The sequence below is a fragment of the Moraxella sp. HMSC061H09 genome (assembly GCF_001809255.1).
In the GTDB taxonomy this organism is placed as follows: domain Bacteria; phylum Pseudomonadota; class Gammaproteobacteria; order Pseudomonadales; family Moraxellaceae; genus Moraxella; species Moraxella catarrhalis.
Genome location: NZ_KV796856.1, coordinates 254,627 through 312,297, shown reverse-complemented (window position 1 = coordinate 312,297; position 57,671 = coordinate 254,627). Strand labels below are relative to the sequence as shown.

Below are 57,671 nucleotides of genomic sequence, written 5' to 3'. Positions count from 1 at the left end.
GCGTTGGCGATGGCTTGTTTAAGCGTACCTGAATAAATCAAGTGATTATCCTTAATTAAGATCGCATCATCTAGCCCCATTCGATGATTGCAGCCACCACCTGCTCGCACAGCGTATTTTTGTAGATTTCTTAAAAGTGGTGTGGTTTTGCGTGTGCAGGTAATTTTGGCTTGTGTGTGTGATATTTGGGCGACTGCTTTGGCGGTCATGCTGGCGATACCGCTTAGATGTGTCAAAAAATTTAGTGCTGTTCTTTCAGCTTGTAATAAGGCTTGGGTATTGCCCGATACATAAGCCAACACTTGACCTGATTTGATAGTATCCCCATCTGAGGCATTTGGGCTAAAGTTGATTGTTTTATCAATACATTCAAAAGCCAACCTTGCCAAATCCATGCCTGCCAAAATGCCTGTATCACGGCTTACGATGGCAAGATTTGCGGTGCTATTTTTGGCGATGACAGCAGCCGAAGTAACATCACCACGCCGCCCCAAATCCTCTAAAAGTGCTGCTTGGACTGTGGGTATTAGTAGGGCATCAGGCAATGCAAATAATGGCGTTTTCATGAATTTATCCTTATCTTATTAATCATTATCTTAAATTATTTATCTTGAATCATTTGCTCACGGGCAGGCGAGTGTTAGATAACAAACGCTCAAGCAGCACCGTGTCTTTAAATCGGTAAAGCTGTGCAGGCCGACCACGCTCATGAGCAAACCTGCCTTCAATGGCTTCTATCAGGTTTTGCTGCTGAACTTGCCTGCGAAAATTTTGTTTATGCAGTTCTTGACCTGATAAGGCTTCGACGCTTTTTTGAAGCTGAAATAATGTAAACTCATCTGCCATCAATTCAAAAATAACAGGGCGGTATTTTATCTTGGCACGCAATCTGGCGAGTGCCGTGGCTAGTACTCGGCGATGGCTATGCTGCATAAAACGACCAGTATGACGAAAATCAAAATTTGGGTTTTGCCAAGGCGATTCGGCAACCAACCCTGTTTCATACAATAATTCATAGCGTAGTAGTACCTGCTCTTCTGACCACGAATAAGGAGGTAAACCCCAGCATAATTGAACCCGTCTTAGCCGTTCTTGGCGTTCTTGGGTATCGTTGCCAGCATCCACCCAAGCATACAGACCTGACAAAATCTCAATGGGCTTACTGCTATTACGCCGATCTTCCCATGGAAAATAATCATACCAATCTTGCCAAGTGGCATCAGGATTGAGACTGTGGGCAGTCGCTTCTTTAACCAACCCAAGGTAGCTAACATACAAAACGGGCATACCTTGTGCGTTTTTACGCTCACCATCTACAAAAGTATACAGCTGTTCCACATAACCCATTGGCTGAGCGGTTTGGGTGCGTACCCAGTCTTTAACACCAGCTTGTAGTGAATGATGAATGGGTGTCAGCTGACCGCTGGGTAACTTATCACCGCCGCTGACCGTTAAGATACGAGCTTTATGATCAGTAACAGCAGCCAAAACCGTTACAAGATCGACCAAGCCGTCAGTTTGTTGGGGAGTATTGGTTGATGAATGTATACTCATAATTCACAGTCATTGAAAAATCATCATTTTAAAAAAAATCTTACTAATTTTCAATGTACTTTTGACAACCAAACTGATTAAAAAGCGATATTCTATCAAAAACTGCTTTACATTATACTCAAAATGAGCATAATATGTCAAATTAATACTCAAAATGAGCATAAATCATCTGAGTAATCATTTAAGCTGATAAAAAAAGGAGCATGTGATGCACAAAAATACCCAACAAGCGTTTGATTATGAAGCACCCTTATCAAATATGCCAACGACATCGTGTCGCATCAAGCAAGCATGGGCAAAGATTCCGCCTGAGCTACCAAAAGACGCACTGACCCAATACCAACGCAATATTAAGGATCTGCTTATCCAAAAAGATGCGGTGATTATTGCACATTATTATGTTGATCCTGACATTCAAGATTTGGCATTGGCGACAGGTGGCTGTGTTGGGGATTCGCTTGAGATGGCTAAGTTTGGGGCGGCGCATGATGCCAAGACCTTATTGGTCGCAGGGGTTCGTTTTATGGGTGAGAGTGCCAAAATATTAAGTCCGCACAAAACTGTCTTAATGCCTGATTTACAGGCTGAATGTTCGTTGGATTTGGGTTGTCCAATTGAGGAATTTAGTGCATTTTGTGATGCACACCCTGATAGAACAGTGGTTGTCTATGCCAATACCAGTGCCGCTGTCAAAGCGCGTGCTGATTGGGTGGTAACTTCGTCGGTCGCACTTGAAATTGTCAGTCATTTACATGCCAAAGGGGAAAAGATCATTTGGGGTCCTGATCGTCATTTGGGCGAGTACATTCGCCAAAAAACAGGGGCGGATATGATTTTATGGCAAGGATCTTGCATTGTGCATAATGAATTTAAATCAATAGAGCTTGAGCAGCTTAAGAGTGAACATCCTGAAGCGATCACTTTAGTACATCCAGAGTCCCCTGCCAGTGTGGTCGCTCAAGGAGATGTGGTCGGTTCTACCAGTAAGCTATTACAAGCTGCCATTCATCGCCCCGAAAAAACTTTCATCGTTGCAACCGATTTGGGGATTTTGCATGAAATGAAAAAGCATGCACCACAAAAAACTTTCATTGCAGCACCGACAGCGGGCAATAGTGCAACTTGTAAAAGCTGTGCATTTTGCCCTTGGATGGCTATGAATGGTGTCCAAGGGGTTTATCAAGCACTTAAATATGGCACAGGTGAAATTCAGCTGACTGAGTCTTTGATGAATGATGCACGCCATGCGTTGGATAAAATGATTGAATTTTCAAAAACATTGCCCAAGAAACCAGCGGTTCATGGTTTGGGAGTTGCATAAATGAAACCAGCTTCTTATGATGTGATCATTGTTGGTAGCGGATTGGCTGCCATTACCACAGCGTTATCTTTGCCAAAAGATTGCCAAGTTTTATTAATGTGCAAAGGTGAAATTGCGGATACATCAAGCCGCTTTGCCCAAGGTGGTATCGCTGCGGTGATGGCACCAACCGACAGCGTTCAGGAGCATGTGACAGATACGCTCATTGCAGGTGCAGGGCTGTGCGATCCCAACACAACCGAGCAAATCATTCATCAAGGTGCAGATGCGATTGCTTGGCTTAGTTCTTTGGCAGTGCCTTTTAGTACAACCAAAGAGGGTTTACACCTAACCAAAGAAGGTGGACACAATAGACGCCGCATTTGCCATGTCGCTGATCATACAGGCCAATCAGTCATGGCGTGCCTTTGGGCAAACATGCAGACTCGCCCAAATATCCATGTGCTTGAGCGGTGTTTTGTGACAGACATTTTGACTGAGCTTGATGTAAAGACAAAAAAAGTGCATTGTAAAGGTGTGGTATGTCTCATCAATCAACAATCCAAAAAATATGATGCCGATAAAGTAGTACTTGCCACTGGCGGCTTAGGGCAGATTTATCAATATACCACAGCGCCAGAGGTGTGTACTGGTGATGGTATTGCTATGGCATATCGAGCAGGTTGCCGCATTGTGAATGCTGAATTTGTTCAATTTCACCCAACAGGTTTTGATGATGGTATGGCTCAAACAGCACTGATCTCAGAAGCGGTTAGAGGCGAGGGTGGGCGGCTCATTAATGCTCAAGGCGAACGCTTTATGTCAAATTATGATGAGCGTCTAGAGCTTGCACCCAGAGATGTTGTCGCAAGAAGCATTATCAAGGAGGCCCAGCGTACCGCTCAGGGCGTATTTTTGGATATCAGCCATCAATCAGATGAATTTATCAAGCAGCATTTTCCAAAAATTTATCAATCTTGCTTAGCCAAAGGCGTGGATATAACCAAGCAGCCAATTCCTGTAACGCCAGTACAGCATTATTTTTGTGGGGGTGTTTTGACAGATGTCAGCGGGCGAAGTGATGTGGTGGGTTTGTATTGTTTGGGTGAGATGGCATATACAGGGCTGCATGGTGCTAATCGGTTGGCGAGTAATTCATTGCTGGAGTGTTTGGTGATGGGTCAAAATGCTGCCAAATCTTTGCAAGAACCTTTGGCGAAATGGTCAAATCGTGAAGTACTGCCTAATTGGTCGGTTCAAACGCATCAAAAGGATATTAATCTGGCATCAAGTATACCATTGGATGTCGCTCAGATTAAGCAGCTAATGCAGCAACATCTTGGGGTAATACGCAGGCAAGAGGATGTGGCAAAAACTGTCGAGCTTTTGGCAGGGGGTTTGGCTGATTTGTCCACCCAGAATCTCACTACCCAAAGCCAAATTCAAAAGCTTAATCTCACCATGTGCGCTTATTTGGTCGCAAAAGCAAGCTTAGATCGCCCGCATAGCATTGGCTGTCATTATTGGGTAGAAAATGAGCCAAATCTGATAGCACCAAATCGACTGCCAAAAGTTGTATGAGTTCTTTTGGTATTTGATGATAACAACCCAACAAATAGGTTTTCAACTCTAGCAATCTAGCAAAGTGATTAAAATTGCTAAGATAAAATAGCGTACCATAAAATTGCATAAACTTGTTTGACAAGGGTTGGCGGATAGATTATTAATGTTATAATATAACTTTTTGTATCATCAGATGGTCGCCGATTTTGGTGAAATAAATTTTACTAAAAGATTGCAATTTATAACTAAATCGTTCATAATATGACAACTGATAATCGTTATCGTTACTATTTTTATTTTTAATTTTTGTCAATAGATATACCATATTTGGTTGTTTATGGGTGTTTTAAGTGGATAATTCCAAAAAAATCAAAGTGTTGGCTATCTCTATCGCAGCTGTCTTGCATGGATTGGTAGGTTTTGGATTGGCGAATATGACTATAAAACCAATCACACCGCCACCTGTCACACCGCCTTTAGAGATTGAATTTATCAAAGAACCAGTGCCTGAACCCATCGCACTTAATGACCTTGAATCGCCCGAACCACCAGGCGAACCTGTTGTTACACCAGAGCCTGTTGTAGAGCCAGAGGTCGCTACGCCTGAGGTTATTGAGCCGCCCGAACCAATTCCTGAGCCTGAGCCTGAGCCTGAGCCTGAGCCCGAGATTGATGTAGAAGCCATCTTAGAACAACAAAGACTTCAAGAGGCTTGGGTTGCTCAGCAACAACAATTGGCCAAAATTCAAGAACAAGAGCGACTTGAACAAGAACGCCTTGAAAATGAACGCAGGGAACAAGAACGACTTGAACAAGAACGCTTAGAAAACGCAAGGCGTGAGCAGGAGCGACTTGACAACGAACGCAGAGCCAGAGAACAAGCACAGAAAGAAGCCCAAGTGGCTGCTGCAAGGCGAGCGGCTGCCCAAGCGGCGGCTAATGCTGCCAAAAAAGCAGGCAATCATGGGGGCGGTCAGCCTGGCCAGAATCAGACCGTGGAAGGTGGTATTAATATCAGTAATGCCAGCTGGAAAACCAAGCCCAGAGTGAATAATTTTTGTTCAGCAAGAAGTGATATTGACACCACGCTTCAAGTGAGTTTCCGTGTTGATGCTGAGGGTAAAATCTCCAATGTCAATTTAAATGGCTCAACAGGCGATGCCAAATTAGACCGACAGATTATCCGTCAAATAGGTCGTGGTCGCCTGCATCCATTTAGAGAAGGTAACATCACGCGTGTTGGCACTGCAATTTATCCGATTACGCTAAAATTACAAAAAGATGAGTCTTGTACCAACTAATTTTGTGGTTTTAACTGATTTTTAGCAATAATTCTTATGATAACTTAGTTGAGTTGCCCAAATATTTGGTCATCTGATTGAGTTTTGAAAATTTGAGGTGAATTTATGGATTTTGGATTTTATTGGTCGCATACTGATGCGGTGAGTAAGACACTGTTTTTTGTCTTGTTGGCTTTATCAATGATATCTTGGGTTGTGGGCATCATGCGTGTGATTAACTCTCGGCGTCGCACAGCAAATATTGTTGATGAGCTAACTGCCCAAATTAATATCCAAAACTTGGGTGATTTGCCATTTGACCAACGCAAGATGGCAACAGAGCAAAAACTGCTCCAACAAATCGCTCGTCATCGTTATGAACTTGAAAAAGGTCTGCCCGTTCTTGGCACAACAGCTTCCATCGCACCTTTTATTGGGTTGTTTGGTACGGTTTGGGGGATTTTTCATGCCCTTCACAGCATCGGTGCAACAGGTCAAGCGGGCTTGGCACAAGTGGCAGGGCCTGTGGGTGAGGCATTGATTATGACAGGTTTGGGTCTAGCAGTTGCAATACCTGCGGTTATTTTTTATAACATTGCCACACGCATCAACAAGCAAGCGATTCATCTGGCAACTGATACAGCCCATCAAATTCTATCTAAGATTGTACAATAAAGGAGGGTCTGATGGCTTTTGAGTTGGGTGATCATGACAATAACGGCATGAATGAGATGAACCTTATTCCGCTGATTGACATCATGTTGGTTTTGATGATTATTTTTTTGGTAACAGCGACCGTGCTAAACCCAAGTGTGCCGCTTGATTTACCAAAAACTTCGGCATCGGTGAATGATGCACCGCCTGAGGTCTTACAAATTAGCATTGATGAGGCAGGGGGCATTTATTGGGACCGTGAAGCACTGACCTTAGATGAGCTGAGCCAACGCTTCACCGAGCAGGTTAATGCAGGCAAAAACCCCCAAATTAATTTGCGTGCTGATAAAGAGGGTAAATACGATACCGTCGCACAGGTTTTGGCTGAGGCATCAAAAGCAGGATTGGGCAAAATCGCTTTTGTCAGCGAATAGATGGTTTAATCAAATCAAAGATAAATAAAAAGCACTGTTTTAACAGTGCTTTTTATTAGCTTATTATTTATTAAGTGAGCTTATTAAGTGATTATTTATTAAGTAACTATTTATTAAGTGATTTTTTAGAATTCTCAGTAATGTCCTTTCTGATATTTTTTCTTAGGCAAAAAAACATCACACCCAAAAATATAAACATGACAATCATATCACCAAAAGCGGTAAATTCGCCCCAGTATTTCCCCTCTGCAAAAATGAATGCAAAAAATGTATGTAAACCTGCCATCACAGTAAACATACCCACCCAAGCCAAATTAAGATACTGCCAACCTTGATGCGTTAGGTGAAATACAGGTTCAAACAAGCGTTTGATGATGGGGCTTTTATCTTTGCTAAATAATGGGGAGATGAGTAGCCCTAGTGCAAATGCACCGTTAATTAACACTGCTTTTAGCATGATATAAAATGCGTCGCTAAGTGCTAAGGTGATTCCACCAAAACCACCGTCATCAGTAACACAAACCACTGCTGCTTTTCTAGGTGAAATTTTTGGCTGATGAATAAATACCCATATATAATTACAGTTGCGGCAATCAGCCCAAATGTTGCTACCAAAATGTGGTTATTATCCGTACCTGCCGACCCAATGAGTTGTAAAATCGGATGCGTGCTGTCTGTTGGTTCGGTCGTTTTATAAAGAACAAAAAATATGATGAGTGGAATATAGTCAAATAAGGCTTTCATGATGCATATCTTTTAATTAAAAAAAGCACACCTGGCACTATCTGCCAAGGTGTGCTGTTGTTTAGCTGCGTACAGTATCGCTACTGGTCTTGTGAGTGACCGCTTGTGGAGGAAGTGGGCGAATTGGCTCAACCAAAGCTACCGCCAGCACCTCATCAATGGTTTCAACAGATTGAATGACAAGACCTTCTTTGACATTGTCAGGAATCTCGATCAAATCACGCTCATTGGATTTGGGTATCAAGACATGCTTGATGCCGCCACGATGTGCCGCCAAGAGCTTTTCTTTTAATCCACCGATGCGTAATACTTTACCACGCAAAGTAACCTCACCTGTCATGGCAATATCAGCACGAATGGCGATGCCTGTCATGGCAGAGACGATGGCAGTAGTTAGGGCAATACCTGCTGATGGGCCATCTTTTGGGGTTGCACCTTCAGGCATGTGGATATGCAAATCGGTATTTTTAAATTTTTCATAAGTAATCCCAAATCGCTCACCATTGGCACGCACAACACTCATGGCGGCACGAATGGACTCTTTCATGACATCACCGAGCGACCCTGTAAAGACAAGCTCGCCTTTACCCTGCATGGTTGCAGATTCGATGGTCAAAAGCTCACCACCAACCGAAGTCCACGCCAAACCTGTAATGCGTCCAATCTCAGGGTCTTTTTCAGCCAAACCATAATCATATGGCTTGACGCCCAAATAATCTGAAATATTATCATCGGTGATGGTTAAGCTATCGATATTAACACCTTTTTTGGGTTTGACGCCATATTTTTCGATTTGGGAGCGTACCGCTTTTCGGCTAATCTTATTAATCTCACGCTCAAGATTACGAACGCCTGCTTCTTTGGTATAATGGCGGATAATACTGGTTAATGCATCATCAGTAATATCAAGCTCATTGGGTTTTAGGCCGTTTTGTTCTAAAGCTTTTGGGGTTAGATAATTATTGGCAATGGCCATTTTTTCATCTTCAGTGTAGCCAGGTAAGCGAATGACCTCCATACGGTCAAGCAATGCAGGCGGAATGTTCATGCTGTTGGCAGTACAAATAAACATCACTTGCGATAAGTCCAAATCTAAATCCAAATAATGATCATTAAAGGATTTATTTTGGGAAGGATCTAAGACCTCAAGTAAGGCAGAAGCAGGGTCTCCTCGAAAATCTTGTGCCATCTTATCAATTTCATCGAGTAAAAATAGCGGATTTTTAACCTCAACTTTGGCAAGTGATTGTACAATTTTGCCGGGCATCGCACCGATATAAGTACGGCGATGCCCACGAATTTCAGCTTCATCACGCACGCCGCCTAATGCCATACGCACAAACTTACGACCTGTGGCACGAGCAATGCTCTCGCCCAAGGAAGTTTTACCTACCCCAGGAGGGCCAACTAAACATAAAATAGGCCCTTTAAGCTGCTTCACTCGAGATTGTACTGCCAAATATTCCAAAATGCGGTCTTTGACATCATCTAGCCCATAATGATCTTTATCCAGTGTTTGTTTGGCTTTATCAAGATTAATGCTAACTTTACTGGCTTTGTTCCATGGCGTGTCTAAAATCCACTCAACATAACCTCGTACCACCGATGCCTCTGATGATGATGCTGGCATTTGTTTGAGCTTTTTAAATTCACTTTCGGCCTTTTTTCGGACATCATCGGGCAAATCAGCTTCTTTTAAGCGATTTTCAAGCTCAACATCGTCATCATCGGCACCATCATTTAAATCGGATAGTTCTGATTTGATGGCTTTCATTTTTTCATTTAAGAAATACTCGCGTTGGTTGTTTTCCATTTGCTTTCGAACAGTGTCTTGTAGCTGACTTTCGATGCTATGCTCGGTTTTAGTGTTAGTGAAATATTCGCTTAGCACCTTAAAGTATTCAGCAGCATCACCCGATTCAAGCAAAGCTTGCTTTTTATCAAGAGGTAGCTGTGTGCGTGTCACGACAAAGTAAATCAGCTCAAGCAAATTATCAAAACCGCTGGCAACACGGATCAGCTCACGCGAATTTCTCAGCGTACTTTCAGCATAGTCACTAAATAGCTCAAGTAGCACCGACTTTTGAGCATCAGCTTCTTCTTGGCTAAGATTGAGGTCAACATTGGCAGCCGTGAACTCAGCGATAAAGCTATCATCAGTATCATCATTGGCATTTTGGATGCGACCGATTTCAACACGCTCAAGACCCTCAATCAACACCTTTAAGCATTTATCATCGGAGTCATGTGGCATGGTACTGACAATTCGGCAAAGTGTTCCGTAGCGATGTAAATCTTCAATATCAATCTGTTCAGACAGTGAATCTTTTTGGGCAACCGCAATCAGTTTACCCTCATGTGATTTTTGGGCAAGTTCAATGGCTTTGATGGACTGCTCACGACCGATAAATAAGGCGACTTGTGTCTGTGGAAAAATGATGACATCACGAACAGCAATTAAGGGCAGTTGTTGTAAATTATGATGATTATTGGCATTGTCATAAGTTGTATTTGGGGTTGTCATTTTAGTATTCCTTATATTTTTAAAATGATGCTGGATTTATGGTGGCTTGTAGCGTAAATTGCAAGACCTGACATTAAAAACTTGGCAAATCATTCGCTTTTTTAATCATCATGACCAAATGATTGGCTTTGTAAAAATTGTCTATCACAATTAAATGTATAACTTATTGATTTATCATAATATTTTTAAAAAATTTTATGAATTTTTTTGGGTATAATACAGAATTTAATTTTGATAGGTATGATTTAGGGGTGATGATGAATGCTGTTTTGCTTGCCGTCATTGTGATGGTTGGCTTATCGCTTGTACGGGTACATGTGGTACTAAGCTTGGTGGTTGGGGCACTTGTTGGCGGTTTGATGGCGGGTATGTCGGTCGCTGATACGCTGACTTCTTTTCAAGATGGTATTAAAAATGGTGCACAAATTGCTTTATCTTATGCCATGCTTGGTGCTTTTGCGATGGCAATTGCCCATTCAGGATTGCCACAGATATTGGCAGATAAGCTGATTGCTCGGTTGCAGTACGCTGATGGCACAGGTGGGCTTAAGTTTTTGTTATTTTTTATCTTAATTATTATGGCAATCATGTCTCAAAACATTGTGCCGATTCATATTGCCTTTATTCCCCTAATCGTGCCGCCACTGTTATCGGTGATGAATCGCTTGCATCTGGATCGCCGTGCGATCACATGTATTTTAACTTTTGGTTTGGTCAATACATACATGTTTATTCCTTATGGATTTGGCGATATTTTTTTGAATCAAATTATCCTTAAAAATATCAATGAAGCAGGCATGATAACCAACAACATCTCAATGATGCAAACTATGATGATCCCTGCTTTGGGTATGCTGATTGGACTTTTGATTGCCATTTTTGTCACGTATCGTAAACCGCGTCATTATCAAGAAAAAGCCGTGGCGGTCGGTCAGGCGTCTATTCAAGTCGGTACGCTTAATATCGTCGTGGCAATGGCGGCAATTGTTGCGGCATTTGTCGCACAGCTAATGACAGATTCTTTATTGATTGGCTCACTCGTGGGTTTTGCGATATTTATGGCAACAGGTATTGTTAAATGGCGTGATGCCAATGAGGTTTTTAATGATGGCATTAAAATGATGGCGATGATTGGCTTTATCATGATTTGTGCTCAAGGTTTTGCAGAGGTGATGAAAGCCACAGGGCAGATTAATGCGTTGGTTAATGGGGCGGTGGGTCTTTTTGGTGATAACAAAATGCTTGCGGCAGTATCGATGCTTTTGGTTGGTTTGGTGGTGACACTTGGCATTGGTTCATCATTTTCGACTGTCCCTATTATTGCGACCATTTATGTACCATTGTGTATGGCGATGGGCTTTAGTGTACCTGCAACAGTGGCTTTGATTGCAACAGCAGGCGTACTGGGTGATGCTGGCTCACCTGCATCAGATTCTACATTAGGTCCCACCATGGGGCTGAATGCAGACGGCCAGCATGACCATATTCATGATTCTGTGATTCCAACTTTTATCCACTATAATATTCCTTTGATTGTTTTTGGTTGGATTGCCGCGATGGTGCTTTAGTCTTTTTGAGTACTTGATATTTAATGCCTTGAAATCGCTTCAAGGCATTTTTTTTTGGCTATTGATTTTCTTGGCCTAAATAAGTACCACGCTTTGGTTGCCATTTGACTTCTTCGCCACGCAAGATTTTTTCAATCATCATCTTGGTATGTGCACGATGATGATTGAGCATGCTAATCATATGCGTATTTTTATAGCGGCTGATGTTTGGGTCGTATGTTTCGGCAGCAGCTGCCACACCATCTCGATCTCGGTGATGATACAGATGTGCGATGCGTTCAGCAATCTCGCTATCCATCCCCAAAAGCTCAAGCCCTGTACGGGCACTGCGTACCGCTGAATCAAAAGTCTCACGAATTACCGCACTGGCACCTGCTTTGTGCAATTGGTAGGCATGAATGCGATCATAAGCACGAGCCACGATTGGCAAATCGTTGTAGGTGTGGCGTAGATGGCGTACGATGGACAGTGCCTCTTTGGGATGATCGATAGCGATTAAAACCAGTTTGGCTTTGGCGATGCCTGCCATATCAAGCAAATCAAATCGTGTGGCATTGCCATAATAAGTCTGAATCCCCAAGTTTGACAAACCATCTACATGGTCAGCATCACTATCAATCAATGTGGTCTGATAACCACATGCGGTCAGCACGCCATTGACAACTTGCCCGTATCTGCCATGTCCTAAGATAATGATAGGATTTTCTTCATCAATGGCATCACTGTCTCTTACAGACGCTGGCGATGTGTTTTTGGCGGTGTATTTTTGATGAATCACTAAAAATAGCGGCGTAAGTACCATGGACATCACAACGATTGCTGTTAAATTAGCATGTGTATCGGCGGATATGACCGAATGCGTCGCCGCTGCTGAAAATAGCACAAAGGCAAACTCACCACCTTGTGCCATCATGACTGCACGCTCAATAGCGATGGCATGCCCAGCTTTGGTGATGCGGGCCACAAAATAAATCCAAAGACCTTTGGTGAGCATGAGTGCGATGACGCCAAGACTGATAAGTTGCCAGTTTTTGGTCACGATGGATAAATCAAGTGCCATACCGACGCCTAAGAAGAACAAGCCCAGTAAAAGACCACGAAAAGGCTCAATGTCTGCTTCAAGTTGATGTCGAAAGCTGGATTCAGATAACAGCACACCTGCAACGAATGCACCCATCGCCATCGACAGACCGCCAAGCTCCATCAGTAGTGCCGATCCTAGCACGACCAATAACGCTGCAGCTGTCATAATCTCTCGTACACCAGTTTTGGCAAGTATCGTAAATAATGGATTAATCAGTACACGCCCAACGATCAACAATGCCAGTAATGAACCTAATGCCACAGCAATCGCTTGCCAAGCTGGTGTTTCACTGGTATGCACCACAGGCGATAAAAAAGCCACAATGGCTAACAGCGGAACAATCAGCAAGTCTTCAAATAATAAGATGGATACCATGCTTTGACCTTTGGCGGTAGACAATCCATTATTTTCGCCCAAAGTTTGCATGACAATTGCCGTTGAGGTCAGCACAAACCCTGACGCCCCCACAAATGCCACTTGCCATGATACCCCAAATATCTTGAGCACCAACATCATTAAGGCGGTTGCCCCAAATACCTGTAAAGACCCAAGCCCAAAGATTTGTCGTCTAAGACTCCACAAATGCGATGGGTGCATTTCAAGACCGATAATGAATAAAAACATCACCACACCAAGTTCAGCGGTGTGGATGATGGTCTGTGGGTCGGTAAATATCCCTAAGCCAAACGGCCCAATTATCAGACCACCAGCCAAATAACCAAGGACAGACCCTAAACCAATTTTACGAAAAAGGGGTACTGCGATTACGGCAGCTCCAAGTAGTGTTACAACTTGAATCAGCTCGCTTGCCATACCAGCTTCAGCCATCGTTATTCCTTATTTTAGTGATGAATAAAAAAGCACAAATCATTAAGCCGCCATTTTAATGTAAGTTAATGCAAGCTTAAGTATTGTGCTAATCAAATCAAAAATGATAAACTTATATGACAAAATCAGATAATAAAATTATCGCCGTGTGATGAGCAATCGGTTGAATTGATCAATTATAACCAACCTGCTTTTCTAAATTTGGTGTATAAAAACAAACAAACCAACATGACCGCACCAACAACAACAAAATAAGCATATCGAATATGCAGCTCAGGCATATAATCAAAGTTCATGCCATAAATACCAGCAACCGCCGTCGGTACGGCAGCGATACCAGCCCAAGCCGCCAATTTTCGGACAACATCATTTTGCCCCATTGTCACCATCGCCATATAGGTATCCATTGCCACAGAGAGCATTTCATTTAGGCCATTGACGGCATCAATTGAGCGTAAAAGATGGTCATTGACATCACGAAAATAAGGTTTGGCGGCAACAGGAAAAGCAGAGACCAATTCATTTTTTTTATGATTAATAAAAAAGTTACACACATCTTGAACAGGCAAAATCACCGCTCGCATATGCACCAGTTGAGATTTTAGTTCATATAAACTTTTTAGGGTGGATTTGCTAAACTCATGTGAAAAGATATTGCGTTCTTGCTCACGCAAATAATTGCCCAATCGGTCAGTGATTGGTAAATAGTTATCAACAATAAAGTCTAAAATTGCATGTAGTACAAAAATTGGACCCAAACGCAATTTTTCAGGTCGGCGGTGGCAATGTTCACGAACAGGGGTGTAGGAATTGGATGCACCACGGCGGACGCTGATGATGAAATTTTTACCCATAAAAATGGCGGTTGTGCCATAGCGAATTTGGTTATCCTCAAGCTTAGCAGTACGCACAACCACAAAGATGGTATCATTACCGTAGCTTTCAACCTTTGGGCGTTGGTGATCAGCAAAGGCATCTTCTAAGGCAAGCTCATGTAAGTCAAATGCATCTTGAACCTCTTGAACGGTTTCAAGACTGGGATCGTATAGTCCAAGCCAGATAAATTGATTATTATTAGTAAGCGTACGACTGACATCCTCGATTGCTAAAGGCTCAATGGGTGCGCCTGTTTTACGAGAGTAAGCATAACAGATGACAGTTTCATTATCCCCAGATTGCTCAATATCTTCTAAGCGGTCGGCATCAGGATCGTAGACTGTCATTGTCTCAATGGTATCTTCGTCTGTGGCATCGGCATCGCCATAGATATAGCTGTCTTGAGTGTCGTGGAAAGTTTCAGCACTTTCAGGGGTATGCTCAGGGTCGTTGGTGACTTTGATCATGTCTGATTCATCAAACAGCTCATCTTGATGAATGATAGGATTAAGATCAGATATGGTGGCGGATTTGGCAGGGTGGGTCAGGTCGTTTGGATTTGGGGTGTGATCGGTTTGTGTATTATGCTGTGTCATAAAATCCCCAAAAAATCGCAAATTTTGTGATGATCAGTGTATTAAAACCCTAAACTATAGAGCAAATTTATATTCAGTGGGTTATTATAGCAATACTGTCGCAATTTTTCATCAGTTAAATGATGGCTTCATTGACAATTGAGCGATTGATAAAATTTTTTTTCAAATTAACCTTGCAAGCCTGCTAAGGTATGGTACACTAGTCAAGAAAAAATGATTGCTGTGATCACAAATGAGTCAATGATAACTCATTTGTAATTATGGTGCTTATTTATAAGCCTGTCAGCTTATTTATAAGCCCAAGTCATTTTTTTCCAAGTCATTTTTTTATGACACTGTATTTTGGTCAAACGCTTGTTTGACTGTTTTTATTTGCTGACAGGGGTTTTTTGTGCCAAAGCATAGCACCACCAATTTTAACACCGAACACCAAATGGATACAAAACACATTCAGCAAAATTGGCTTTTACCTGATGGTGTGGCTGATGTACTATTTACCGATGCTCAAAAACAAGAAAGCCTGCGTGATGCCTTGCTATTTGTGCTGACCGCACACGGTTATCGCTTGGTATCGCCGCCATTAATTGAGTATACCGAAAGTCTGCTAAATAATGCCGATGAAGACCTAAAACGCCAAACTTTCAAATTTATCGATCAGCTCAATGGTCGTTTAATGGGTTTGCGTGCCGATATTACGCCACAAATTCTACGCATTGATAGCAAATATGGTCAAGGCATCAGCCGTTACTGTTATGTTGGGCAGGTTGTCAAAACCCTACCGACTGGTCTGTTTGGCTTGCGTACGCCGCTTCAATTGGGTGCCGAGATTTTTGGGATAGATGATATCTGTGCCGAGCTTGAGTTGATTGATCTACTGGTCGCATTGGCAGATGAGGTCGGACTAGACCGACAGATGCTGCATGTGGATATTGGGCATGTCGCTATTTTTGATCGCTTGTGTCAGTTGCATGGCGTTTCAAACAAAGATGCTGATGAGCTGATTGGCATTTACCATAAAAAAGCCATGCCAGAACTTACCAAATGGTGCCAAAATATGGGCAACAGCTTAAACAGCCCAAGCGATGCAACTGATTTTTTGGTATTGGCTAAGCATACATTAAGCAGTGATCGGACGCCAAATGCCGAGGCTTTATTGAATAAGCTGTCCGATAAAGCTCGCCAAGATAATCAAATCATCCAAGCGGCAAATGAGCTTGCTACTTTGGCGGCACATATCAGAGCGGTGGGTATGAGTGTGAGTATTGATGTGACTGAATTGTCAGGATATCATTATCACACTGGCGTGGTATTTAATGTCTATTTGGGTAATAGAACCACACAGACTCAAGCTTTGGTACGAGGCGGTCGCTTTGATGGCATCTCAACTCACAGCGTGGCAAGGGGTGCAACTGGTTTTAGTATGGATATTAATCGCTTGCTTGAATTTGTAGAGCTTGAAGAAGATACCGTGATTTTGGTGGATTATCACGATTTACAAAATGCTGATGCAGACACAAAAGCTGATTTGGCCACACAAATTAAAACCTTACAATCTGAAGGCTGTATTGTCATTAAGCCCTTGACTGTAGATGATAAGCCTGACCAGATTGATGGTATTTTGCATTGGGACACCGATCAAGATAAGCCGATTTGGGCGGTGCGATTAGTTGGTGATGAGTACTAAATGTCACCGATTGATGTTGTTGATTGATTTATTGAGTAACTTTTAAGGATACATTATGGGTAAGAATGTTGTCGTGCTGGGTAGTCAGTGGGGTGATGAAGGCAAAGGCAAAATTGTGGATTTGCTGACCGAAAAAGCCACAGCGGTCGCCCGCTTTCAAGGTGGGCATAATGCAGGTCATACATTGGTTGTTGGCGGTGAAAAAACCGTTCTGCATCTTATTCCATCAGGTATTTTGCGTGAGGGTGTCACTTGTTTCATTGGCAACGGGGTTGTTTTATCTCCTGAAGCACTACTTAAGGAAATGAATGGTTTAATCGAAAAAGGTGTGCCTGTGCGTGAGCGTTTGCGAATCTCACCTGCATGTCCGCTTATCATGCCTTATCATACCGCACTTGACCAAGCTCGTGAAATCAAACGAGGCAGTGGCAAAATTGGCACAACAGGTCGTGGTATTGGGCCTGCTTATGAAGATAAAGTCTCACGCCGTGCGCTCAAAGTTGCTGATTTATTCCGTGCAGATTTACCAGAAAAACTAGAAAACTTACTTGAATATCATAACTTTGCACTTACCGAATATTATAAGGTAGACGCCATTGATTTTGATACCACGCTCAAACTGTGCCAAGAATGGGCATCTGATCTTAAGGATTTGGTCATTGATGTGACCGATGCACTAGAGATCCGTCGCCAAAATGGCGAAAATTTGATGTTTGAGGGTGCTCAAGGGACGCTACTTGATATTGACCATGGTACTTACCCATTTGTTACCAGCTCAAATACAACAGCAGGCGGCGTATCTACAGGTACAGGCTTAGGACCTTTATATTTAGACTATGTGTTAGGTATTACCAAAGCTTATACCACTCGTGTCGGCTCAGGACCATTCCCAACAGAGCTGTTTGATGATGTTGGTGCTCACTTAGCAAAAGTTGGGCATGAATTTGGTGCAACAACAGGCCGAGCTCGCCGCTGTGGTTGGTTTGATGCGGTCAGCTTACGCCGTGCGGTTGTATTAAACTCAATGAGCGGAATTTGTTTGACTAAGCTTGATGTTTTAGATGGCTTAGATGAGATTAATATTTGCACCAGCTATGAAGTACCAGAAGGTGAATGTGCTGGTGCTTATGATGCTGAATATTATGAAAAAGTGGTACCAAAATATGAAACCCTACCAGGTTGGAGCGAATCGACGATTGGCGTGACCAACTTTGATTCACTGCCTGCCAATGCTCAAGTATATATCAAACGCATCGAGGCGCTTGTCGGTTGCCCTGTTGATATCATCTCAACAGGCCCTGATCGTGATGAAACCATTGTGTTGCGTGATCCTTATGATGCTTAAGTGAGTGTGATTTTACCAATGATCGCATCGGATAAAAGTTGGTATTAACCCTGATAATTAACTTTTATTTAATTATCTTATCAGTGTTATGTGAAAATAACTTTTTGGCATGACTTAGTTATTTGATTATCAAATATATCAACGAACCCAATCTTGACTTGATACAGTTATGATTGGGTTTTTTATTGTTAAAAAATTAATTTATTTATTTATTTTTGATAAGTTATCGTAAATACCGATAAATAATCCAAAAAATCCCACTTTATCTTAGCCTGATCTTTTGATGAAATGGTAGGGTAATTGGCACGGTCATCATGTTAGCCATAACTTTTATGATGATTGTCTCTTAAGGTGTCTTAAATTGATCAAAGTGTGCCTGCCTTTGGCATTTTTTATATCAAACTGACTTAAAATTGTACATTGTTATCAATTTTTAATCATGATGATCAAAGGTAGCGACGCTTTAAATATACTCTTATTATAGATAATATTTTTAATATTCATTCACAGGAGGGTTGAATGTCTATCACTCAAGGTGTGCATCATGTGGCATATCGTTGCAAGGATGCCAAAGAAACGGTTGCATGGTATCAAAAGCATCTGAATATGGGCTTTGTTTTGGCAATTGCTGAGGATAAAGTACCATCAACGGGTGAACCTGATCCATATATGCATATTTTTTTGGATGCAGGCGGTGGTAATATCTTAGCATTTTTTGAGCTTCCAACCAAGCCTGCGATGGGACGAGATGAAAATACGCCCATATGGACTCAACATTTAGCACTCAAAGTTGATAGCGAAGAGACCTTAAGCGCCACCAAGCAAAAGCTGATTGATGCAGGCTTGGAAGTTTTGGGACCTGTAAATCATACGCTGTTTAAGAGCATTTATTTTTTTGACCCAAATGGTCATCGTGTTGAGCTTGCCTGCGATATCGCAACCGATCAGATAACCGTGCTTTAGATAAAGTAAAATGGGATATGCTCAATGAATGGGCACAAACAAAAAAAGCACCCAAACACGCACAATGGGTACATGATGGCAGTTTGGTTGTGGTTAGCCGTGACTTAAGCCAATATCGTAAAGTTGAGGATATTGCACCAACGCTGCAAGCTGCTTTAGATGATTGGGAAGTGGTATCGCCCAAGCTACAAGCGGTCTATCAGGATTTAAATGACAACCGTAATGGATTGCCTTTTGATCAAACATAATGCCATTTGCCCTTACCAAGAGCATACCAATGGGCAGATGGTTCGGCTTATTTAAATCATGTTGAATTGGTTCGCAAAGCACGGAATTCAGAGGTACCCGAATCTTTTTATGATGATCCATTGATGTATCAAGGCGGTTCTGATGGCTTTATTGGGCCATGAGATGACATTGTGGCATCAGAGGCATGGGGTATTGACATGGAGGCGGAAGTTGCGGTTATTACAGGTAAAGTTAGTTTGGGTAGCACATCAAAACAAGCTGCCGAACAAATCCGATTGGTGATGCTGGTGAATGATGTTTCTTTAAGAAATCTTATCCCATCGGAGCTTGCCAAGGGATTTGGCTTTTTTCAAAGTAAGCCTGCTTCTGCATTTAGCCCAGTTGCTGTGACACCTGATGAAATAACAGCTTGGGATAATCAAGCTGCCAAATTGTACCTACCCATTCAAGTCCATCTAAACGGTGAGCTTTTTGGCCGCCCTAATGCTGGTGAGGATATGACCTTTGGATTTGGGCAATTGATTGCCCATGCTGCCAAAACTCGTCATTTGGCAGTAGGCACTATCATTGGTTCAGGCACTGTGTCAAATAAGCAAGACAGCCTTTGGGGGTCGAGCGTTGAGCATGGTGGAGTGGGCTATTGTTGTTTGGCAGAGCTTCGTATGTATGAGGCGATTGAAGGCAAACAGCAAACGCCGTTTATGCAAGATGGTGATGTGGTACGGATTGAAATGTTTGATGAAACAGGTGAAAGTATTTTTGGCACAATTGAAAATACCGTAAAAGCAATATAAGCATCATGTTTGGCATTTAACTGTCTAATAAAAACCCAAATTCAAAACGATGAACTTGGGTTTTATCATCTTGGATTATTAAGGTATTGTTTAAGGTGAAGTAATCATCTTAAAATAATACCCTTGGTTACCCAAAAATCTGCTTAAGTGCCACTTTATAAAATTCAAAGGCTTCTGTTGCCCCTTGAATGGCTGTATCTTGCTCATCTTTACTAAGATTGAGCTGGTTTAAAGATTCACGAAATGCCTTCCAATGCTTACCACGCCCATCAGGATGCGCATCTAAATGGCTTGCACCAAAGTTCTCATCAAAACCCAATTTTTCTTTTGTGTCTTTAAATAAAAAGGCTGCACCAATATTGGAACCTTCGGCACAATAAAGCCAGCCAATGGCTTTGGCACCCATTGGTGCTGGTAATTTTGCCTTAAAGGTATTTGGCTGTTGTTCTAGGTCTTTTAAATCATTTAAAACGGCATCATAACGCGTCATTGATGCTAAGTTTTCAATGGATTGGTTCAATGCTGGGTCTTTATAAATGGGGTCAACAATTTTATGAAAAACAGATTGTAGATTTAAAAACTTAATATAATTTTCGACACTGTCAAAAGGTCTAACTGACATGACCGTCTCATCGACGCTGTCGTGTATGTTGCGAGTATCTTCTTTGAGACGCTCGGCGAAAGTAAGTTGTGTCATAGCATTACTCCAGTTTATGACTTTGGTTGATGACTAAAATGGCTTAAGCGACTAAATACGCCCCATCTGTCACTGGATACTTCTAGTCTAACCCAACAACTGTAAGGTTATACACCAAATCACTGCCAACTCTTAAAAAGATGGCTAAAAGATATCAAATAAGTAATCTTAACACAAGTGATAATTATTATCATTTTTATGAAATAAAAAACAAACAGTTGCTAAATTGCAACTTATTTTTGATCAATTTATAATTCATATTTACAATTAATTAATATTTACAATTAATTAAGATTTGATGATAATAGCTTGGTGGTTTTAACCAATATCAACATTAATCAGCCATCAAAAAGAAAAAACCAATATCATTAGAGTGCTGGTAAAAGATAAGCATTGAGCAAATTTATTATGAATCTGAATTTGGGCTAACTTAAATCTTTTAACGCCCATTGCTCTTTGTCTTTGAACATACATTCATCAAATACCACACAAGCACCACATTTGGGCTGGCGTGCTGTACAAGTATAACGCCCATGTAATATCAAATAATGATGTGCATCCACCAAAAACTTGGCAGGAATACGCTTCATTAAGGCTTTTTCAACAGCAAGGACGGTTTTACCTGTGGCCAATCCTGTCCGATTACCCACACGAAAAATATGTGTATCTACTGCCATGACAGGCTCACCAAACGCGGTATTTAGCACCACATTGGCGGTCTTTCTGCCCACGCCTGCTAAAGCTTCTAATTCATCTCGAGTGCGGGGTACTTGGCCATTGTGTTTGGTGATGAGGTCTTGGCAGGTTTTGATGACATTGGCAGCTTTAGAGTTATACAGTCCAATAGAGCTAATATAACTTTTTAGGTTATCTAATCCCAAATCCAAAATAGCTTTGGGGGTGTTGGCAACTTTAAATAATTTATCGGTGGCAATATTGACACTTTTATCGGTGGCTTGAGCTGATAGCATGACAGCAATCAGTAGCTCAAATTCTGAAGTATAGTGAAGTTCGGTGACAGGTTCTTTGATATGCTTGGCAAGTTTTTGAAAAAATACCAAACGCTTGTTGGCATTCATGGAGCGTGAGGGCGGCGTGTTAGCCGTTTTGGTCGTGGTTAATTTGGGTTTGGTTGTCATAGTTTATAGTTTATAGTTTGTGGCATACTGGTTTAGTTTTTAGCTGTTCGGTTGTCTTTGTCGTCTTTATCATCTTGTACCCAGCTTTCAAGGCGTTTGACGATTTTGCCAAACAATGTATTACGCTTATACTCGCCATGCTTATTTTTATCATCAATGAGCATGCCTGACAAAAGGGCAAGGGCGTCGGTAATGTGGTCGATGGCATAAATATGAAATTGTTCATCTTTAACAGCCTGTACGATGTCATCACGCAGCATCAGTTGGGCAATATTAGCGCGTGGTAATATTACCCCTTGATTGCCATCAAGCCCTTTATCACGGCAAGCATCAAAAAATCCAGCAATTTTTGCATTCACACCACCGACCGCTTGAGCTTGCCCTAATTGATTCATTGAACCTGTGATGGCAAGATTTTGGGCAATGGGAATATTGGCTAAAGCCGATAAAAGGGCACACGCTTCGGCAAGGGTTGCACTATCGCCATCAATTTGCCCATAGCTTTGCTCAAATGCTAAAGACGCACTGAAATTTAATTCATGAAATTCGCTAAATAAGGCACGCAGAAAACTGGACATGATGAGCATGCCTTTGGCGTGTAAGCTACCACCAAGCTCAACATCTCGTTCAATGTCTAAAATCTCACCTTGACCAAAGTTGGGCTGAATCAAAGCGGTCAAGCGTGCAGGTAGCCCAAATTCACTATCAGCATAGCTGATGATGGTTAATGCGTTGATTTGCCCAACCGCCCAGCCTTTGGTGCAGATAATTTGCTGACCGTTTAAAATCTCCTGCCAATACAAATCCTTTAAATACCCCTTTCGTTCAGTGATGTCATCAAGTGCGGTTTGTACATGCTTGGCGGTGACTATTTTGTTATTTTCAAGGGTAGCGATTCGTGCAGATTCAACCAATAATCCTGACAAGCGATCGGCGTGTAAGTCCAGCTTATTTTTATCATCGCTAAGCTTGGATAATTCATCAATAATTACAGCAAATGCGGTATTATCAAAATTGGGCAACTGATGGCTTTTAATCATATCCACCATTTTTAATACCATGCCATATTCACTACAGTCATCTCGTTGAATGTCATCATGAAAATCGGCACGAACTTTAAAGACCGAATTAAATTCAGGTTCAAATTCTAGCAATTCATAATATAAATCAGCTTCACCAAGTAAGATGACTTTGACATCCAATGCCACGCTATCGGGCTCAAGCGATAGGCTGCCTGTCAAAGTGAGCATCTGTTCAAGACTTGAGATTTTGATTTGTTTTGATTGCAAAGCACGCTTTAAACCTTGCCATGCATAGGGATGTTCAAGTAGGCTTTGGGCTTCTAATAAAAGATAGCCGCCATTTGCTTTGTGTAATGCACCAGCTCGAATCATGCTAACATCTGTTAAGACAGTACCAAGCTCGGTGGTATATTCAATATGCCCAAGTAAGTTTAGATGTGTTGGCAAATCTTCAAATACAATCGGCGCACCAGCTGATGGCTGATGGCTGACCAAGATATTGACGACATATCGGCTTGGTACTTGTGATAAACTGGTGGCGATAAAATTGTCATCATCTTCATTGATGATATGGGTAATGTTTTTGACCATATCATCTTGAATCGCCATGAGATGACGGATGGCTTTTGGGTGGTTCTCAAAGTTTGCCATCACAGCGTTAAACATGGGTTCAAGTACTTTTTTGGCAGTACTTTGATGTAGCTCATCAAGTGCCTCATGCGTGCTGTCTTCAAGCTCACTAAGCTCAATTTGTGCCTCTAAAAGCTGTTTTTGAAGCTGGGCGAGCTTTTTGGTATCTATAGGTTTGCTGTCATCAATTGCCACAAAATGCACACGCCCATCACCTGTGGTCTTTAGTACCAAATTATGTTGTTTGGCATCAGCATTAATAGCATCAAATCGTTTGTTTTGTTGTAGGGGTATGGCTGATTTTATCAGTTCAATGTGGTTTTGGTGAGTATCTCCAAGCAGTTTGGCGACCAGCTTTTTTTTGGCATTTTGCCAAAGTTTATGGACTTTTTGCTGAAAAATAATTGCCATACCAGCAGGAAAATCAATGGCAATGGGTCGGCGTATGTCTTCAAAATGATGTACATATACCCAATCATTCGGTGTTGGCATATGCTTGGCACGCTCAGCCAAAAGGCGTGTGACGAGTGTACGCTTGCCCAACCCATTTTCACCGACTGCAAACACATGATAGCCATTGGCGTGTATGTCTAATGCGGTGTTTAAGGCTTTGATGGCACGGCTTTGACCAAATGCAATATCAGGTTTGGGCAGATGCAGACGGCTAGATTTGGGCAGATGATTGGGATCGGTGTAGCGTTTTAAGTCGCAAGCTTGTAATCGGTAGTTGTTTTTTAAACGATGATATGCATTATCTTTCATAAAATCAAAATCAGCTTCGTCTGCTATCCTTTGTGCAAAATAGTAAAATATGAACGAAATGCCCAAAAAACGCAGTGGGTTGGTTAAAAAGGGTATTTTAGCAGATTAAAGCATGATAAAATAGCTTTGCTGTGTGTAAACTTTTATTTTTACTGCCTTATTTGGCAATCTTGTGTTGATTGGTTAAATTGATTAAGAACGATGATATGACGCCCAAATTTTCCAAAATCTCCCATAAATTTCAACGCTTCGCCGCTGCCATTGATGAGGCAGCCCAATCGCTTGGATTGACGATTACCGATGTGCAAAATATGCAGATTTTACGGTATTTAGACGGCCTTTTATTGTGGGGTAAAGCGTACAATCTAACCGCTATCACAGACCCTGATGAGGCTTTGGTGAAGCATATTTTTGATTGTATGGCGATTATACCCATGCTGCCGTTTGTCACGCAACCAAACAAATCTTTGCTAGATATTGGTACAGGTGCAGGATTGCCATCGGTAATTTTGGCAATTTTAAAGCCTGATTGGCACATTGATGCTCTTGATAGCAATCAAAAAAAAATCCGCTTTATTCGCCAGATTAGCAGTGAGATTGGCTTAAAAAATATCACGCCAATTGCTTCTAGAATTGAGCATCATCATGCCCAAAAAGCGGGTGCGTACGATGTGATTACCTCACGGGCATTTGCGTCACTGACTGATTTTGTTAGCCTTGCTACACCATGTTTGGCGGATACAGGTGTTTTGTATGCCATGAAAGGTAAAATGCCAACTGCTGCAGAAATGGCAGATTTGCAAGCTTGGCACATAGATATTGAGCCCATCTGCGTACCCAAATTAGATGACGATCGATGTGTGGTTTACCTAACAAAGCAGTAATTTTTTAATCATTTTTATTGGATATGTTTTCTTTTAAGGTTTTATTATGGAAATAATTGCAATTGCCAATCAAAAAGGGGGTGTTGGCAAGACTACAACAACAGTCAATTTGGCAGCAGCGTTGGCGATAATTGCCAAAAAAAGGGTGCTACTGATTGATTTGGACTCCCAAGGCAATGCCACCACCAGTGTTGGTCTGGATAAAAATGCCTTAGAATATACAATGGCAGATGTGCTACTTGATGGCGTGTCTTTACAAGATGCCATCTTATCTACCGATATTGGCTTGGATGTCATTGGTGCCAACCGAGATTTGGCAGGTATTGATGTATCACTTGCAGGCGTGGCAGACGCGCCTTTTTTACTTAAGCAGGCGATGGCAGATGCCAAGATGGCAGGCAAGCTTGAGTATGATTATATCGTGATGGATTGTGCACCAAGTCTTAGTATGATTACGGTGAATGCCTTTTCGGCAACTGATGGCGTGATTATTCCGATGCAGTGCGAGTATTATGCGCTTGAAGGTGTGGCAGATTTGATTGCGACGATTGATAAGCTAAAATCCATCAATGAATCTTTGCATATTCGTGGTGTGGTGCGTACTTTATTTGATTATCGTAACACATTGGCACAAGATGTTTCTGGTGAGCTTGAACGCCATTTTGGTGATTTGGTGTATCAAACCAGTATTCCAAGAAATGTGCGTTTGGCAGAAGCGCCCAGCTTTGGGCAATCAATTTTTACTTATGAAAAATCATCCAAAGGTGCAATCGCTTATCATAAACTTATGAATGAAGTGATTGCACAAACGAAAGCCAAATCAAACGGATAGATAGCTATGGCAAAAAAACGCAGACTTGGGGTCAAATACGGTTTGGATACACTCTTAAGCGGCACAAAGGTGAGTCGCCAAGTTGTTGATGTGATTGATGATGCCAAAATGGTGATGGCAGATAATAATCAACCTAACGATAAGCCGCAAGCGGTATCAAGCACCGCTGAGTCTGATACCACTCATCAAAGTGCTGATGATAAGGCGGTGAGTGTTTTGGATAACTTACCCAAATATCAACAAAAACAGATCGCTTTGTTTTGGCAGTTTGGTTTGGCTGAGCCGTGATACTCTGATTTGACGCATGCGTCAATCATAAATTTTAATTGAATTATTAATTGCAGACTGGAAATTTTCATGATTAAAAAGCGTGGATTGGGTATGAATCGTGGGCTAGATGTGCTGCTTGGCAACATCTCAGCAGAAAAAAAAATCATCGCAGGTGCCCAGTCTTTGGTGGCAAGTGCCGCCAGTGAACAGACCGAAACTAAGCCTACAGCCTCAACCAAGACTACCAAAATCAATAAAGCTAAAGCAGATAAAAAAGCAGGTAACAATAACCCAGCTTTGGAAGCTGGCATGGGTGAGAAAGTAGCACTTGTTCAAATCGCCACCAATCGCCTGCAATCAGGCAAATATCAGCCACGGCGTGATATGAACGAAGAGGCACTCAATGAGCTATCACTGTCCATCAAACAGCATGGCGTGATGCAGCCGATCGTGATTCGTCTGCTTTTGTCAGATGAGGATAAGTCCAGCGATACGGTAACGCACGAGATTATCGCTGGTGAGCGTCGATGGCGAGCGGCAAAATTGGCGGGGCTTGAGACCATTCCTGCCATTGAGCGGGTTTTGTCTGATGAGGTTGCGATTGCTTTGGCGTTGATTGAGAATATTCAGCGTGAGGACTTAAATGTCTTAGAGCAAGCAGCAGCGCTGCAGCGATTTCATACTGAGTTTGGTATGAGTCATGCAATGATTGCATCCGTGGTTGGTAAAGCACGCACCACTGTTTCAAATTTAATGCGATTAAATCACCTACACGATCAAGTCAAGCAATATATGATAGATGGTGTGATGGATATGGGACACGCTCGTGCCCTTTTATCACTCTCCCAAGAGCAACAGCCCATTATCGCCAAAAAAATTGTTGATGGCGGCATGACAGTGCGAGATGCTGAAAGGCTGGTCAAATCAATTTTAGATCCCAATCCTAAGCTTATCGTTCAGCCAAATCATGAAGTTTTGGCACTTTCTCAGCAGATATCGGATGCACTGGGTGCTAAGGTTAAATTAAAGCAAGGCAAAGATGGCAAGGGCAGTGTGGAGATTTTCTTTTATGACCATGATGAGTTTGGCGAGCTGGTCAATAGACTATGCCAAATATCAGATTATTGATCATCAGACATTAAAATTAGCAGGGCAATGGTCATGAAGAAGCTTGAGTTGGCATTGACGCAGGCGTGGCAAAAAAATGCAGTTTGGCTAAAGCTGTTAACACCTCTATCGGGGCTATATGGTATGGTTACGCATGCTAGAAAATCTTTGTATCACTCAGGTAAATGCCCAATTTATCGGGCGGCTGTACCTGTTCTTGTTATTGGTAATATCACTGTTGGTGGCAGTGGCAAAACGCCATTCATTATTGCTTTGACTAAAATTTTACGCAAACAAGGTATCAGTGTCGCTGTCATCAGCCGAGGTTATGGTGGTGACAGCACACAAATGCCCAAATTGGTCACGCCAACAAGTACGCCCAATGAAGTGGGTGATGAACCTTGCTTAATTGCCCAAAGTCTGTATTCTGATGGATTTTTTTTACCTATGGCAGTTGCGCCAAATCGTGGTCAAGCCATTGATTTATTACTAAAAAATTTTCCTGAGACGACACTGATTATCAGTGATGATGGGCTACAGCATTATGCACTGCACCGTGATGAAGAGTGGATTGTGGTTGATGTTGCCAGAGGTTTTGGTAATGGTAAGCTTCTGCCACAGGGTTTTTTAAGAGAACCCATTGACCGATTACAAGACGCTTTGGTCCTTTATCATGATAAAGATATGACCAAATATCCTAAAAAAGCGATGGCAATGAGCCTAAAAGTAGGGCAAATTGAGCCACTGATGGGCAATCATAAAAGCCCTGTGCCATCTGTAGGTACATATGTTCATGCGGTCAGCGGTATTGGGCATCCTAAGCGGTTTTTTGACACTTTATCGGATCAGGGGTTTTTGGTTATTCCGCATCCTTTTGGAGATCATCATGATTTTAGACTTGAGGATTTGGTGGATTTGATCAATCATCCTATCATTGTCACCAGTAAAGATGCGGTAAAATTGCGTCATTTGGCGACACAAACTACCCATGATATTTTTAATCATATTTGGGTGCTGCCTGTGGAGATGGTATTATCTGATGGCATTATTGAGCAGATTAATCATTTAATTGTTAAGTATCAATTAAATTAAATGATTGGAGTTGTTGGGTATTTAGCTTGAAAATTCTATCTAACAATGCCTGTATCTTTATCTGGTAGGATAAGCATAAAAATACACCAATTCAATTTTTAAGGATAACTATGCAAAAAATTCATCTGATTATTCCAGCTCGTTATCAATCCACCCGTCTACCAGGCAAGCCTTTATTGCTTTTGCACGATCAACCGATGATTCTATGGACAGCAAAAAAAGCCTTAAAAGCAAGTTTTGTAGACACCGTCTGTGTGGCCACCGATGACGATAGAGTCTATCAGACTTGCGCCGATGTAGGCATACATGTCGTCATGACTGACAGCACTCACCCATCTGGAACGGATAGGTTGGCTCAAGTTGCAACGGATTTGGGCTTTGATGATGATGATATTATTGTCAATATGCAAGGTGATGAACCTTTGGTACCAACGGTGCTACTTGAGCAAGTGACGCAGCTGTTGATTGATAATCCAGATTGTGCGATGGCAACTTTATGTGAGCCAATCTACAACCAAGAAGAATTTTTTCGCCCCTCAGTGGTCAAAGTGGTGATGAATCAGGCAAAGCATGCCTTATATTTTAGTCGTGCACCAATTCCTTATGACCGTGATGGCTTGTTGGATATGCCTAATCATGCATTTCGTCACTTAGGTTTATATGCGTATCGTGTGCGTATGCTTAAGCAGTTCACAAACTGGACTCAAGGGGTGCTTGAAAAATTAGAAAGTCTAGAGCAGCTTCGGGTACTTGAAAATGGTGAGCGTATCGCCATTGATATCGCACAAGTTGCACTGCCAGCTGGGGTGGACACACAAGAGGATTTGGACAGACTAAATGCTATGCCTATGGATGAGTTTTTAAAGTTTTAGGAGTGGCGATGACCACAGTTTATTTTATTCGCCATGCTGAACCCAATTATGCCAATCGTGATGAGTTTAGCCGAGACTTGACCCCAAAAGGCATTGCCCAAAGCGAGCGGTTGCTTGATGTGTTTAGGGGTATTGATATTGATGTGTTTTTTTCAAGCCCTTACAAACGGGCGGTGGATACGATTTATCCGCTTGCCAACAGTCGCAAAAAAAACATTCATCTAAAAGAGAAGCTTTGTGAAAGGCGGATTGGCACTTGGGTGGATAATTTTGATGAATTTAGCCAAAAGCAGTGGCAAGATTTTGGATTTCATCTAAAAAATGGTGAAAGTTTGCACCGTGTCCAGCAACGAAACATTGCTATGTTGCATGAAATTTTGATAAATTATCCCAATCAGACGATTGTCATCGGCACGCACGGTACGGCATTATCTACCATCATTAAGTATTATCAGGCGGATTTTGGTTATCAGGATTTTAATGCCAATAAGCACAAATTTCCGTGGATAATGGCATTTGAATTTGACGGTATTATGCTAAAACGCTACCACGAAATTAGCCATGAAATCCACATGGACGATACGCCATGAACGAGCAAGAACAGTTACCCTACTTTGCTCCATTACTTCCTTGGCAAAGACAGGCTTGGCAGCAGCTGACAGGTCAATTCATTGAGCAGCGTATGCCACATGGCTTACTTGCTGCAGGTCAAAAAGGCATCGGTAAGCGTGAGTTTGTTTGGCGATTTGTGGCGTATTTACTGTGTTTGGAAAAAAACCAATATGGTGCGTGTGGTCACTGTCAGAGCTGTCAATGGTTGCGTGCTGGAACGCATCCTGATTTATTGGTGCTACCGCAGGGTGATAGCATCAAAATTGATGATATTCGTTTGCTCCAAGAATACAGTCAAACCAAAGGGCATGGGGTAAAAGTCATTGTGCTTGATGGGGCAGATACACTGACACTGGGTGCTGCCAACGCATTTTTAAAGACGCTTGAAGAGCCTCGAGATGGGGTATTTTTGATACTCATTACCGACCATCCTTCTAGGCTTTTACCCACCATCAAAAGCCGTGTACAGACAATGCCTTTATCTTATATAGATAAAGTAGAGGCGATTGATTATCTGAGTGAATTTATGTCACCTGAGCTATCAAAGCTTTTATTAGATATCAGCGATGGGGCGGTCTTGCAGGCTAAGAGCTTATCTTCTGCCAAATGGTTTGATCAGCGTACACTTTGGTTAAAAACCTACACCGCTCTACAATTATCCAAGCGTACCGCCAGTGCCGCTAGTAGTTACTGGCAAAAAACCTTAACTTTGGCTGAATTTATCACGCTATCAAGAGTCATGTTAATGGATTTATGGCGTGTGTTCTTGGGGATACCAAGCTTACATCAAGATATAGATGTGGTAGCGTTGTTGGCTCAAGTTCAGCTTGACTCTTCAAAACTTGAATCATTACTAAGCTGTATTGATGATACGCAGACAGCTTACGCCCAAAATGTGCAAGAGACTTTGGGCTTTGACCGCATTTTAATTGAGATGGCAAAATGACAATCACCACCATTAATACAAGTTATGGGTCGATGATTGGCGATCTAAATTTTAAAATACTTGTCGGTGAATGATTGAAAATTTGATCGTAGTGTTATGATAGAATAAAAAAGGCTTTGGCTAATAATCTATGAGCCAAAGCCTTTTTTGATACTAATTCTTGGTAGGTTTTATTAGCTTAGTAAACTTACTTTTTATTGAATTTTACCAGCGAATTGGCGTAATGTGTGGCTGATTGGCTTTGAGATGCTCATAAGTACCCTTAACCAAAATATCAGAATTTACCGTACTGATATTGGTATGACCACAAAATGCCATCGTGACATCACATTCTTTATAGATAATCTCCAGCGCACGACGCACACCATCTTCACCATAAGCACCCAAGCCGTACAAAAATGAACGCCCAATCATCGTACCTTTTGCCCCCAAGGCGATGGCTTTTAGTACATCTTGACCCGAGCGAATACCACTATCTAGCCAAACTTCACAGTTAGAATTTTCAGCTTGAGATGCCTGTACGCAGTCAGTCAAAGAAGCAATAGAGCTTGGCGCACCATCAAGCTGACGACCCCCATGGTTTGAAATTACCATCGCATCAGCACCAAAGCGTGCTGCCATGATGGCATCTTCAGGTTCCATAATGCCCTTTAAAATCAAAGGACCGCCCCACATATCTTTAATGCGTGCCACATCATCCCAGCTAAGACCAGGGTCAAATTGCTCTGCTGTCCAAGCTGATAAACTGGATAGATCAGACACATTTTTGGCATGACCTGCGATATTTCTGAAAGTATGGCGTTTTGTGCCAAGCATATTGTAGCACCATTCAGGCTTGGTCATTAAGTTTAAGATATTTTTTAGTGTCGGTTTTGGGGGTGCTGATAGTCCATTTTTAATGTCTTTATGACGCTGACCTAAGACTTGTAAATCCGCCGTTAAAATCAGTGCTGAACAATTTGCAGCCTTGGCACGCTTGATTAGATTTTCCATAAATTCTTTATCACGCATGACATACAGCTGAAACCAAAATGGTTTGGTGGTATTTTCGGCAACATCTTCGATCGAGCAAATCGACATGGTAGATAGTGAAAATGGAATACCAAATTTCTCAGCGGCACGCGCTGCATGAATCTCTCCATCTGCCCACATCATGCCAGTAAATCCAGTCGGTGCGATTGCCACAGGCATACTGACATCTTGACCAATCATTTGTGTGGCAAGCGATCGATTATCCATATCAACAAGGACACGCTGACGCAACTTAATGCGATCAAAGTCCGTTTCATTATTACGGTAAGTGGTTTGTGTCCATGAACCTGAATCCACATAATCATAGAACATTCGTGGTACTTTACGCTCAGCGATACGACGCAAATCTTCAATTTCGGTAATTTTACTTAAATCAGCCATGGTAATTTCTCGCTTAATTTTTTGAGTATTTAATCGTTGATATCATGTTTTTGGGTAATTTTTAGCCATCAATGGGTATTTTACTTGGTTTTATCTTAAATCGGCAAGTAAAAACTAAAATCAAATGCTTATTTTTGGCTTAGATGGCATAAATAACCCAACCTTAAGATTGGGTTAGTTTAATGAGTGGTAAAATGTTGTCTTTGGGGGCATGCTAGGCTTTATTACCCACCTTGCTCATGATAAATAAGAACAATATTGGCCAGATGACAGCACCCACCCAATAAGTTGGGTTAAATATAATCGCCATACCAATTAAACCTGCTTGAATCACATAATAGGACATGGCAATTAAAGTTTTACGAATGACATAACCTTCACGATTGACCAAACCAACAACAGCACATGCCGCAACAACATTATGAACCGATATCATATTGCCCGCTGCACCGCCCACCGCTTGCAAGGAAACAACTTTAGCGGCATCCATAACACCTAAGCCGATTTGGGTTGCTGTCCCCCATTGAAAATGCGAAAACATCATGTTAGAAACCGTGTTAGAGCCAGCAATAAACGCGCCAAGACTGCCAATCCAAGGTGAAACCAAAGGCCACATGCCCTCAAATGCTTGTGCTGCTGAGGTGGCCAATACTTTTGGCATGGCAAGAATCTGTACAGCAGCATCTGGCGATGTGCCTGAATTGATAAATACCTGCACCATCGGCACCGAAAATAGTAACGCAGGTGCAGCAGCGAGCATGGTTTTGCCTGACTCTGACCAGCTTTTTTTGACCATATTGCCTTTCATGCCAAAAATAAAAATACACAAAATTGACACCAATAAAAGCACGCCACCAGGAGAATAAAGCAACTGGGTTTTATTGGTGATATTTGTGCCCAAAATGTTGGCAAAAACGATAGAAACCGCATCACTGGTGAGCCATGCCTTTAATGGTGCAATCGTCCGTGTGATGATTAAAATGGTAATGATGAGTAGATAGGGTGAAAACGCACGTATGACCGAAAATTTTGGGGCGACATCGCTGGTTGAATCGGTGATGGTAAATTCACTGACCCATTCTTTCTCCCAGCTTTCTCGTGGACCAAAGTCAAAGGTTTGTTTTGGGGTTAAAAACCCACGCTTGGCAGCAGGAATAACCAAGGATAAACCAACGACCGCTCCCACAATAGATGGCAGCTCAGGGCCGATAAACTTAGCGGTCAAGGCATAAGGAATGGTAAACGCCAAGCCTGCAAAAATCGCAAAGGGCGCCACTTTTAGACCTTCGGTAAATGAGCGTTTTTGACCAAAAAATAGTGTCAAAAATCCGCACAATATTAACGGAATTAAAAATCCGACCATACCATGAATCATGCCCACATTGCCTGAGATATTGAAAATATAGGCAGGTAAATCCATACCAATATTTGCCAGTGCTTGAGCAAGGTCGTCTTTATTTTCAAGACCTGAATTGACACCAATCAAAAGTGGCGTACCAACGGCACCATAAGATACAGGTGTGGACTGAATGATTAAAACTGCCATCACACACGCCATCGCAGGAAACCCCAACGCAAGCAGGAGCGGTGCTGCCACCGCCGAAGGCGTACCCCAGCCTGTTGAGCCTTCGATTAAACAGCCAAATAGCCATGCCACGATAATCATTTGAACTCGGCGGTCTGCAGAGATATCCATAAAGCCTTGACGAATGGCATTAATTGCACCGCTGTATTTTAAGGTATTTAAAATCAAAATGGCAGAAAAAACGATGAATAAAACATTCACCGCAGTCAGTACGCCATGGATGGTTGCAGCAGCAACTTGGTTACCGCTGGTTTGCCAAACAAAATATGACAAAGCAGCCGTTGCAAGGTACGCCAAGCTCATGGCATATTTAGCGGGTAGTCGCATCACCACCAATAATAAAAAGACAATAATAATCGGCACTATCGCCAAAAAGGTAAGCATGCTCACTCCTTGTTTGCATAATTTTAAGCCAACAGCAGCCGTATGCCAAAAATGGCTTAAGCGTCTGTCTAAGAAGAAAGGTAAACCAATCAAGATTTAGGCTTGGGTTATCTATGTTATGAATTTTTTATTTACAGATAAAAACAAAAAATATGTTATATTTTACCTAAAATTTTACATAATGGCTACAATTTTAAATGAAAATAATAATTGTTCAATTTTAAAAATTCAATGCCAAAAATTAATGACTTAAAATCTACAATAAAGATAATCTGCTTTTTGATTGGGGGTAGGGTATGGATATTTTTTATCGTATTTTGCTATCTTGGGATTTGGCGATGTGAGCATGAATACGATGTCATTTAGAGCGTAAAATAGCAGTCATAGCACCCTAAATAACTTTATAATTGATAATCAATAATAACAGGTGCATGGTCGCTAAACCAAGAATCTTTATAGACCCAAGCGTTCAAGGTGCGTTTTTTCCAATCAGGTGAGCAGGCGTGATAATCGATACGCCACCCCACATTTTTGGCACGGGCTTGACCACGATTTGACCACCAGGAATAAATATCAGCATCCTTACGAACCACTCTGAATGTATCAACATAGCCAAGTTCGTCATAAATATGGTCAAGCCACGCCCGTTCATGGGGCAGGCAGCCAGATGCTTTTTGATTACCCGACCAGTTTTTGATGTCAATGCGTTTATGCACAATATTATAATCACCACAGACGATGAGTGATTTATTCTCATCTCGCCACTGTTTAAGAATGTGGCGGTATTTTTCTAAAAAAAGATCTTTTCTGGCTTGAGCTTCTTCGCCTGATGAGCCAGAAGGTAGGTATAAAGAAGCAATATACACTGGATGGTCGATGCCTTGGGCGGATAAATCAAACTGTGCGCAGATAAATCGCCCCTGACTGTCGGCAAGATCAAAACCCAAGCCATCTACCACCGACACAAAAGGTAGGCGGCTATAAATAGCAACTCCTGCATAGCCTGCTTTTTGGGCAGCAAATAGATGCGTATGCCAGCCCTTTGGGCGAAATTTATCCGTCCATTGTTCATGAGTGATGCGTGATTCTTGGATACAGACCACATCGGCATTGCTGACAGCCAGCCACTCAAAGAATCCTTTTTTTTCAGCCGCACGCAAGCCATTGACATTAATAGAAACGACACGAAGCACTTGATTGGCAGTTTGATAGATTGACTTGGATGGTACAATGTCATTTGGCTTAACAGCGACAACCTGAGATTTGGGTGTTTTTTGCATACTTTTGGTGGTCAAAGTGGCAGCTTGTTTGGGCAAGATAGTACCTAATGTATCTTCTTTTGGATTGATTTGAGACCTAGTCTGGCTATTATTGAGAATAGATTTTGGCGTATTGCGAACTTTTTGGGTCATAGTCGTACTTAATATCAGGATTAATAAGGACAAGATACCCACCTAAGTGGGGTGTTATATATTGGCAGGTTCATCCAATAAAGTTTCTTCGCTGGATTTCCAGTTATAAGCACCATACAGCACCATTTGCATTTGGCGTGTACAGCGGTGCAACATTTGCTGTTTTTTGGTGTCCAGCTCACAAGTTGATAATCGTTCTTCTTCATCCAAAAAAATCGGCATATGCGTCAAATCCAGCCACTCAATAATCCATGAAAAAGACAAATTCACACCCGTTTCTGCTAATAAATAACGGTCATAGCTATTGATATGCTCAAAAGCAGGCTGTAATACCAAATCAGCACTCATAATTTTGGCAAAGGTATTGATTTGTTCATTGATGGCACGGCGAACCGCTTCTGAGCCACCAAACCGTTCACTGGCGATAAATTGCCAATAGCGAGGCTGGGCATCGACTGCCTTAAAAAAGAGCTGAACACTTTTGGCAATTTGGCGGTCAAAACTGCGTTTACGCCCAAGTTGCATATGCTCTCTGAGCGTGGCAAGTGCACCACCAAGTTCATCTTCAACCAATGCTTTACCAAGACTTTCCATGTCATCAAAATGGCGATAAAAGGCGGTTGGCACAACACCAACCTCTCGTGTTACCTGACGTAAGCTAACTGAGCTATAACCTTGACCGCTCATACATAAATCAAGCACGGCATTAAAAAATGCTTGGCGAGTTTGACGCTTTTTTTGTTCACGGTTGGTTGTTCTTGCGATGCTCATAGTTCGTCCAGTGATAAACTTAAAGGTTGAGTGAATAACTGTATATTATGGATAAAAACCTTGCCAGTTGCAAGTCATTCAAAAAAGCTTGCTGAAATTTTTAAAATCAATGCTTTTAATATGTATTATGGTGATGATTTTAAGATCATAAATAAAAATCACTCATTTAAAGCAGTGAGTGATTTAAAATGATTTATATTAAGTATTAAAATGGCCGATTAACTGGCTTTGACGCAGTCAAGCAACACTTGATTGGTATCACCAGTTACGACAGCCTTGTTACCATCAATGGTGAGTATGGTTTTTTGGTTATCAGCAAATCCATGATTGCTGGTGTATTGATTTTTATTACTGGGATCTTGATTAAAATCATACTCAATGCCATCATGATTTAGGTGAGCTTCAATTTCACCTTCATGATTATGAACGACAATATGAACTGTCTGATCGCCACATTGATACGCATCGCCATCAGCGTGGATGTGCATATGACCTGCATGGTCATCATGATGCTCATGTGCGTGAGTATGCTCTTCTTGCATGGTTGCATGCTCTGCTGTACTATCTGGTGTGGCAGGATTGGCAACTTGCTCAGCTGAGGGATTTGCTTGGCTGGACTCATCGGCAGGCTTGCTACAAGCGGTCAAAGTCAAAGCTGCCACCACAGAAGCTAAAAGTAATTTTTGGTTCATAGTTATCCTTTAAAACGAAATGAGTATCATTAAAAATATTGACCATGATAATATAGCAAAACCAACCAACAATTTCAAATCAAGTCAAAATTTTTATGAGATATTGAGGGACTTAATGCCACCCATTAATAAAATCAGCCAAGCATAACTTGGCTGACACAATTTGACATATTGATTATACATTAAATCTAAAATGCATCACATCGCCATCTTGAACAATATAGGTTTTGCCTTCTAAACGAGACTTACCAGCGGCAGCGGCACCTTTTTCACCGCCGTATTCAATAAAATCATCATAGCCGATAACTTCAGCACGAATAAAGCCACGCTCAAAGTCAGTATGAATCACGCCAGCAGCTTCTGGAGCGGTTGCTCCGACAGGTACTGTCCAAGCACGCACCTCTTTGACGCCTGCAGTAAAGTAAGTTTGTAGGTTTAATAATTCATAGCCTGCACGAATGACACGGTCAAGACCTGCTTCACTCATGCCCATGCCCTCCAAAAACTCTGCTTTTTCTTCTTCATCAAGCTGGGCGATTTCAGCTTCAATTTGATTACATAAGGCAACCACGATGGCATTTTCATTGTTAGCAAATTCACGCACCGCATCTAAATGTGGATTATTGTCAAATCCATCTTCTGCCACATTCGCAATATACATGACGGGTTTTAAGGTGATAAGACCATAGCTTTTAATCAGCTTTTTTTCATCGGCATCTAAGTCCGCCAACCGCGCAGGCTTGCCATCAGCAAGTAAAGGTTCAATTTTTTGGAAGACCCCTAGAGCAGCTTGAGCATCTTTATCACCGCCTTTGGCTTTTTTATTTAGGTTTGTAATGGCACGAGTGACCGCCTCCAAATCCGCTAAAGCAAGCTCTGTATTGATGGTTTCAATATCAGATAACGGATTGACCCGCCCATCAACATGGATAACATTGTCATCATCAAAACAGCGTACCACATGGGCGATGGCGTCAGTTTCACGGATATTGGCTAAAAATTGGTTGCCCATACCCTCGCCTTTAGAAGCGCCTGCCACAAGACCTGCAATATCTACAAACTCCATACTGGTTGGAATGGTGCGTTCAGGATTGACAATAGCTGCCAGTGCTTTTAAGCGTGGGTCTGGGACAGGGACAATGCCAGTATTTGGGTCTTTGGTACAAAACGGAAAATTCTCAGCAGCGATACCTGCTTTGGTGAGTGCATTAAATAAGGTGGATTTACCAACATTTGGTAAGCCGACAATACCACAATTAAAACCCATAATAAATTCTCGTATGTTGTGTGAAATTTTGTCATTATACCAAAATTTATCAAATTAAGGTATCAAAAAAGACGAATTTGTAAGCTAAAACCGTCAGACAACTTATTTAGAATGATTTGATAAGTTCATAAGCCAGCGGTAAAAATTTCACCATAAACTGATTTAAAAAGATGCAAGTTGTTGGAAAAATTGTTATAATCAATCACGATTTTACTGTCACTTAACCTAGCATAAGGAAAAACTATGGCTATCGAACGCACTTTATCTATCATCAAGCCAGATGCAGTTGGCAAAAACCATATCGGTGATATCATCGCTCGTTTTGAAAAAGCAGGGCTTAAGCCAGTTGCCATGAAATATAAGCATCTATCTCAAGCTGATGCGGAAGGTTTTTATGCTGAACACAAAGAGCGTGGCTTCTTTGGTGACTTGGTATCTTTTATGACATCAGGTCCTGTCGTTGTGTCAGTGCTTGAAGGTGAAAACGCTGTTTTAGCCCACCGTGAAATCTTGGGTGCAACCAATCCACAAGAAGCGGCACAAGGTACTATTCGTGCAGATTTTGCTGTCAGCATCGATGAAAATGCAGCACACGGCTCTGATTCTGTGGCATCTGCCGAACGAGAAATCGCTTACTTCTTTGGTGATGACGAAGTTTATCCACGCACTCGCTAATCGCTCAGGCGTCCAAGCACTTATGAAACAGCCGTCATATGATGGCTGTTTTTTATTTATACAAAATTTTTGATTAGTAGATTGGTTGACTGAATATTAAGTCAAATAAGTTCTGGCTAGATAAAAAACAAGCGAATATCTATCGTTTGTTTTTTATTGATTGATTATTGGCAGCGAAATTTTATGGCATATTCAAAATCATCATCACGGCTAAGTTTTGGTGCTGATTGACCAAAAATAGCACCCGCAACACTCACACCTTGCTCAATCATGCGCCCTGTGTGTTCATTAAGAATACCATTATAAGTCATCTTATCAGATACCACAATGGGTGATCGGATACCACATTGCTTTTTGGCAGCTGCCAAGGCAGACTCTTGTGCCTTGGTTTTGGTTACACCCAAACCTGTTGTTTCGTGAATGCCATCAGTGCGTGTAATGACAGGTGCGGTCGTAGATGTGCTGGTGCAAGCCGATAATAATCCGCCCAAGACGGCAACTGCTAGTAATTTTTTCATCATAAATCCCCAATTGTAGATTAATTCATTTAATCAGTATAACAAGAAATCGCTGCATTTCAAGTCAGGTATTTTGTGTCACTGTGGGCTTTTTGTATATCATACTAAGTTTTGCACAACCATAAATTATGATATAATAAGATTCATTTACCAAACTAATTTTAACGATGAAACAAGAGATTTTACTGATCGATGCGCCTGCAGGTGTGCTAGAGGTAGATGCCATTTGGCAGTCGGGGGAGCGACAGACCAAAGATGGCTTGGCGATTCTTTGCCATCCCAATCCTGTCCAAGGCGGCACGATGAATAATAAAGTGGTTAGCACCATGTACCGATTTTGTCGTGATGGTGGTATGGATGTGCTACGGTTTAACTTTCGTGGTGTTGGGCGTTCAACTGGTCAAACAGGCACGGGCGATGGTGAGCTTGAAGATGCATTGACAGTACTGCGTTATGCTTTAAAGCATACAAAAGCACGCAAACTTTGGCTGGGAGGCTTTAGTTTTGGTGGATATACTGCTGCACGCTTAGCAAGTCTGATGACGGATAATGAAGAGTTTTTTGATGTGAATTTGCATAATTTAGCACTCATCGCACCTTCGGTGATGCGTGTTGGCATGGCATCTTTACGCTGGCAAGCTGACCATACTTTTATGATTTATGGCGATCAAGATGAACTGGTCAGCCCTGAGCATTTGGCACAGTTTGCCGAAGAAAGGGAAATTCCCACTACCGTGCTTTCAACAGGACATTTTTTCCATGGCAAATTGGTTGAGCTTGGGCAGAGTTTACAAAAACACACCAAAATTTAAATAAATTTAAATAAAAAATATAACAAGGATTTATTATGTCAAATCAAACGCCACTAGAGCGTTATCAGGCTGCTTTGGCGACTGGCGATTTTAGTGAAGATGCCGTTCAGCTGGCGGCGGTGACTTATATGGATAATTTGTATCATGAAATTATCAAATCACAAGACAGCTCAGGTGGTGGGTGGTTTTCAAGCCTATTTAAATCCAAACCAGTCATGCCAAAAGGTCTGTATATGTGGGGCGGGGTGGGGCGTGGTAAGACTTGGATGATGGACATGTTTTATGAAAGTCTGCCAATCAAGCGTAAGATGCGAATGCATTTTCACCACTTTATGCAGCGTGTTCAGCGAGAATTAGTGGCACTTCAAGGGCAGGCTGACCCCCTTAAAAAAGTTGCCGATATCATTCATCAAGAAGCTGTTGTCATCTGCTTTGATGAATTTTTTGTGTCAAATGTATCAGATGCAATGATTTTGGGCGATTTATTTAGCATGTTGTTTGATCGTGGCATTACATTGGTGGCAACTTCCAACATTGAACCATCAGGTCTATACAAAAATGGGATTCATCGTGATAGATTTTTGCCTGCCATCGCTCAAGTTGAAAAACATACGACGGTCATGAATATTGATGCTGGTATTGATTATCGTCTCAGGCTTTTAAAGCAGGCCAAACTATACAGCTCGCCTTTGACCGATGACACCAAAGATTGGCTGTCAGAGCGATTTGACACCTTGGCAGGCGGTCAGACCATCAGCACATCGCCGATTGTGATTGGCGGCCGCAATATTGATATCATTAAGCGTACAGAAACCATGCTACTGGCTGATTTTCGGGCGCTTTGCATGCAGCCTCGTTCAGCAGCAGATTTCATTGAAATTGCCAATGATTTTGATACCGTTATGGTGGATAATGTACCTGCACTAAATGATACGCTTATGGATCCGACACGCCGCTTTATTTATTTGGTGGATGAATTTTATGACCGTCGTGTCAAATTACTGATACGAGCCGAACAGTCTATTTTGACACTTTATCAGGGTGAAAAGTTGGCATTTGAGATTGAGCGGACACGGTCACGCCTGCTTGAAATGCAGTCAGAGGAATACTTGGCAGAAGAACATCGCTTGGATTAAGATGAATTCAGCGATATGAATTTTTAATAAAAATTAAGGATAAAATAATGACAAATGAGATTTTAAATATTATTCACCAACGCCGTAGTATCGGCAACCTATCTTTGCCCATGCCAAACGATGCTGAGCTAAAATCGGTATTAGAGGCTGCGATGGTAGCACCAGATCATAAACAGTTAAAGCCATGGCGATTTTGGGTATTGACAGGAGAGACACTGATTGAATTTGGTCAAGTGTTGTTATCAGCAGCTGAGCATGAAGCGGCATCATGTGGTGAGATATTAGATGAAGTTGCGATCAAAAAAATACTGAATATGCCGCTTAGAGCACCCATGATTATTGTGATTGCAACCGAATATCAGTATCATAAAAAAGTACCACCATTTGAACAATTGCTCAGTGCAGGAGCAGTCGCCCAAAATATGTTGCTTGCACTTGAGTCTTTGGGCTATCGCAGTGTGTGGCGTACAGGTCCTTTGTGTAATACGCCTGAGGTAAAAGATTATTTTGGTGTGACAAAACAAAATACCATTTGTGGCTTGATTTATACAGGTTCAAGTAGTGTTCAGATGCCAGATCGTGAGACTGTGGATTTATCTGACTATGTTGAATATCGCCAATAACTGATTATTTATGACCATTGAAAGGATGCATGCCGTATGAAGCTGCGCAAACCGAATGTCAAAAACCAAAAAGTACAAAAAATTGTCGATGCTGCCAGCATCGGTATTGATGATGCGGTAAGCGCTATCAAAGAATCGGGTCTGCCAAATAAACCATTGATTTCTAGCATCGCTGAGCTGACTGGACTAAAAAAGAAAAAATCAGCTCAACTGGTTGAATCAATGCAGGCAACAGAGCAGATCGCATCGGATATTCATCAGATGAGTTTTGCCTTTTTGGGCGGTGGAAGTTTTGGAACTGCCATGGCAAACTTGGCGGCTAAAAACGGTTGTGATGCGACATTGTGGGTACGAGATAAGCGCACTGTCAAGTCTCTGCATAAAACTCGAATCAATAAAAAATATTTGCCAAATCATAAGCTTGATGAGCGTTTGAAATTTAGTCACGATCTGAAAACAGCAGTGGCAGGCGTGGATGTGATTTTTGTTGCAGTACCCAGCTCGGCATTTCGAGAGATGCTGACCAATATTAAGCCCTTTATTACACACCAAGCTGTGGTTTCACTGACTAAAGGCATGGAAAAAGAGACTTTTGCGATGATGAGTGATATCATCCAAGAGGTGTTGCCTGAGGTGAATTTTGGTGTCATGAGTGGACCAAACTTAGCGGTAGAAATTATGGATAATATGCCTACCGCAACAGTCATTGCCTCAGCATCAGAACCGCTTAGAAAAGCTGTTCAAACCGCTTTACATAGTGCATTTTTTCGTGTTTTTGCCAGTAGTGACATTAAAGGCGTGGAGCTTGGCGGCGCACTAAAAAATATCTATGCCATCGCCATGGGTATGGCGGCAGCGTATGATGTGGGTGAGAATACCAAAGCCATGCTATTGACTCGTGCATTAGCTGAAATGAGTCGTTTTGGTGTGGCGGTTGGTGCTGATCCTTTGACTTTTTTAGGTCTGTCTGGTGTGGGGGATTTATATGCTACCTGCAGTTCGGTGCTAAGCCGTAACTATCGCATCGGCTATATGCTTGGTCAGGGCATAAGTCTTGAACACGCCATCAAAAAATTAGGTCAGACCGCTGAAGGTGTCAATACAATTCTTCAAGTGCATTCTCGTGCCAAAGCACTGGGTATTTATATGCCCATCACTCATGCACTGCATGCGGTATTATATGAGAATAAATCTGCACTTGGTGTTGCACTTAATTTGATGGAAACAGGCTTTAGAAGTGATGTGGAATTTGTTTTGCCGCATGATGAAAGCAATGTACGCTTGAGCCATGAGTTTAGTGAGGTGCTAAAGACCAGTGCCAATGCTAAGCCCAAAGATGAAATTCAATCCAGTGATATGCCTTAGCTTTGGTATATCAACTGTATTAAGGATAAATGATGAAAGTTATTTTTGTACGACATGGGCAAGCAGCCCCGTATTGTGAAGATGATGCAGGGCGAGATCTTACCGACTTTGGGCGTCTACAAGTACAGCAGACAGCACAGTATCTTGCCAAGCATTATCAGCTTGATCTCATTATCGCAAGCCCCTATAATCGTGCCGATCAGACTGCTAAGATTTTGTTATCTTGGGCGATGACTTTGGGTCAAAATCCAAGTTTTATAAGCTTAAACAGTATTACGCCCGATGATAATCCTATGATTGCTATCGATGACCTTGAAGATATCGTGCGTACAAAGTTCGGTGAAGATCTGGATGATAAATGTGTTGCGGTGGTCTGCCATATGCCGATTGTAGCGTCTATGGTTGCCAGGCTTGAGAATTTAAGCCCAGCCTCATTTGAGTTGGCAGAAGCACGGATTTTACAAATGCCAGTTTTGGCACAAGGTTTGGCAACGACCCAAGATGTGTTTATCCCCAACCAATCTTAATACTTTTTAAAAACGATCAAAATTTTTCTTGCAAACTTATAAAGAATTAATTATAATATTGACTTGGCTTCATCGGTAGCTTCGCAACTATGTACTATGAACCCCGCCAGGACCGGAAGGTAGCAACGGTAGTAGATACAAAGTGTGCCGAAGATGTGCTGATGGAGCCATTTTTTATGTCTATAAAAAGCCATGTATCAACATGGCGTTTTGGTGATTGTTAAGATTAAGGCTCAAGATAAGGATTATCAATACCAAGCTGTGCTAAGATTTCAATCTCAAAACCCTCCATTTGGTCAGCATCAGCATCACTAATTTCATGATCAAAACCAAGTAGATGCAATAAACCATGTATAATCAGATGTGTCAAATGCGACTCAAAACTTTTGTTTTGTTCATCCGCTTCATTAAGAACAACTTCGTGGCACAACACCAGCTCACCAAGCTCAATCTCTCCGAGTAATGTGGTCATCTCAGTGGGTAGCTCACTTGGATAAGAAAGCACATTGGTGGCATAATCTTTACCTCTGGCCGCTAAGTTTACAGCACGGCCTTGGGCATGGTTAACCACATAAATGCTGACAGATTTGGGCATATGCCAAATCTGTATGGCATCAGGAAAATAAACAAAATCGATCCCATGATGTAATTTTTGGGTCATGATGGATAAAGTTGTCTCAACAATCTTGTTTAAATCAATATCAAAATACAAAGATTGGACAGTGTTTGTTAAATCATCATCAAAACCCAGCTTGATTTCATTGGGCATCGACAGCCCCTTGTAATTCGGTTTTTTCTTCATTGGCAATTGACTGTTTGGTCAGATGCAGTGCTCTTCTTTCGGCGGCTGCCGCCTGTTGCACCTCATCAAATTGATCATAAGCTTGAACAATTTTTTGAACCAAATGATGGCGTACCACATCGTTACTATCAAAGCGAGTGATATGAATTTCATCAATTTTGGATAAAATTTGTAAAGCTTGAGCCAAGCCAGATTTGTGACCACGAGGCAAATCAACTTGCGTCATATCGCCTGTAATCACCGCTCTTGAACCAAAGCCTAAACGCGTTAAGAACATTTTCATTTGTTCTGGCGTGGTATTTTGTGCCTCGTCAAGAATGACAAATGAGTTATTCAGTGTTCGTCCACGCATATAAGCAAGCGGTGCAACTTCAATCACTTGACGCTCAAGCAGCTTACCAACTTTTTCAAAGCCAAGCATCTCATACAGTGCATCATACAAAGGACGCAAATAAGGGTCAATTTTTTGGGTCAAATCACCCGGTAAAAATCCCAATTTCTCACCTGCCTCAACGGCTGGCCTAACCAGTAAAATCCGTTCAATCTCTCCACGCTCAAGCATATCTACCGCACATGCCACCGCCAAATAGGTCTTGCCTGTACCCGCTGGCCCAACACCAAAAGATACATCTGAAATCAAGATTTTTTTTGTGTACTCTTGCTGATTGTAGCCTCTTGGTATGATCTTGCCTTTGCGTGTACGCAAAGCGACATTAGTATCGCTTTTATCTTTTGAGTTGCCACTATGATCATGGTGCTTACCTTGAGTGTTAGCATAATCATAATCACGAGATAAGCTTGATTGAATAATTAAATGAAGCTCTTCTCCACTAATATTATGCTGTTCGCCAGCAAGCTCCACCAGTTTGTTGATGATAATTTCGGTTCGCTCAACCAAATCAAGCTCACCTGTAATAATAAACTGATCTTGTCGCTGAGTGATTTGGACCTCAAGTCGTTCCTGAATGTATTTGATGTGTTTGTTATATTCGCCAAGCAAAGTGCGTAATTCATGCGTGTTTAGATTGGTTTGGATGGTGCGAGTGATGCTCAAAGACTATTCCTTTTATTGTGGCAAATACCTTGGTTGACAGTGATAAATTGCAATCAAATCAAATAATCAACCAATTGCCATGTGATGAAATCAAACAACGCTTACATTGGGATTATCAGCGATAAATTCAATCTTTTGAGTAGATTTTAGCGATCGTCTTTTTAGTGTATCAAATAATTATGCTAAAATAATGAAAAGCAGTCAAATTTTGACTGCTTTGTAATCGATTGAAACATGCCCAATCATTGCGTTTTTAGCATATGACCTTCAAGATAATGAATATTTTGTGCCTCTTCACAAAATGCCTCATCTTGCAAGATGACATCTCGATGTAAAGGAATGTTGGTTTTGATGCCCTCAATAACCAGCTCATCTAAAGCGTGCAATGTCTTAGCAATAGCTTGTCGGCGAGTTTGGGCATGGCATATGAGCTTACCGATTAAAGAGTCATAGTAGCTTGGAATGGTATAGCCTTGATAAAGATGTGAATCAAAGCGAATCCCTGAACCACTTGGAGTGAATAAACGCTGAATTTGACCAGGTGATGGCATAAAAGTTTTTGGGTCTTCAGCATTAATACGGCATTCGATGGCATGACCTCGAATCGTAATTTCATCTTGATGATAGGATAATCCATACCCTGCGGCGATTTTTAATTGTTCGACCACGATATCGATGCCTGTAATCATCTCGGTTACGGGGTGCTCAACTTGTACACGGGTATTCATCTCAATAAAGAAAAATTCACCATTTTCGTATAAAAATTCAAAGGTGCCTGCACCACGATAACCGATTTTTTTACAGGCATGAACGCATGCTTCTAAAATTGGCGTACGAACCTCATCAGGAATATCTGGAGCAGGTGCTTCTTCGAGTACTTTTTGATGCCTGCGTTGCAATGAACAGTCTCGGTCAAATAAATGCAAAGCATTACCATTACCATCACCCAACACCTGTACCTCAACATGGCGAGGATTTTTTAAAAAACGCTCCATGTAGACCGTATCATCACCAAAGGCATTTTGAGCTTCGGTTTTGGCTGCTTGAACTTGGATTAACAGTTCTTCAAAACGCTCAACAACTCGCATGCCACGACCACCGCCACCAGCTGCAGCTTTGACAATCAATGGAAAGCCAATTTCACGAGCTTGCTCTTCAGCATTACCTAAAGTGATTGCACCGATAGAACCTGGTACCGTTGGTACGCCAGCTTCTTTCATGGCATTGATTGCAGAAACTTTATTGCCCATTAATCGAATGTGCTCTGGGTGCGGGCCAACAAAAGTTAAGCCTGCCTCTTCAACCCGTTCAGCAAATTCAGCATTTTCTGACAAAAACCCATATCCAGGATGAATGGCATCAGCTGCGGTAATCTCAGCTGCTGCCAGTAGGGCATTAATATCCAAATAACTGTGAGCGGAAGGCGCATTACCGATACATACCGCTTCATCAACAAAGCGTAAGTGCATCAAGTCTTTATCAGCAGTAGAGTAAACGCCTACTGTCGCAATGCCCAATTGCTTGCACGCACGCACGATGCGTAGAGCAATCTCGCCACGGTTTGCAATGAGAAGTTTTTTAATCATAGTGTCTTCCTGTTAGGCTTTGTAGCGAATGACAGGCTGACCAAATTCGACCACTTCGGCATTCTTAACCAAGATTTCTTCAATAATACCGCTTTGGGTGGCTTCTAAGGGATTCATGATTTTCATGGCTTCGATGATACCAAGCGTATCACCAGCCTCAACTTTTTGACCTACTTTGACAAAAGGAGGATCATTAGGGCTGGGTGCTGAATAAAAGACGCCAACCATGGGCGAAGTTTCAAGCTGACCACTTGGCTTGACGACAGCAGGAGTTGTGGCTGACGGTGCTGCTGAAACAACTTGGGTGGTAGCGACTGTCTGCACGGCAGTATTACGAGTAAGGCTGATGTATTTGTCATCATAACCATATTCCAAATTTAACAGATCTTTTTCTTCCATCAGATCTAAAAGTTCACGAATTTTTTTGATGTCCATCAGTATTACCTTGATAAAAATAAGAATGTTAATATTACGCCAGTCAAAAGGCTATCCACGCCTTTAGCGAGCAAAACTTACCACCGATTAAGCAAACAGCCAAGATGGTTTAAAAATTATCTTTATATAGTGTACATTCGTTTTATTTTATTGCAAGTGTTTTTTTGTCATATTTTGGTACAATTTGGCAAACTGATGTCTGTTTAGGTGAATTTGGGTACAGTATAAGCCGATGTCTCATCCATCCAACTGGGCTTGACCCATTTTTGAGATTCGGTAAACCGGTAAGTTGCCATTTTTGTCAGTAGTGTGGGGATGTTGTCGGCCACACAAATCAAATTAATATTTGAAACGGGCATAAAGCCTGCTTTTGCTGTCTGTTCAAGCAATTTAAGAAAAGGGTTAAAAAACCCATCAACATTAAGAACACCAATCGGCTTGGCGTGCTGACGCAATTGTGCCAGTGACATGACCTCGAAAAGCTCTTCGTAGGTACCAATACCACCAGGAAGAGCAATAAAAGCATCTGCTAAGGATATCATCTTTAGTTTACGACTTGCCATATCTTCTGTGATGATAAGCTCGCTTAGGCCATGATGAGCGACTTCTTTATCCTTCAAAAATCTGGGAATAATACCAATACTTTTTCCACCATGTGCGATGATGCTGTCTGCAATCGTGCCCATCAAGCCAACATTGCCACCACCATAAACCAAGGTGATGTCATGCTCTGCCAAAGTTTTACCTAAGCTTTGGGCGGCATGATAATAAGCAGGTGTATCGCCAAAGTTTGAACCACAATAGACGACAATGCGTGCAAATTTATCTTGATAATTCATGTGTATAATCAATGGTTATATTCAGGTGTATTTAAAACTTCTAAAATATGTTCTTTATAGGGTCTTAATGCTGGTAAAATATTGTTTGTGATTAAACTTTGACGATAACCAAGCAATTCAAGCGGTAATTCTTCAATTAAGCCATCATAAGCAACCAAGACCAATAAGTCATTCATCCAACGGTTTTTTAATAATAAATTAGGGGGAATGTAGTGGCTTTGACTGTAGGCATTGATGATATCATTTAAGTCATTTTTAAAGGGTTTGGATTTACTATGATAAGTCGGTGGCGGTAATGCAGGCAGATTGCCATCAGGCATATTTTTGACTTGGCAAATGATGCGTACAATTTCGTTACCATAGCGTCTTAGCACAGCTCGGTTGATGGTAGTACGAGCCAAAAGCTTGATACTATCAGGCATGTCTTGGACAATTTCCCTAAGTGCCTGTTTGCTGATAATAAAGCTTCTGGGTTCATTGGTTGCTCTTGCCAATGCTTCACGCCAAATGGTGAGCTGCTGAAGTACTCCCAATTGACGGCGATTATAAATCGGTGCTAATAAGTCTAGATACAGCATCTCATCGGGTTGATTTTGAATGGTGTGCAGTTCTCGAGCATAGTGATTGCTGTCTTCAAGGACGCAATTTAAAATGCCACGAGCTGCCAATTCGGTGCGTACAACTTCATATAATTTTAATAAGTAGCGGACATCATTAGCAGCATAAGTCTCTTGTTCATAAGACAAAGGTCTCGCTAGCCAATTTGACTGGCTTTCGCCTTTATCAATTTCAATGCCAAGCATTTCATTGAGAGCTTGGCTATAACCAGCTTGCAATTTACCTGATAAATAGGCTACCCCAATTTGTACATCAAAAATATTGGTCAGTGGTGGGCATTTGGCCAGTAAATAAAAAATTCCCAAATCTTCGCCGCATGCGTACCATACCATTGTTGGTACCTCAGCAAGTGCTTGCCAAAATTCGGTCAAATCCAGCTTAGGTGCGTCAATTAGATAAATGGCATTGCCAGTATTGATTTGTATCAGTGCCAAAATTGGGTAATAGGTTGTTCGTTTGATAAATTCAGTATCAAGTGCGACCACATCGCTAGCATCAATCTCATCAATCAGTGCGTACAGATCATCATCATTTTGCACCCAAATGGTTGGCAGTCCATCACAAGCCGCTTGATTGATGGTAAATTTTGGAAACTCAAGAGTTGGTATAGTCATAATTGATCATTATATATTACTACGATATATTACTGCGATTTTGTAGTGCTTGATGTAGTGTGATGCTGTCCACATATCCAAGTTCACCGCCCATAGGAATGCCCTGAGCAAGACGGGTAATTTTGGGTACATGGGTACAGATGGCATCATGAATAAAAAAAGCCGTGGTTTGTCCTTCAACCGTGGCACCAGTGGCTAAGATCACCTCATGGATCGCTTCATGCCTGATGCGATGAATCAACTGATCAATATGCAAATCATTGGCATTGATACCATCGATGGGCGATAAATGCCCACCAAGTACAAAATACTTGCCACGATAAGCACCACTTTGCTCAATCGCCATGACATCTGATGCATTCTCAACGACACATAGTAGCCCATCATCACGGCGATGATCTAAGCAAATTGGGCAAATCTCATCATCACTAAAGGAGTGACACTGCAAGCATTCTTTAATGTCGTGCATCGCAGTCTCAAGTGCAGCCGCCAAAGATAATCCTTGGGTGCGTTTTTTGGTCAAAAGCTGTAGCGCCATTCGCTGAGCTGATTTTTGTCCTACACTTGGTAAGACTTGTAGCTCTTTGATGAGTTTATCCAGTTTTGGGGTGAGCATTTAGCCAAACAAGCCTTTCATACTAGGTGGCAGACCCATGCCAGTTGTCGCACCAGCCATCACCTCTTCATACAGTTCATCTGCTTGACGCACCGCATCATTAATTGCGGCAGCTACCAAATCTTCTATCATGTCAGGCTCATCATCCATTAGACTTGGGTCAATGGCTAAACGCTTAACGACATGGCGACCTGTCATGGTAACTTTGACCAAGCCATTGCCTGCTTCGCCTTGCACTTCCTTGGTTGCAAGACTTGCTTTGGCAGCTTCAACATTTTTTTCAACTTGTTTTTGCATGGCTTGGGCTTGTTGCATTAATGCTTGAATATTCATAGGCAATCTTCCTAAGATGTAAATAATTAACTAAATAATTGACACATTATAGCATATAATCTGAGTGATAAAAATGCAAGAAAATCCAAACTCAGCAATTAATGATTAAGGGATATTATGCCATAAATATAAAATTAGCCCAACTTGGCAAACAAATTGGGCGATATTTTGATATCTTAAAGCTTGCACGCACCACCTGCACAGCCATCGTCCAAGTCGCCTTGGGCATCATCAGCACCATCACGCGTATTATGATAATATAAAGTTTTGACACCAAATTTATAAGCGGTTAGCAGATCTTGAATCAGCACTTTCATCGGGACTTTACCACCTTCAAATTTAGTGGGGTCATAATTGGTGTTGGCAGAGATGGACTGATCAATGAATTTTTGCATGATTCCAACCAAACGCAGATAGCCATTATTATCAGGAATATTCCAAAGCAGTTCATATTGACTTGCCAAGCGTTCAATCTCAGGCACAACTTGCTTTAAAATACCATCTTTAGACGCTTTGATGGATACCAAACCACGAGGCGGCTCAATGCCGTTGGTTGCGTTGGCAATCTGAGAGCTGGTCTCTGATGGCATCAAGGCGGATAGGGTAGAGTTACGCAAACCGTAGGCTTTGATATTTGTGCGTAGACTTTCCCAATCAAGATGCAAAGGTTCGGTACAAATGCTGTCCAAATCCTTTTTATAAGTATCAATAGGCAAAATGCCTTGGCTGTATGTGGTTTGATCAAACCAAGGGCAAGCACTTTGTTCTTTGGCGAGTTTGTTTGATGCTTTGAGCAAATAATATTGCAGTGCCTCAAAGGTACGATGGGTTAAACCAAGCGCCGCTGCATCGGAGTAACGAGTTCCATTTTTTGCCAAATAATACGCATAATTAATCACGCCAACGCCCAAAGTGCGACGATTGGTACTGCCTTTTTTGGCGGCAATTACAGGATAATCTTGATAATCAAGCAACGCATCAAGCGCACGCACGATCAGCTCAGCAGGCTCTTCGATATCGGATAATTTTTCAATCTTACCTAAATTAATCGCTGATAAAGTACACAGTGCAATCTCACCTTTTTCATCATTGATGTTATCCAAAGGTGCCGTTGGCAGGGCAATCTCCATGCACAAATTAGATTGGCGAATCGGTGCGACCGTCGGATCAAAGGGGCTATGTGTGTTGCAGTGGTCAACATTTTGAATATAAATACGGCCTGTGCTTGCTCTTTCTTGCAGCATTAGGCTAAATAAATCACGGGCAGGTACTTTGCGTTTACGAATATTTTCATCGGCTTCATATTGGGTATATAATCGCTCGAAAGTTTCTTGATCGGCAAAGAATGCTTCATAAAGCCCTGGGACATCTGAGGGTGAAAATAAAGTAATGTCAGTGCCTTTAATTAATCTGGCGTACATGGTTTTATTAATCTGTACGCCATAATCCATATGACGCACTCGGTTATCTTCAACACCACGATTATTTTTTAGCACCAATAAGCTTTCAACTTCTAAATGCCAAATTGGGTAGAATAAAGTTGCTGCACCGCCACGAACACCGCCTTGAGAACATGATTTAACAGCAGCTTGGAACATTTTAAAAAATGGAATGCAGCCTGTGTGCTGTGCTTCGCCACCACGAATTGGGCTGCCAAGCGCACGGATAGCACCAGCATTGACACCAATACCAGCACGCTGTGAGACATAACGCACAATTGCTGATGTTGTGGCATTAATGCTATCAAGATTATCGCCACATTCAACCAAAACGCACGAGCTAAATTGGCGTGTCGGTGTACGCACCCCTGACATAATCGGTGTGGGTAAGGAGATGTAAAAATTTGAGGTGGCATCATAAAAACGCTTGATATAGTCAAGGCGTTGTGCTTTATCATAGCCTGCAAATAAACACATGCCCACCAACACATATAAAAATTGCGGACTTTCATAAACCCGTTTGGTCACACGGTCTTGTACCAAATACTTACCCATCATTTGCTCAACAGCAGCATATGCTAGGTTCATATCACGGTTATGATCCACATAATCATTGAGCTCATTAAACTCATCAATACTGTAATCTGCCAAAATGTGCTGATCATATTTACCTTGTTCGGTAAGATGCTTAACATGAGCATACAGATGCGGTGGTTCAAACTTTCCATAAGCAATCTTACGCAGGTGAAAAATTGCCAAACGAGCTGCCAAATACTGATAATCTGGCGTTTCTACCGAAATCAGGTCAGCGGCGGCTTTGATGATGGTTTCGTGAATGTCACGGGTGCGAATCCCCTCATAAAATTGAATATGAGATTTTAGCTCAACTTGAGAAACAGACACATTATTTAAGTCTTCAGCAGCCCAAGCAATGACTCGGTGAATTTTATCAAGATTAATGGGTTCAAGGCGACCATCTCTCTTGGTGACTTTAATTGTATCAATGTGCGTCATTATGGCTCCAAAAGTTTTGAATACAGTTTTTGATCAGTCGTTGTATCAGATATACGATCAATCATGTGACAAAATGAGTGAGTATCGCCCAATGAGGCTAATCAACCACTTTGATAATTTATATACCATATCTAGTGTATGGGTGGTTTTAGGGCAACAATATATCCTATTTTTTCTTAAAATAAAAGATTGATTAATTATTAAAACTATGATTCAAATCTCAACTTCAATTAAATCAATGGCTTGTACAGAAAAAAATATTCAAGTTTTTTGTAATTTGAGAATGGGTTATTTTTGATGATAAATTTTAATCAAAAAATTGTGAATATAAATCAATTTATTTAAATATAAATGTCAAAATGTTGTCAAAAAAGTGAGTCTAAATTGGTTGAAATTGTGTCAAATTTCATATAAAAAAGCCGCCATTTGGCAGCTTATTATATTATTGTTTAATTAAGATAAACTTATTAAATTTTGGTAAATTTGGTACGGCTAAGATTGGGTGTACGATGTTTTGGTGTGTGTTTTTTGCGTTCTTCTCGTCGCTCGTGGGCTTCGTGCTTTTGACGGCGTATCTCACGAGATTTTAAAGGTTTTTTGTGAATGCGTGCTTGTTTTTCTTTGGTAGCGTGATTTAGCCCTGTACCTTGACGCTGACGCAGACCAACAGAATCAACCAGCTTGCCAATATCACTGGCATCAAGCTCAATAAAACGACCTGTACGCAATTCTTTGGGCAAAATTACGGTGCCATAGCGTGTACGAATCAAGCGAGATACTTTGAGTGTTTGGCTTTCAAACATACGGCGAACTTCTCGTTTTCGACCCTCTTTGATGGTCACATGATACCATTTATTGACACCAATACCGCCACCTTCTTTGATGTCATCAAATTTGGCAACGCCATCTTCAAGCTCTACACCAGCGGTGAGTTGACTGGCAATTTGTGGTGTAACCTCGCCTAAAACTCGTACAGCATACTCTCTGATTATCCCACTAGAAGGGTGCATCAGGCGATGTGCAAGCTCACCATCATTTGTAAACAGCAAAAGACCTGATGAATTGATGTCCAAGCGACCCACCATCACCCAGCGATCGTTAGTGAGTTTTGGTAAACGGTCAAAAACGGTCGGGCGTCCTTGAGGGTCAGAGGCTGAACAGATTTCCCCTTCAGGTTTATAATAAGCAATGACACGGCGACGCTTTTCACGCTCGGCTTTCAGGCGTACTTGACGGCCGTCAATGCGGATTTCGTCGGTTAAGATAACCCTATCGCCTAATGTGGCGACTTTACCATTAATGGAAATGCGACCTGATTTGATGATCTCTTCAAGCCCACGGCGTGAACCCAAACCCAATCTGGCAAGCAGTTTTTGTAGTTTTTCGCCAGCAGGTTTGTTGGTTGCGTTTTGTTCGTTGATGGTGGAGTTGTTTTTGGGTTTTGATTGATTCATAACTTAAATCCAGAAAATTGGTTATAACATTATCTCAATGTGAAATATATCGGTTTAATGGTTGATTAGCCTAGATAAACACCCACGAACGCTGATGAAAAACTTGTCATCATACATGATTCATCTGAGTTTAACAAGTTCATTATAAGTTCATTGTCTGATTTTTAGGTGGTCAAGGTCAGGCAGTGGTGGCAATCTATCTAAGCTATCTAGCCCAAACGCATCCAAAAATGCTTGGGTGGTGTGCAGTAGTGCAGGGCGACCTAAAGTGTCCTTATGCCCATTTTCGACAATCCAGCCTTTATCAAATAATTGTCGCAAAATATTGCTGGAGACTGCCACGCCACGCACCTGCTCAATGTCTGATCGTGTGACAGGTTGCTGATAAGCAATGATGCTTAAGGTTTCAAGCAAGGCTTGACTTAGATTTTCTAGCCGCTCAGGAAAAACCTGCTGAATTAGGCTACTGTAGCTGTCTTTGATTTGCAAGCGATAACCGCTGGCAGTCTTATTGAGTGTCAATACACCATAAGACAGCCGTTCTTGCAGAATGGCCAAGGCATCTTGAAGTTCATTTGAACCGATCATCAGATGTTTTTTTAAATCTTTATCGGTCAGCGGTGTTTCGCTGGCATGTAGTAAAACTTCAATATATCGGCTGAAAGTTTCAGCTTGCTTGTGAGCTTGCAAAAAATCAGAGGTGGTATGTTGTGTCATAACAGATTCATGATTATTTAAAAAATGAGTATATAAAAATAGCTACTTAAGTGAATTAAAAACTAACAGCGATTAATGTAGCCAATGTAAGCTTTGTTTTGTTAAATCTTGCCCATTTTGGTTATCATGATAAGTATCATTTTTGGTTGGATTAAGCTTACCAGAATTGGCTTCATCAAATCCGATTAAACCTCGTTTCATCAGCTCAAGTACAGCCACAAAACTCACCACAATGCCTATTTTGCCTTGAGATTTATCAATCAGTTCGGCAAAGGTACTAACGCCTTTTTCGCTTATCAAGCGTGTAATGCTGGCGATACGCTGAGATAATGGCACGCTGTCCGCTTGAACAGTATGGGTAATAGCTTCAGGGCGAATTTTCATATGAATTAAGCTTTCGACCAAAAGCTCTGGCGAATACTTGGGCAGCTGCTTTTGCATGGCTTCGGGACTTGGCATACTGGTAAATGCTAAAAAAACATCTCTTTCTAGACGAAGCAGACCATCGATACGCCGAGCAGCTTCTTTGATTTGAGCATACTCCTCAAGCCTTCGGATTAATCTAGCCTTAGGGCTAATCTCATCATCATCAACTTTAGATTGGGGCAATAACAACTCAGATTTAATGGCAATCAGTGTACTTGCCATTAATAAATAATCACCCGCAAGCTCAAAATACGCTTCATCCAACTCACTGATATAGCTTAAATATTGCTCGGTAATTGGCAAGATAGCAGTTTCAGTTAAGTCAAAATTATTTTTTTTGACTAAGTACAATAAAAAATCTAAAGGTCCTGCAAACTGTTCAAGCCAAATCGCAAATGCCTGTGGCGGGATATATAAATCTTCAGGCAAATTTAGTACTGGTGTATCAAAGATGCGTACATCAGCTGTTTTTGATGGTGCTGGATTATTTGATATGGTGATCATGATTTAAGCTTGGCAAGTGGCTTGATGCCAATGGCACGGCGAGTTTTATCCAGCTGCTTTTGGGCAACACGCCGAGCCTTAGTAGCACCCATTTGTAAAATTTCTTCAAGCTCTTTTGGATTATTCATTAGATGTAAATAACGCTCACGATAAGGGGCAATTTCATGATTGATTTTATTAAATAAAATCTCTTTAGCTTCACCCCAGCCAATACCACGACGATAATGTGTTGCCAATGCTTCAATCTCTTCAGGCGTACCAAAGGCTTTGTAGATTTCAAAAATGGTGCAATGCTCGGGGTCTTTTGGCTCTTCGGGTGGTTGAGAATTGGTGACAATCTGCATGACTGCCTTTTTAAGCGCTTTTTCAGGGTTAATTTGAGGGTTGTCATCACCAAAAAGTGGAATGGTGTTACCATAACTTTTTGACATTTTTCGTCCATCCAAACCAGTCAGTAGCGGTGTGTTTTCGTCGACAACGGCAAAAGGCTCGACAAATAAGGGTTTGTATTTAAAATTAAACGATCCTGCAATGTCTCTTGCCATTTCAATATGCTGAATTTGATCTTTACCCACAGGGACATGGGTGGCATTAAACATCAAAATATCGGCCGCCATCAAGACAGGATAGCCAAATAATCCCATGCTGATGCCATAATCAGGATCGGTATCTTCTTTACTTAAATTCATATCGACGGCGGCTTTATAAGCATGGGCACGATTCATCAGCCCCTTGGCACATGAGCAATTGAGTATCCATGCCAATTCAGGAATCTCAGGAATGTCTGATTGACGATAAAAAATAACTTTTTCAGGATCAAGACCACATGCCAACCAAGTGGCGGCAATCGCTCGAGTAGAGCGATGAATTTCATCAGGGTCAAAACATTTAATAATACCATGATAATCTGCCAAAAAGAAAAACGCATCTCCATCATGATTCTCAAAGGCACGATGAGCCTCGGCAATGGCGGGGCGAATGGATCCAACATAATTACCTAAATGGGGAATGCCAGTGGTGGTGATACCTGTTAGGATGCGTTTTTTGGTTGTGTTCATAATAATACTCTTATTTTATCCTTAAATTTAATTAAAATATGTTAAATTGTCTTTAATAACTGTGATAATGCACCACC

At 41.6% G+C, this 57,671-nt stretch carries 53 protein-coding genes, 1 other RNA gene and 2 pseudogenes (2 of these 56 running past the window's edge); 26 read left to right on the top strand and 30 right to left on the bottom strand.

Annotated elements, in window-relative coordinates; translation table 11 throughout:
- Positions 1-566 carry the 5' portion of a carboxylating nicotinate-nucleotide diphosphorylase gene (nadC, locus tag HMPREF2573_RS07905; protein WP_070473112.1) on the bottom strand. Its footprint begins 292 nt before the window's first position, so 566 of the gene's 858 nt are visible here — the first part of the coding sequence; the start codon lies at positions 564-566; the stop codon falls past the left edge of the window.
- A 49-nt stretch (positions 567-615) separates the two neighbouring features.
- Positions 616-1,554: an NUDIX hydrolase gene (locus tag HMPREF2573_RS07900; protein ID WP_003659643.1), complete on the bottom strand. Its 939-nt coding sequence runs from the start codon at positions 1,552-1,554 to the stop codon at positions 616-618.
- 208 nt (positions 1,555-1,762) lie between these two features.
- Here HMPREF2573_RS07900 and nadA point away from each other — a divergent pair, with 208 nt between their 5' ends.
- From nadA to HMPREF2573_RS07875, 5 genes are all read left to right on the top strand, one after another.
- A complete protein-coding gene (gene nadA / locus HMPREF2573_RS07895; RefSeq protein ID WP_003656759.1) occupies positions 1,763-2,875 on the top strand; it encodes a quinolinate synthase NadA in 1,113 nt (370 codons plus the stop codon).
- Positions 2,876-4,435: an L-aspartate oxidase gene (nadB, locus tag HMPREF2573_RS07890; RefSeq protein WP_070473109.1), complete on the top strand. Its 1,560-nt coding sequence runs from the start codon at positions 2,876-2,878 to the stop codon at positions 4,433-4,435.
- Between the two features lie 332 nt (positions 4,436-4,767).
- Positions 4,768-5,718 carry an energy transducer TonB gene (locus HMPREF2573_RS07885; RefSeq protein WP_070473106.1) on the top strand — a complete coding sequence of 317 codons (951 nt, stop codon included), beginning with the start codon at positions 4,768-4,770 and terminating at the stop codon, positions 5,716-5,718.
- Between the two features lie 105 nt (positions 5,719-5,823).
- Positions 5,824-6,372 carry a MotA/TolQ/ExbB proton channel family protein gene (locus HMPREF2573_RS07880; protein ID WP_003656764.1) on the top strand — a complete coding sequence of 183 codons (549 nt, stop codon included), beginning with the start codon at positions 5,824-5,826 and terminating at the stop codon, positions 6,370-6,372.
- 11 nt (positions 6,373-6,383) lie between these two features.
- On the top strand, positions 6,384-6,785 hold the full coding sequence (locus HMPREF2573_RS07875; RefSeq protein ID WP_003656766.1) for an ExbD/TolR family protein: 402 nt from the start codon (positions 6,384-6,386) through the stop codon (positions 6,783-6,785).
- A 106-nt stretch (positions 6,786-6,891) separates the two neighbouring features.
- Here HMPREF2573_RS07875 and HMPREF2573_RS07870 read toward each other — a convergent pair.
- Both HMPREF2573_RS07870 and lon read right to left on the bottom strand, forming a co-directional pair.
- Positions 6,892-7,529 (bottom strand): annotated as a pseudogene (locus tag HMPREF2573_RS07870) (inner membrane-spanning protein YciB).
- A gap of 61 nt (positions 7,530-7,590) precedes the next feature.
- A complete protein-coding gene (lon, locus tag HMPREF2573_RS07865; RefSeq protein WP_003663964.1) occupies positions 7,591-10,053 on the bottom strand; it encodes an endopeptidase La in 2,463 nt (820 codons plus the stop codon).
- A 257-nt stretch (positions 10,054-10,310) separates the two neighbouring features.
- Here lon and HMPREF2573_RS07860 point away from each other — a divergent pair, with 257 nt between their 5' ends.
- Entirely contained in the window at positions 10,311-11,621 is a 1,311-nt protein-coding gene (locus HMPREF2573_RS07860) for a Na+/H+ antiporter family protein (protein WP_194161987.1), read from the top strand.
- Positions 11,622-11,679: 58 nt separating this feature from the next.
- On the opposite strand, the gene HMPREF2573_RS07855 is transcribed toward HMPREF2573_RS07860, so the two are convergent.
- Positions 11,680-13,533 (bottom strand): monovalent cation:proton antiporter-2 (CPA2) family protein, encoded by a 1,854-nt coding sequence (locus tag HMPREF2573_RS07855; protein WP_070473103.1) that lies wholly within the window; start codon positions 13,531-13,533, stop codon positions 11,680-11,682.
- A gap of 176 nt (positions 13,534-13,709) precedes the next feature.
- A complete protein-coding gene (locus HMPREF2573_RS07850) occupies positions 13,710-15,005 on the bottom strand; it encodes a magnesium and cobalt transport protein CorA (protein ID WP_003659657.1) in 1,296 nt (431 codons plus the stop codon).
- Positions 15,006-15,396: 391 nt separating this feature from the next.
- On the opposite strand from HMPREF2573_RS07850, the gene HMPREF2573_RS07845 reads away from it, so the two are divergent.
- The 5 genes and pseudogenes from HMPREF2573_RS07845 to HMPREF2573_RS09635 all read left to right on the top strand — a co-directional run bounded on the left by HMPREF2573_RS07845 (position 15,397) and on the right by HMPREF2573_RS09635 (position 20,040).
- Positions 15,397-16,689 carry an ATP phosphoribosyltransferase regulatory subunit gene (locus HMPREF2573_RS07845; RefSeq protein WP_070473101.1) on the top strand — a complete coding sequence of 431 codons (1,293 nt, stop codon included), beginning with the start codon at positions 15,397-15,399 and terminating at the stop codon, positions 16,687-16,689.
- A gap of 55 nt (positions 16,690-16,744) precedes the next feature.
- Positions 16,745-18,034, top strand: coding sequence for an adenylosuccinate synthase (locus tag HMPREF2573_RS07840; RefSeq protein WP_003656780.1), 1,290 nt, complete (start codon positions 16,745-16,747; stop codon positions 18,032-18,034).
- Positions 18,035-18,553: 519 nt separating this feature from the next.
- Positions 18,554-19,083, top strand: a pseudogene (locus HMPREF2573_RS09640) (VOC family protein); the annotation flags it as partial.
- A gap of 3 nt (positions 19,084-19,086) precedes the next feature.
- Positions 19,087-19,245, top strand: coding sequence for a hypothetical protein (locus HMPREF2573_RS09760; protein WP_239663983.1), 159 nt, complete (start codon positions 19,087-19,089; stop codon positions 19,243-19,245).
- Positions 19,246-19,416: 171 nt separating this feature from the next.
- Positions 19,417-20,040 carry a fumarylacetoacetate hydrolase family protein gene (locus HMPREF2573_RS09635; RefSeq protein WP_036378739.1) on the top strand — a complete coding sequence of 208 codons (624 nt, stop codon included), beginning with the start codon at positions 19,417-19,419 and terminating at the stop codon, positions 20,038-20,040.
- 127 nt (positions 20,041-20,167) lie between these two features.
- Here the strand turns inward: HMPREF2573_RS09635 and HMPREF2573_RS07820 are convergent, their stop codons facing one another.
- The 3 genes from HMPREF2573_RS07820 to HMPREF2573_RS07810 form a co-directional block, all read right to left on the bottom strand.
- Positions 20,168-20,737, bottom strand: a complete 570-nt coding sequence (locus HMPREF2573_RS07820; protein WP_003669749.1) for a biliverdin-producing heme oxygenase — start codon at positions 20,735-20,737, stop codon at positions 20,168-20,170.
- 425 nt (positions 20,738-21,162) lie between these two features.
- Positions 21,163-21,816: an endonuclease III gene (nth, locus tag HMPREF2573_RS07815; RefSeq protein ID WP_003656786.1), complete on the bottom strand. Its 654-nt coding sequence runs from the start codon at positions 21,814-21,816 to the stop codon at positions 21,163-21,165.
- A gap of 92 nt (positions 21,817-21,908) precedes the next feature.
- Entirely contained in the window at positions 21,909-24,290 is a 2,382-nt protein-coding gene (locus tag HMPREF2573_RS07810; RefSeq protein WP_003656788.1) for an ATP-binding protein, read from the bottom strand.
- 206 nt (positions 24,291-24,496) lie between these two features.
- Between HMPREF2573_RS07810 and rsmG the strand changes: the two genes are divergently transcribed.
- The 8 genes from rsmG (at position 24,497) to HMPREF2573_RS07770 (ending at position 30,905) form a co-directional block, all read left to right on the top strand.
- Positions 24,497-25,174 carry a 16S rRNA (guanine(527)-N(7))-methyltransferase RsmG gene (rsmG, locus tag HMPREF2573_RS07805; protein WP_042510313.1) on the top strand — a complete coding sequence of 226 codons (678 nt, stop codon included), beginning with the start codon at positions 24,497-24,499 and terminating at the stop codon, positions 25,172-25,174.
- Positions 25,175-25,220: 46 nt separating this feature from the next.
- Complete coding sequence (locus HMPREF2573_RS07800; protein ID WP_003656793.1) at positions 25,221-26,006, top strand: ParA family protein; 786 nt, start codon at positions 25,221-25,223, stop codon at positions 26,004-26,006.
- 6 nt (positions 26,007-26,012) lie between these two features.
- Positions 26,013-26,294, top strand: coding sequence for a hypothetical protein (locus tag HMPREF2573_RS07795; RefSeq protein ID WP_003668450.1), 282 nt, complete (start codon positions 26,013-26,015; stop codon positions 26,292-26,294).
- Between the two features lie 69 nt (positions 26,295-26,363).
- Entirely contained in the window at positions 26,364-27,404 is a 1,041-nt protein-coding gene (locus HMPREF2573_RS07790) for a ParB/RepB/Spo0J family partition protein (RefSeq protein WP_042510314.1), read from the top strand.
- Between the two features lie 33 nt (positions 27,405-27,437).
- Entirely contained in the window at positions 27,438-28,475 is a 1,038-nt protein-coding gene (gene lpxK, locus HMPREF2573_RS07785; protein ID WP_042510540.1) for a tetraacyldisaccharide 4'-kinase, read from the top strand.
- 110 nt (positions 28,476-28,585) lie between these two features.
- Positions 28,586-29,347, top strand: coding sequence for a 3-deoxy-manno-octulosonate cytidylyltransferase (gene kdsB, locus HMPREF2573_RS07780; protein ID WP_003656801.1), 762 nt, complete (start codon positions 28,586-28,588; stop codon positions 29,345-29,347).
- 8 nt (positions 29,348-29,355) lie between these two features.
- Positions 29,356-29,937, top strand: coding sequence for a histidine phosphatase family protein (locus tag HMPREF2573_RS07775; RefSeq protein WP_003656802.1), 582 nt, complete (start codon positions 29,356-29,358; stop codon positions 29,935-29,937).
- Positions 29,934-30,905: a DNA polymerase III subunit gene (locus HMPREF2573_RS07770; RefSeq protein ID WP_003656804.1), complete on the top strand. Its 972-nt coding sequence runs from the start codon at positions 29,934-29,936 to the stop codon at positions 30,903-30,905. The genes HMPREF2573_RS07775 and HMPREF2573_RS07770 overlap by 4 nt, the downstream gene beginning before the upstream one ends.
- Before the next feature lie 204 nt (positions 30,906-31,109).
- On the opposite strand, the gene HMPREF2573_RS07765 is transcribed toward HMPREF2573_RS07770, so the two are convergent.
- From HMPREF2573_RS07765 to ychF, 6 genes are all read right to left on the bottom strand, one after another.
- A complete protein-coding gene (locus tag HMPREF2573_RS07765; RefSeq protein WP_003658363.1) occupies positions 31,110-32,318 on the bottom strand; it encodes an alpha-hydroxy acid oxidase in 1,209 nt (402 codons plus the stop codon).
- Positions 32,319-32,532: 214 nt separating this feature from the next.
- The gene (locus HMPREF2573_RS07760; protein WP_003671100.1) at positions 32,533-34,287 is read right to left on the bottom strand and encodes an L-lactate permease; all 1,755 of its coding nucleotides are present in this window, start codon (positions 34,285-34,287) and stop codon (positions 32,533-32,535) included.
- A gap of 401 nt (positions 34,288-34,688) precedes the next feature.
- Positions 34,689-35,699, bottom strand: coding sequence for an exodeoxyribonuclease III (locus tag HMPREF2573_RS07755; protein ID WP_003662356.1), 1,011 nt, complete (start codon positions 35,697-35,699; stop codon positions 34,689-34,691).
- 54 nt (positions 35,700-35,753) lie between these two features.
- Complete coding sequence (locus tag HMPREF2573_RS07750; protein ID WP_003663547.1) at positions 35,754-36,470, bottom strand: TetR family transcriptional regulator; 717 nt, start codon at positions 36,468-36,470, stop codon at positions 35,754-35,756.
- A gap of 218 nt (positions 36,471-36,688) precedes the next feature.
- On the bottom strand, positions 36,689-37,162 hold the full coding sequence (locus HMPREF2573_RS07745; RefSeq protein ID WP_004462867.1) for a hypothetical protein: 474 nt from the start codon (positions 37,160-37,162) through the stop codon (positions 36,689-36,691).
- Positions 37,163-37,337: 175 nt separating this feature from the next.
- Positions 37,338-38,429, bottom strand: coding sequence for a redox-regulated ATPase YchF (gene ychF, locus HMPREF2573_RS07740; RefSeq protein ID WP_003658353.1), 1,092 nt, complete (start codon positions 38,427-38,429; stop codon positions 37,338-37,340).
- A gap of 243 nt (positions 38,430-38,672) precedes the next feature.
- Between ychF and ndk the strand changes: the two genes are divergently transcribed.
- The gene (ndk, locus tag HMPREF2573_RS07735) at positions 38,673-39,104 is read left to right on the top strand and encodes a nucleoside-diphosphate kinase (protein ID WP_003658352.1); all 432 of its coding nucleotides are present in this window, start codon (positions 38,673-38,675) and stop codon (positions 39,102-39,104) included.
- Positions 39,105-39,268: 164 nt separating this feature from the next.
- Here the strand turns inward: ndk and HMPREF2573_RS07730 are convergent, their stop codons facing one another.
- Positions 39,269-39,622, bottom strand: coding sequence for a hypothetical protein (locus HMPREF2573_RS07730; RefSeq protein WP_003659671.1), 354 nt, complete (start codon positions 39,620-39,622; stop codon positions 39,269-39,271).
- 167 nt (positions 39,623-39,789) lie between these two features.
- Between HMPREF2573_RS07730 and HMPREF2573_RS07725 the strand changes: the two genes are divergently transcribed.
- From HMPREF2573_RS07725 to ffs, 6 genes are all read left to right on the top strand, one after another.
- Positions 39,790-40,434 (top strand): alpha/beta hydrolase, encoded by a 645-nt coding sequence (locus tag HMPREF2573_RS07725; RefSeq protein ID WP_013107896.1) that lies wholly within the window; start codon positions 39,790-39,792, stop codon positions 40,432-40,434.
- Positions 40,435-40,469: 35 nt separating this feature from the next.
- Positions 40,470-41,570: a cell division protein ZapE gene (gene zapE / locus HMPREF2573_RS07720; protein ID WP_003658347.1), complete on the top strand. Its 1,101-nt coding sequence runs from the start codon at positions 40,470-40,472 to the stop codon at positions 41,568-41,570.
- A 47-nt stretch (positions 41,571-41,617) separates the two neighbouring features.
- On the top strand, positions 41,618-42,193 hold the full coding sequence (locus tag HMPREF2573_RS07715) for a nitroreductase family protein (protein ID WP_003658345.1): 576 nt from the start codon (positions 41,618-41,620) through the stop codon (positions 42,191-42,193).
- A gap of 36 nt (positions 42,194-42,229) precedes the next feature.
- Complete coding sequence (locus HMPREF2573_RS07710; RefSeq protein WP_003659674.1) at positions 42,230-43,558, top strand: NAD(P)H-dependent glycerol-3-phosphate dehydrogenase; 1,329 nt, start codon at positions 42,230-42,232, stop codon at positions 43,556-43,558.
- Positions 43,559-43,590: 32 nt separating this feature from the next.
- Positions 43,591-44,085, top strand: coding sequence for a SixA phosphatase family protein (locus HMPREF2573_RS07705; RefSeq protein WP_003659676.1), 495 nt, complete (start codon positions 43,591-43,593; stop codon positions 44,083-44,085).
- A 70-nt stretch (positions 44,086-44,155) separates the two neighbouring features.
- Positions 44,156-44,252: signal recognition particle sRNA small type (gene ffs, locus HMPREF2573_RS07700), an RNA gene on the top strand.
- A gap of 59 nt (positions 44,253-44,311) precedes the next feature.
- Here the strand turns inward: ffs and ybeY are convergent.
- From ybeY to trpC, 14 genes are all read right to left on the bottom strand, one after another.
- Positions 44,312-44,854: an rRNA maturation RNase YbeY gene (gene ybeY / locus HMPREF2573_RS07695; protein ID WP_003658339.1), complete on the bottom strand. Its 543-nt coding sequence runs from the start codon at positions 44,852-44,854 to the stop codon at positions 44,312-44,314.
- Positions 44,844-45,941 (bottom strand): PhoH family protein, encoded by a 1,098-nt coding sequence (locus tag HMPREF2573_RS07690; protein ID WP_003658338.1) that lies wholly within the window; start codon positions 45,939-45,941, stop codon positions 44,844-44,846. The genes ybeY and HMPREF2573_RS07690 overlap by 11 nt, the downstream gene beginning before the upstream one ends.
- A 242-nt stretch (positions 45,942-46,183) precedes the next feature.
- A complete protein-coding gene (gene accC, locus HMPREF2573_RS07685; RefSeq protein ID WP_003658336.1) occupies positions 46,184-47,527 on the bottom strand; it encodes an acetyl-CoA carboxylase biotin carboxylase subunit in 1,344 nt (447 codons plus the stop codon).
- 12 nt (positions 47,528-47,539) lie between these two features.
- Positions 47,540-47,962: an acetyl-CoA carboxylase biotin carboxyl carrier protein gene (gene accB, locus HMPREF2573_RS07680; protein ID WP_003658335.1), complete on the bottom strand. Its 423-nt coding sequence runs from the start codon at positions 47,960-47,962 to the stop codon at positions 47,540-47,542.
- A 203-nt stretch (positions 47,963-48,165) separates the two neighbouring features.
- Positions 48,166-48,801 (bottom strand): LOG family protein, encoded by a 636-nt coding sequence (locus HMPREF2573_RS07675; RefSeq protein ID WP_003658333.1) that lies wholly within the window; start codon positions 48,799-48,801, stop codon positions 48,166-48,168.
- Positions 48,802-48,809: 8 nt separating this feature from the next.
- Entirely contained in the window at positions 48,810-50,033 is a 1,224-nt protein-coding gene (locus tag HMPREF2573_RS07670) for a ribonuclease D (protein ID WP_003666463.1), read from the bottom strand.
- A 19-nt stretch (positions 50,034-50,052) separates the two neighbouring features.
- Positions 50,053-50,649, bottom strand: a complete 597-nt coding sequence (gene recR / locus HMPREF2573_RS07665; RefSeq protein WP_003658330.1) for a recombination mediator RecR — start codon at positions 50,647-50,649, stop codon at positions 50,053-50,055.
- On the bottom strand, positions 50,650-50,982 hold the full coding sequence (locus HMPREF2573_RS07660; RefSeq protein ID WP_003658329.1) for a YbaB/EbfC family nucleoid-associated protein: 333 nt from the start codon (positions 50,980-50,982) through the stop codon (positions 50,650-50,652).
- A gap of 176 nt (positions 50,983-51,158) precedes the next feature.
- Positions 51,159-53,435: a class 1a ribonucleoside-diphosphate reductase subunit alpha gene (nrdA, locus tag HMPREF2573_RS07655; RefSeq protein WP_003659678.1), complete on the bottom strand. Its 2,277-nt coding sequence runs from the start codon at positions 53,433-53,435 to the stop codon at positions 51,159-51,161.
- A 467-nt stretch (positions 53,436-53,902) separates the two neighbouring features.
- Entirely contained in the window at positions 53,903-54,889 is a 987-nt protein-coding gene (gene rluB, locus HMPREF2573_RS07645; RefSeq protein WP_003658326.1) for a 23S rRNA pseudouridine(2605) synthase RluB, read from the bottom strand.
- A 150-nt stretch (positions 54,890-55,039) separates the two neighbouring features.
- Positions 55,040-55,606, bottom strand: coding sequence for an SMC-Scp complex subunit ScpB (scpB, locus tag HMPREF2573_RS07640; RefSeq protein ID WP_003658324.1), 567 nt, complete (start codon positions 55,604-55,606; stop codon positions 55,040-55,042).
- Between the two features lie 72 nt (positions 55,607-55,678).
- Positions 55,679-56,536 carry a segregation and condensation protein A gene (locus tag HMPREF2573_RS07635; protein WP_003663566.1) on the bottom strand — a complete coding sequence of 286 codons (858 nt, stop codon included), beginning with the start codon at positions 56,534-56,536 and terminating at the stop codon, positions 55,679-55,681.
- The gene (gene trpS / locus HMPREF2573_RS07630) at positions 56,533-57,594 is read right to left on the bottom strand and encodes a tryptophan--tRNA ligase (RefSeq protein WP_003673090.1); all 1,062 of its coding nucleotides are present in this window, start codon (positions 57,592-57,594) and stop codon (positions 56,533-56,535) included. The genes HMPREF2573_RS07635 and trpS overlap by 4 nt, the downstream gene beginning before the upstream one ends.
- A gap of 41 nt (positions 57,595-57,635) precedes the next feature.
- Positions 57,636-57,671, bottom strand: partial view of an indole-3-glycerol phosphate synthase TrpC gene (gene trpC, locus HMPREF2573_RS07625; RefSeq protein WP_070473098.1) — the final stretch only. It continues 789 nt past the right edge of the window; only the last 36 of its 825 coding nucleotides appear in the window; its start codon lies off the right edge, out of view; its stop codon occupies positions 57,636-57,638.

Bases quoted from the DNA above. Each gene is read 5' to 3' on its own strand.
- HMPREF2573_RS07880 (WP_003656764.1), top strand. From the start codon at position 5,824: ATGGATTTTGGATTTTATTGGTCGCATACTGATGCGGTGAGTAAGACA.
- nadA (WP_003656759.1), top strand. From the start codon at position 1,763: ATGCACAAAAATACCCAACAAGCGTTTGATTATGAAGCACCCTTATCA.
- HMPREF2573_RS07750 (WP_003663547.1), bottom strand. From the start codon at position 36,470: ATGAGCATCGCAAGAACAACCAACCGTGAACAAAAAAAGCGTCAAACT.
- rsmG (WP_042510313.1), top strand. From the start codon at position 24,497: ATGACGCCCAAATTTTCCAAAATCTCCCATAAATTTCAACGCTTCGCC.
- HMPREF2573_RS07790 (WP_042510314.1), top strand. From the start codon at position 26,364: ATGATTAAAAAGCGTGGATTGGGTATGAATCGTGGGCTAGATGTGCTG.
- scpB (WP_003658324.1), bottom strand. From the start codon at position 55,606: ATGACACAACATACCACCTCTGATTTTTTGCAAGCTCACAAGCAAGCT.
- lpxK (WP_042510540.1), top strand. From the start codon at position 27,438: ATGAAGAAGCTTGAGTTGGCATTGACGCAGGCGTGGCAAAAAAATGCA.
- HMPREF2573_RS07820 (WP_003669749.1), bottom strand. From the start codon at position 20,737: ATGACACAACTTACTTTCGCCGAGCGTCTCAAAGAAGATACTCGCAAC.
- HMPREF2573_RS07860 (WP_194161987.1), top strand. From the start codon at position 10,311: ATGAATGCTGTTTTGCTTGCCGTCATTGTGATGGTTGGCTTATCGCTT.
- HMPREF2573_RS07800 (WP_003656793.1), top strand. From the start codon at position 25,221: ATGGAAATAATTGCAATTGCCAATCAAAAAGGGGGTGTTGGCAAGACT.
- HMPREF2573_RS07715 (WP_003658345.1), top strand. From the start codon at position 41,618: ATGACAAATGAGATTTTAAATATTATTCACCAACGCCGTAGTATCGGC.
- ndk (WP_003658352.1), top strand. From the start codon at position 38,673: ATGGCTATCGAACGCACTTTATCTATCATCAAGCCAGATGCAGTTGGC.
- HMPREF2573_RS07670 (WP_003666463.1), bottom strand. From the start codon at position 50,033: ATGACTATACCAACTCTTGAGTTTCCAAAATTTACCATCAATCAAGCG.
- HMPREF2573_RS07745 (WP_004462867.1), bottom strand. From the start codon at position 37,162: ATGAACCAAAAATTACTTTTAGCTTCTGTGGTGGCAGCTTTGACTTTG.
- HMPREF2573_RS07765 (WP_003658363.1), bottom strand. From the start codon at position 32,318: ATGGCTGATTTAAGTAAAATTACCGAAATTGAAGATTTGCGTCGTATC.
- HMPREF2573_RS07875 (WP_003656766.1), top strand. From the start codon at position 6,384: ATGGCTTTTGAGTTGGGTGATCATGACAATAACGGCATGAATGAGATG.
- HMPREF2573_RS07840 (WP_003656780.1), top strand. From the start codon at position 16,745: ATGGGTAAGAATGTTGTCGTGCTGGGTAGTCAGTGGGGTGATGAAGGC.
- accB (WP_003658335.1), bottom strand. From the start codon at position 47,962: ATGGACATCAAAAAAATTCGTGAACTTTTAGATCTGATGGAAGAAAAA.
- HMPREF2573_RS07855 (WP_070473103.1), bottom strand. From the start codon at position 13,533: ATGGCTGAAGCTGGTATGGCAAGCGAGCTGATTCAAGTTGTAACACTA.
- HMPREF2573_RS07710 (WP_003659674.1), top strand. From the start codon at position 42,230: ATGAAGCTGCGCAAACCGAATGTCAAAAACCAAAAAGTACAAAAAATT.
- rluB (WP_003658326.1), bottom strand. From the start codon at position 54,889: ATGAATCAATCAAAACCCAAAAACAACTCCACCATCAACGAACAAAAC.
- zapE (WP_003658347.1), top strand. From the start codon at position 40,470: ATGTCAAATCAAACGCCACTAGAGCGTTATCAGGCTGCTTTGGCGACT.
- ychF (WP_003658353.1), bottom strand. From the start codon at position 38,429: ATGGGTTTTAATTGTGGTATTGTCGGCTTACCAAATGTTGGTAAATCC.
- ybeY (WP_003658339.1), bottom strand. From the start codon at position 44,854: ATGCCCAATGAAATCAAGCTGGGTTTTGATGATGATTTAACAAACACT.
- HMPREF2573_RS07660 (WP_003658329.1), bottom strand. From the start codon at position 50,982: ATGAATATTCAAGCATTAATGCAACAAGCCCAAGCCATGCAAAAACAA.
- HMPREF2573_RS07705 (WP_003659676.1), top strand. From the start codon at position 43,591: ATGAAAGTTATTTTTGTACGACATGGGCAAGCAGCCCCGTATTGTGAA.
- trpS (WP_003673090.1), bottom strand. From the start codon at position 57,594: ATGAACACAACCAAAAAACGCATCCTAACAGGTATCACCACCACTGGC.
- HMPREF2573_RS07635 (WP_003663566.1), bottom strand. From the start codon at position 56,536: ATGATCACCATATCAAATAATCCAGCACCATCAAAAACAGCTGATGTA.
- HMPREF2573_RS07810 (WP_003656788.1), bottom strand. From the start codon at position 24,290: ATGAAAGATAATGCATATCATCGTTTAAAAAACAACTACCGATTACAA.
- HMPREF2573_RS07795 (WP_003668450.1), top strand. From the start codon at position 26,013: ATGGCAAAAAAACGCAGACTTGGGGTCAAATACGGTTTGGATACACTC.
- HMPREF2573_RS07775 (WP_003656802.1), top strand. From the start codon at position 29,356: ATGACCACAGTTTATTTTATTCGCCATGCTGAACCCAATTATGCCAAT.
- HMPREF2573_RS07850 (WP_003659657.1), bottom strand. From the start codon at position 15,005: ATGACACAGCATAATACACAAACCGATCACACCCCAAATCCAAACGAC.
- kdsB (WP_003656801.1), top strand. From the start codon at position 28,586: ATGCAAAAAATTCATCTGATTATTCCAGCTCGTTATCAATCCACCCGT.
- HMPREF2573_RS07900 (WP_003659643.1), bottom strand. From the start codon at position 1,554: ATGAGTATACATTCATCAACCAATACTCCCCAACAAACTGACGGCTTG.
- HMPREF2573_RS07675 (WP_003658333.1), bottom strand. From the start codon at position 48,801: ATGAATTATCAAGATAAATTTGCACGCATTGTCGTCTATTGTGGTTCA.
- HMPREF2573_RS07730 (WP_003659671.1), bottom strand. From the start codon at position 39,622: ATGAAAAAATTACTAGCAGTTGCCGTCTTGGGCGGATTATTATCGGCT.
- HMPREF2573_RS07760 (WP_003671100.1), bottom strand. From the start codon at position 34,287: ATGCTTACCTTTTTGGCGATAGTGCCGATTATTATTGTCTTTTTATTA.
- nadB (WP_070473109.1), top strand. From the start codon at position 2,876: ATGAAACCAGCTTCTTATGATGTGATCATTGTTGGTAGCGGATTGGCT.
- HMPREF2573_RS07770 (WP_003656804.1), top strand. From the start codon at position 29,934: ATGAACGAGCAAGAACAGTTACCCTACTTTGCTCCATTACTTCCTTGG.
- accC (WP_003658336.1), bottom strand. From the start codon at position 47,527: ATGATTAAAAAACTTCTCATTGCAAACCGTGGCGAGATTGCTCTACGC.
- HMPREF2573_RS07755 (WP_003662356.1), bottom strand. From the start codon at position 35,699: ATGACCCAAAAAGTTCGCAATACGCCAAAATCTATTCTCAATAATAGC.
- nth (WP_003656786.1), bottom strand. From the start codon at position 21,816: ATGAATGCCAACAAGCGTTTGGTATTTTTTCAAAAACTTGCCAAGCAT.
- recR (WP_003658330.1), bottom strand. From the start codon at position 50,649: ATGCTCACCCCAAAACTGGATAAACTCATCAAAGAGCTACAAGTCTTA.
- nrdA (WP_003659678.1), bottom strand. From the start codon at position 53,435: ATGACGCACATTGATACAATTAAAGTCACCAAGAGAGATGGTCGCCTT.
- HMPREF2573_RS07725 (WP_013107896.1), top strand. From the start codon at position 39,790: ATGAAACAAGAGATTTTACTGATCGATGCGCCTGCAGGTGTGCTAGAG.
- lon (WP_003663964.1), bottom strand. From the start codon at position 10,053: ATGACAACCCCAAATACAACTTATGACAATGCCAATAATCATCATAAT.